The organism is Streptomyces griseoaurantiacus (assembly GCF_036189845.1).
Taxonomy (GTDB): Bacteria; Actinomycetota; Actinomycetes; order Streptomycetales; family Streptomycetaceae; genus Streptomyces; species Streptomyces griseoaurantiacus.
Genome location: NZ_CP108326.1, coordinates 3,071,825 through 3,128,106 on the forward strand (window position 1 = coordinate 3,071,825; position 56,282 = coordinate 3,128,106).

Below are 56,282 nucleotides of genomic sequence, written 5' to 3' on the forward strand. Positions count from 1 at the left end.
GCTGACGCGCAGGATCCTGGGCTGGGACGTCACCCGGGACGCCCAGCCGGTCTCGTACGCCTCCGACGCCCCGCGCGGCCCGGTCGTCGCCCTCGCCGACGAGGCGACCGCCTCCGACGGCGACATGATCACGGCCGCGTTCAAGCTGCTGGGCCTGGGGCCGGTGGTGGGGCAGCGGACCTGGGGCGGGGTCGTCGGCATGACCGGCCGGCACTCCTTGGGCGACGGCACGGTGATCACGGTGCCGATGAACGCGGCGTGGTTCGAGGCGTACGGATGGTCGGTGGAGAACCGGGGCGTCGATCCGGACCTGGAGGCCCTGCGCACCCCGCTGGACTGGGCCGAGGGCCGTCACGCCCAGCTCGACGACGCGGTCGGGCTGGCCCTCACCCTCCTGGAGGAGCACCCGCCCGCGATGCCGCCCCCGTACGCCGGCGTCCCCGACCGCACCCGGCCGCCACTCCCGCCGCGCACCGCGTGACACGCGGGCCACGGCACGACGAGAAGGTGGGGCACCCGGTGGCCGTACGGCCACCGGACACCCCACCCCTCGTGGGTGAAGCCGTGTGCTCGGCTAGCCGCCGAGCCGGGGTCGGCTAGGCGTCGTACTCGACGTCGAGCCGCTCCTGACCCTCATGGGCACGCTCGTCCATCTCCCGGCGACCCCGCTCCTGCGGGGCACTGCCGGGACGCTGCCGCTCGGGGCGCTCCTGGCCGGCGGGACGGTTCTGCCCACCGGGGCGGCCCTGGCGCTCGGGGCGGTCCTGGCGCTCGGGACGGCCCTGGCCGCCCTGGCCCATGCGCTCCTGCGCCTTCTCACGGAGCTGCTCGGACTTCTGCTGGAACTGGTCCTTCATGCCCATGTGTGTTCACTCCCAAGGGGGGTTGAGGGGATCGGGCCCGATCAGCGTGACACGCCCGGTCACGCTGCGCTCGTCGATCACTCACCCTCCGTGACGGGCGCGTGAAGCCGCAGGTCAGCCCGGCCGTACGGGGCCCCTGGTGGCTTCGTCGGCCGCCCCGCCCGCCCCCACAAGCCCGGTCCGCACCCGCTCCAGGCGGGGCGCGAACCGTCGCATCTCGCGCTGCCCGACGGCCGCGATGAGCGAGGGCAGGTAACCGCGCACGCCCTGCATCCCGCGCAGCCACCACTGCCCGTACACGTGCGGCGCCCGGCGCTCGATCCCGGCGACGAGGCGGTCCACCGCCGGGCCCAGCGGGTAGGTCTTGTTGGACGGCCACGGCAGCCGCTGCCGCAGCTCCCGCATCACGTCGTCCTGGTCCGCCCCGCGCACCATGTCCGTGTCGGTCCACGACAGGTACCCGACCCCGACACCCACGCCCTCGTGCGCGACCTCGGCGCACAGGCTGTGCGCGTACGCCTCCACGCCCGACTTGGAGGCGCAGTACGCCGACATCATCGGCGCCGGCGTGAGCGCGGCGAGCGAGGCGATCTGGAGCAGATAGCCGCGCCGCTCGCGCAGCGCGGGCAGGAAGGCGCGCGCGGTGACGGTGGAGCCTATGAGGTTCACCTCTATGACGCGCCGCCAGGAATCGGGGTCGGAGACGGCGAAGGGACCGCCCAGCGCGACACCGGCGTTGGCGACGACGACGTCCACCCGCCCGAACCGCTCCCGCACCTCGGCGGCGACCCGGGTCATCGCCTCGTGGTCGGTGACGTCGGCGTGCCAGTACGCGCCCTCGGTGTGCAGCCGGTCGACGACCTCCTTCAGCACCTCCGGCTCCAGCCCGACCAGCGCCACCTTCATGCCGCGCGCGGACAGCTTGCGGGCCAGCAGCTCGCCCACCCCCCGGGCCGCGCCGGTGACCACCGCGACGCGCCCCTCCAGCTTCGACCTGCTCATGCGCCCTCCTTCAACTCGACGTGACCGGCGACCAGTTCACGGATCTTCGTGGTGACGAGGTCCGGTGCCTCCACCGGGGACATGTGCCCGACACCGGGCAGCTCGGTCAGCGAGACGCAGTCCGGCAGCGCGGCGGCCAGCCGCCGGGCGTGCACGGGCGGCGTCATCCGGTCGGCGGTGCCGACGATCACCGCCGTCGGGACGCGCAACGCGCCCACCCCGTGGTCGAGGTCGAGCGCGTCGAGGACGCGCGACCAGGCGTACCGGGCCCGGCGTGGGCAGGCGTGCACGATCCGCGCGCAGGCGGCGACCATCGCCGGGGACGAACCCGGGCCCATGGTCGCGTACTTGAGGATGCGCGAGCCGAGCCGGGTGACCGGTCCGAGCGGGGCGCGGGAGCCGAGGATCCGCCCGGTGAGCCAGGTGCGCAGCCGGCCCGGGCGCAGCGGCACCACCAGCGACTCGGCGACCAGTGCCGAACTGCCCGTGCTGCACAGCAGAACGGCCGCGGCGTGTTCGCGGAAGCCGGGCCGGGAGGCGGCGGCCATGATCGTCATGCCGCCCATCGAGTGCCCGGCGATCACGGCCGGTTCACCGGGGGCGAGGGTGGCGGCGAGCACGGCCTCGAGGTCGTCGGCGAGTGCCTCGGTGCCGCAGGCCTCGCTCGCCGGGGAGCGGCCGTGGCCGCGCTGGTCGTAGGCGATCACGCGGTGCTCGGCGCTCAGCTCGCGGATCTGGGCGGCCCAGAAGGCGGTCGAGCAGGTCCAGCCGTGGGCGAGGACCACGGCGGGCGCGGCCGGGTTCCCGGCGGGTCCGTGCACCTCGACGTGGAGCGCGGCCCCGTCGGCGGAGGTCACGGTGAGGGTGCGGCCGGGCTCGACGGGGGCGTACGGGTCGGTGGTCGCGGTGGCGGTGGCGGTGGCGGGTGTCGTACGGCTCATGCGCCCGCCTCCACCGTGCGCTGCGCGCCCTCGTGTGCGCGGCCGGGGGTGCGCAGGACCTCGTACTCGGCGAGGTCGACCTGCCGGGTGGCGCGGCGGAACTCGGTCGTCGTGCCCGGCCAGATGGTGGTGTTGCGGCCGCCTGCGTCCAGGTACCAGCTCGAGCAGCCGCCGGTGTTCCACACCGTGCGCTCCATGCGCCGCTGCACCCGCTCGTTCCAGGCGTCGACGGCGGCGGGGCGGGCGTCGAGCGCGGCCCGGCCGGACCCGGCGAGCAGGCCGAGCTGGCGCACGTAGTCGGCGAGGTAGTTGAGCTGGGCCTCGATCATCAGGATCATCGAGGTGTTGGCGAGGCCGGTGTTGGGGCCGATGATCGTCATCCAGTTGGGGAATCCGGCGGCGGAGGCGCCGCGCAGCGCCGCCATGCCGCCCTTCCAGGACTCGGCGAGGGTGCGGCCCTCGGCGCCGACGACCCGCTCGGCGATCGGCATGTCCGTGACGTGGAAGCCGGTGCCGAAGACGATGGCGTCGGCCTCCGTCTCGCTGCCGTCGGCGGAGACGAGGGTGGAGCCGCGCACCTCCGCGAGGGCGCCGACCACCTCGGTGTTGGGCCGCGCGAGGGCCGGATAGTAGGTGTTGGACAGCAGGATGCGCTTGCAGCCGATGCGGTAGTCCGGGGTGAGCCGGGCGCGCAGTGCCGGGTCCTTGATCGCCCGGGCCATGTTCCGGCGGGCGAGGCGCTCGACCACGTCCAGTTCGCCAGGGAACTTGGTGAACGCCTGCACCTGCAGTTCCCGGATGCCCCACAGCAGCCCGCGCCGCGCCTTGGCGGTGACGGGCAGCGCGCGGTGCAGTTTGCGCTCCAGGGTGCCGATGGCCCGGTCGGCGCGCGGCATGACCCAGGGCGGGGTGCGCTGGAAGAGGGTGAGGCGCGAGACCTGCGGCTGGATCTCGGGCACGATCTGGATGGCGGAGGCGCCGGTGCCGATCATCGCGACCCGCTTGCCGCGCAGGTCGTAGTCGTGGTCCCAGCGGGCGGAGTGGAAGACCTTGCCGGGGAAGTCGGCGAGCCCGGGGATGTCGGGGATCTTCGGGTCGGAGAGCGGCCCGGTCGCGGAGACGACGAGGTCGGCCGTGAGCGTGCCGCGGCTGGTCCCGATCTCCCAGCACAGGTTCTCCGCGTCCCAGCGCATCAGCGTGACCTCGGTGTTCAGGCGCAGATGCGGACGGATCCCGAAGACGTCGGCGACCCGCTCCAGGTAGGCCCGGATGTGCGGCTGCCCGGAGAAGGTGCGCGGCCACTCGGGGTTGGGCGCGAAGGAGAAGGAGTACAGGTGCGAGGGCACGTCGCAGGCGCACCCCGGGTAGCTGTTGTCCCGCCAGGTGCCGCCGACACGGTCGCCCCGCTCCAGGACGACGAAGTCGGTGATCCCTTCGCGGCGCAGCCGTACGGCCGCCCCGAGTCCGCCGAATCCCGACCCGACCACCGCGACCCGTACATGCTCGTGCTCGGCCATGCCACCGCCTCCACGCGTCCTCGCGTCTGCGTCCCGTTACGTCCGTACGACCGTGCCAGTGTTCACTGGCACAGTGGGACTGTAGGACAGCGCCGTACCGATGGGTAGGGGGTGCGGCGAGGAAAGTTACCGCGGGTACGGCTTAGGGTGCGGGAGTGACGGACGAAGGGGAGCGGCGCGAGTACCGCATGGCGGAGCTGGCCGAGGCGGCCGGCATCACGGTGCGCACGCTGCGCTTCTACCGCGAGCGCGGACTCATCCGGCCACCCCGCCGCGAGGGCCGCATCGCCTGGTACGACGAGACCCACCTGGCCCGGCTGCGGACGATCTCCGCGCTGCTGGAGCGCGGCCACACCCTCAACGGGATAGCGGAGCTGGCCGAGGCCTTCGACCACGGCCGCGACGTCGGCGACCTGCTCGGCGTCGGCGGGCCGAGCGAGGAGACCCCCGTCCGTCTCACCCCCGAGGCGCTGGCCGACGTCTTCGGCTCCGAGGCCACCGCGGAGAACCTGGCCGCCGCGCTGGAGCTGGGCTACCTCGGCACGGACGGCGCCGACATCGTCCACGTCAGCCACAGCCTCCTGGACGTCTCGGCGGCCCTGGTCCGTGAGGGCATACCGCTCGCCGACGTCCTGCGCGCCGCCCGCCACGTCCGCGAGCACGCCGAGGCGCTGGCGGAGCTCTTCACCTCACTGCTCCTCGCGCGCGACCGCACGGAGGAGGACCTGCGGCGCCTGCGCCCGCTGGCCAGGAGCGTGGTCGGGGCGGAACTGTCCCTCGCCCTGGACCGCCGCACGCGCCGGCCGGGCGCGGAACCAGGTCCCGGCGGCAGGAGTCCCGGTGGGAGGGCTCCCGACGGGGCGGACCACAGCGGGACGGACCACAGCGGGACGGACCACAGCGGGACGGCTCAGCCCTCGTAGACGACCGTCACCGGCGCGTGGTCGGACCACCGCTCCTCGTGCGAGGCCGCCCGCTCCACGAACCCCTTCACCGCGCGCCGGGCGAGCCCCGGCGTGGCCACGGCGAGGTCGATCCGCCACCCCGAGTCGTTGTCGAAGGCCCGCCCCCGGTACGACCACCAGGTGTACGGCCCCTCGACCTCCGGGTGCAGGGCCCGCATCACGTCCACGTAGCCGCCGTCCTCCGCGTCGAGGACCCGGCTCAGCCACGCCCGCTCCTCCGGCAGGAAGCCCGCGTTCTTGGTGTTCGCCCGCCAGTTCTTCAGGTCGGCCTCGTGGTGCGCGATGTTCCAGTCGCCGCACACCACCACCTCGCGCCCCTCCGCCGCGGCCCGCACCCGGAGCTCCTTGAGGTACGCGAGGAACTCGTCCATGAAGCGGTACTTCTCGTCCTGCCGCTCGGTGCCCACCTGCCCCGAGGGCAGGTACAGGCTCGCCACCGTCACCCCGGGCAGATCCGCCTCGACGTACCGCCCGCTGACGTCGAACTCGGTCGAGCCGAAGCCCACGCGCACGGCGTCGGGCTCCCGCCGGGTGTAGAGGGAGACGCCCGCGCGGCCCTTCGCGGCGGCCGGCGCGTGCACCACGTGCCACCCCTGCGGCTCCCGCACCTCCTCCGGCAGCTGGTGCGGCTCCGCACGGACCTCCTGCAGACAGAGGACGTCCGCCGAGGTCGCGGCGAGCCACTCGACGAAGCCCTTGCGCGCGGCGGCACGCAGGCCGTTGACATTGACGGAGGTAACGGTCGGCACCCCGGCACGATACCCGGCTCACCCGCGCCGCAGCGCCGCCACCTCCCGGCCCACCGCCCGGCAGCTGTCGACGAAGTCGCGCGCGGCACCGGCGGTGACGTCACCGGCCCCGTGCACGGCACGGTCGCGCAGCACGCGCAGCCGCTCGTAGACGTCCAGGGCGCCCGGCGAGAGCCCGACGGCGGCGAGCGCGAAGCCCATCTCGACGGTGCTCCCGGCCCGGGGCGGCGCGACGGGCCCGCCCTCGAGCACGTCCAGGCACAACCGCTCCAGCGCGTTCCACGCGGTGACGACGGCCCCCACGGGCGAGACCTCGCTCATCCCCCGCGCCTCCCGCAACTTCTCCTGCCAGGGCGCGCGGGAGGAGCCCGGGGGCGACTGGTACCCGTAGGGCTGGGACTGCGCATAGGGCTGGGGCTGCGCATAGGGCTGGGGCTGCTGCCCGTAGAACGGGAACTGCGCGTAGGGCTGGGGCTGCCCGTACGGCTGCTGCGGCTGGTGGCCGGACGGCAGCGGCGGCGCGAGACGGAAGTCCTGGTCGTACCCCTGCCCCTGGTACCCGCCCCACGGCCCCGCGGGCTGCGGCACCGGCCTTTCGTCGGGCGGCGTCACAGGGGTCGCGGGCTCCTCGTCCCCCACCGGCTCGGCCTCCTCCGCGGTCTCCTCCAGGGCCGCGTCCCCGGCGTAGGCGTCCCCGGCGGACGCGTCCCCCACCGGTACGGGCTCGGGCTCCTCCCTCGGATACGGGGCCGGCCACTCGGCGGACGGCAGGGGAGGTCCGGGCAGTGGGGGTACGGGCAGGGCGGGCGGCGCCGCGTCGGCCGCGCCCTGCGCCTGGTCCAGCACCTCCCGCGCCTCCGCCGCGAACTCGATCGCACCGGCGGGCGTCTCCACCCGGGTCATCCGCGTCAGCGCCGCCCGCAACTGCGCCCGCAGGCTCCACACCAGGACCAGCGTGACCACCGGCCACACCAGCACCCGTACGTACTTCAGGACGAGCTCGGCTACCTCCACCGCCCCATGGTGGCCCGTGCCACACCCCTCACGCCCCTCCACCAGCCGAAACCCGCCGGAAATCGTCACACTCGACGCGTACGCTACGCAGGCACACTTGCCTCCAATCGCACAGAAGACGACATCCCGCATGCACATACGCCCCGTCCCCTTCGACCACCCCGACGCCGTCAAGCTCAACGACGAGGTACAGGCCGAGTACGACCTGCGCTACGGCGACGGCGGTGACATGACCCCGCTCGACCCGGCCATGTTCGCCCCGCCCGGCGGCCTGTACCTGATCGCGTACGACGAGCGCGACCGTCCCGTCGCGACCGGCGGCTGGCGCACCCAGGACGCCAACGACGAGGGCTACGAGAACGGGGACGCCGAACTCAAGCGGATGTTCGTGGTGGCCGAGGCACGCGGCCGCGGCCTCGCCCGCCGCGTCCTCGCCCGGCTCGAGGACGACGCCCGCGCGGCGGGCCGCACCCGCATGGTCCTGGAAACCGGCACCAAGCAGCCCGAGGCGATCGCCCTCTACACCTCCAGCGGCTACGCGCCCTGCGCCAAGTTCGGCCTCTACCGCGACTACGAGGACAGCCGCTGCTACGCGAAGCCGCTGTAGTCCCCGACGGCTCCCGCCTCCTCGGCCCACCCTTTCGAGCGATGGCGGGGAGCGAAATTTCGAAGTAGTTTCAAAGTCATGGCTACTGAGAACGCCGCGGTGAACTTCTCCGAGCTGGTCAACAAGAACAAGCAGACACTTGCCCGGCTGCGGGAATCGCCGCGACTGCTTCTGCACCGCAGAGACGGTGAGGACCTGGTCCTCACCACGGCGGCACGCGCCGAGCAGGACCAGACCGTGGTGTCGGCCGCCACGCGGATGCTCTCCGCGATGGCGCGCCGAGAGCCCGGCAGCACGGAGCTGCTCCTCGACATACTGCCGGACGCCTTCCCCTGGGTCCGTTTCCTGCCCGAGTCCGACCTCCACGCCTTCGCCGTCGAACTGGTCGACACCATGCGCGGCGCCGACTCGCTCGGCAACAGCGCGTCCGTCGCCCAACTCCTGATCGCCTGGCAGCACACGGCCGAGGTCCACTCCGACCCGGCACTGCTGGCCGCACTGACCAGCGACCACGGCGAGGACTACGGCCCGGCCCCGGATCCACGGGACGTCTCGTGACCACAGGTCGCGGCGACCGCGCCGCACCACCGGCACCGGAAGGCCACTGGGAAGTCCGCTTCGCGGACGCGGCCTCGGCCAAAGGCTGGGAAAGCCTCGCCCAACAGGCCCGGGAGAACACCTACCGCGCCTGGACCACCATGCGCACGGATCCCCGGCCGACCACGGAGACGCCCCGGCACCACCGGCTCAAGGGTGGTCTCGCGCATGGCACCCACCGGGGACAGACCTGTGAGCAGTGGCAGATCGAGGTGACCGGCGGCGGCCGCATCTGGTACCTCGCGGACACCTCCCGCGGCACCTGCTGGATCACCTTCGCGGGGACGGGGCACCCCCGGGCCACGGACCGACACTGAGGACCGATCACCACACGTCAAAGCCCCGGTCGGGAAACCCGACCGGGGCTTTGAGCTGCGTGGACCTGAGGGGATTTGAACCCCTGGCCCCCTCGATGCGAACGAGGTGCGCTACCGGACTGCGCCACAGGCCCTTGCAACGAGTGAAACTCTAGCATCCCCGTCCGGGTGCTTGGTAATCCGTTCCCCGGCAGGTCAGCCGAGGCGCGGCGGGTCTCATTCGTTGGCGGCGCGGGGGCGGTCGCCGTCCTCGTACTGGTCGAAGAGGGGGGTCCGGCCGCGGCCGCGGGAGCGGCGGGCCGAGGCGGCGCGGCGGGCGTCGCTGCGGTCGGAGCCGCCCTCGGGCTTCTCCTCCGCCGGGCCGGCGGAGGACTCCTCGCGGGCGGCGCGCTCGCGGGTCTCGCGCGGGCGTCCGCCGGCGGCGTGGTCCGTGCCGGTCTCGGGGGCGGCCGCGCTGGAGCGGGCCGCGCTCCAGGTGTCCGGGGCGGACAGGTCGACGTGCGGCGTGGCACGGGGGGCGACCGGCGCGGTGACGTAGGTCGGCAGGGGCACCGGGACCGGGTCCCAGCTCTCGCCCTGGCCGGGCCGGCGCTGCCGTTCGCGCTGCTGGTCGACCCACTCCGCGTGGTCGGTCTGCTCGACGAGCGCGCGGCGGTCGGCGGCGAGCGCGGAGAGTCCGGGGTCCGTGGCGGGTTCGGGGCTGTCCTCCGGTTCGTCGCTGTCGGCGGCCACGGTGGCCGGGCGCTGCCGGGGCCGGCGCTCGCGCAACCGCTGGGCGGCGACCTCGGCGCGCTGCCGGTCCATCTGGTAGGCGAACCGCTTGCGCTCCTGGGCCCGCAGATGGGCGATGTACCCGCTGAGCAGCACGGCCGGGGCCGCGGGCGCCCACAGGAAGGCGAGTCCGCCCACGGCGGCGACGACCGCTCCGACGGTGAAGGCGAGGAACAGCATCACGGTCGTGCGGCGCCGGCGCGCGAGCACCTTGGAGCGCCGGGCCCGCGCGAGGGCCTCCGCCGACTGCGGCCGCCGGGCGGCCGGGACGGAGCGGGCGGGCACCTTGGCGGCCTGCTGCCGCTCGGGCTGCCGTTCGGGGGCGTCGTGCTGCGACCGGGCGGCCGGGACACCCGGGGCCTCGCTCCCCGAGGGCGCGGGCTGGGCGGCCTTCTGGGAGGGCACCGGCGCGGACCGCTGCGGTGCGGGGGCGATCCGGGTGTGCGTCGCCTGACCGGCCGGGGGCATGGCGAAGGCCCGGACGTCCACCGAGGCGGTGACGTCGTCCGGGTCGGCGTCGCGCTCCGACTCGTCGGCGGAGCGGGCGCGCAGGTCCCTGGCGTACCGGCGCTCCATCCCCGCCCGTCCGGAAAGCAGCCGGATGGCGGTGCTGAAGCGTTCCGTCGGACGGGCCTCGTTCAGCTCGTCCTGCCTACGGAGCCACATCGGCACCAAGTAGGCGGCCCAGGCCCCGACAATGACTGCGTAGATGAGGCCGCTGCTGCTCACGCTCACACGGTAGAGGGGTTTGCGTGAGGCCATCCGCCAATTGAGCCGGTGTGTCGCACGATCTGGCTGATATTTCGAGCTTTTTTTGTGATCGATGCAGTCACAAGCCCGATCACTCCGGGATTTAATTCGAACACATTTCTTATTTGCGGTTTCAGCCGGCCGCCTCGGCCCGTCGGCGGCGCCAGCGGGTGAGCAGTCCTTCGGGGACCTCCTCCGCGGTCAGCGCGAAGACGAGGTGGTCGCGCCAGGCGCCGTCGATGTGGAGATAACGCGGGCGCAGCCCTTCGTCGCGGAATCCGAGTTTCTCCACCACGCGCCGGCTCGGCCGGTTCTCCGGGCGAATGCAGACCTCGACCCGGTGCAGTCCGACGGTGCGGAAGCAGTGGTCCACGACGAGGGCGACGGCCGTCGGCATCACCCCTCGGCCCGCGACCGCCTCGTCCACCCAGTAGCCGACGTGCCCCGAGCACATCGAGCCCCAGGTGATTCCGGCCACCGTCAACTGGCCGACCAGGCGGCCCTGGTACTCGATGACGAAGGGCAGCATCCGGCCGGCGTTCGCCTCGGAGCGCAGGTGCCGGACCATCTGACGGTAGGTGGGGCGGTGGACGATCGGGCCGCTGGGCGTGGGCGGCGGGATCGTGGCCTCCCAGGGCCGCAGCCAGTCGCGGTTGCGCCGGTTGACCTCGCGCCAGGCGCGCTGGTCGCGCATTCTTATCGGCCTCAGGACGACGTCGCCGTCCGTCAGTTCGACGGGCCACGAGGGGGTGTTCAGCGCGCACCCCCGGTGCTCGGTCCGGCGTGCCCGCCCGCGTGGCCGTGGTCGTGGACGTGCCCGCCCGCGTGGCCGTGGACGTGCCCGCCGGCGTGGGCCTGGACCTGGTCGCCCGCGTGGGCCTGGACGTGGTCGCCGCCGCGGAGTTGGTCCACCGCGTGTCTCAGCAGGGGTTCGAGGACCGCGAGGCCGTCCTTCACCCCGCCGGTGGAACCCGGCAGGTTGACGATCAGGGTGCTGCCCGCCACGCCGGCCAGGCCCCGGGAGAGGGCGGCGGTGGGGACCTTCTCGCGGCCGTACGCGCGGATGGCCTCGGCGATGCCGGGGACCTCGCGGTCGAGCACCGCGCGGGTGGCCTCGGGGGTGCGGTCGGTGGGCGAGATGCCCGTGCCGCCGGTGGTGACGATCACGTCGTAGCCCGCCTTCGTCCCGGCGCGCAGGGCGGCTTCGACGGGGTCGCCGTCGGGGACGACCCGCGGGCCCTCGACGGCGAAGCCGAAGCGGCGCAGGCCCTCCGCGATCAGCGGGCCGCCCCTGTCCTCGTAGACCCCGGCGGCGGCCCGGTTGGAGGCGGTCACGACCAGCGCGCGGTACGGCGCGCCGCCCGGTGCGGCCCCGGATGCGGTGCCCGGTGCGGCCCCGGGTCTCATGAGCGGCTCCAGTCGCCCGAGGCGCCGCCCGTCTTCTCCTCGACCCGTACGTCCGTGATGACCGCCCCCTTGTCGACCGCCTTGACCATGTCGATCACGGTGAGCGCGGCGACGGAGACCGCGGTGAGGGCCTCCATCTCGACGCCCGTGCGGTCCGTGGTGCGCACCGCGGCCCGGATCTCCACGGCGTCGTCCGCGACCGACAGGTCCAGCTCGACGCCCGACACCGACAAGGGGTGGCACAGCGGGATGAGGTCCGGGGTGCGCTTGGCGCCCATGATGCCCGCGATGCGGGCGGTCGCGAGCGCGTCGCCCTTGGGCATCCCCTCCCCACGCAGGAGTTCGACCACGCGCGGGGAGACCAGCACGCGGCCGGTGGCGCGGGCGGTGCGCTCGGTGACGGCCTTGCCCGAGACGTCGACCATGCGGGCGGCGCCCGCGTCGTCGAGGTGCGTCAATCGGTCCTGCGTGCTCATGTGGTGTGCGCTCCCGGTCACGGCCCGGGGTCGGGCGCCCGGGCCTGTGTGCAGCGACACGCTACCGCCAACCGGCGCCGGGCGGCCGGACGGGAGCCCCCGTATCGGGGCCGGCGGCACCCCCCGCGGGGACCGCCGGCCACCGCCGGCCGTGCCTGCGGCCCGTCAGCCGAGCAGCACGACCTCGACCTCCGTGCCGGGCTCAACGGACTCCACGTCCTCCGGAACGACGATCAGGGCGTCGGCGTGCGCGAGGGCCGCGACGAGGTGCGAGGAGGCCCCGCCGACGGGGGCCACCTCGCCCTCGGCGTACCGGCCGCGCAGGAACTGGCGGCGGCCCGCGGGCGAGGTCAGCGCCTTCTCGGCGGTGAGGACGGCGCGGAGGGTGGGCCGGTGCACGTCCTCCAGGCCCATCAGGGCACGGATCGCGGGCCGGACGAACAACTCGAAGGAGACGTACGAGGAGACGGGGTTGCCCGGGAGGGCGAGCAGCGGGATGTGGTCGGGGCCGACGACGCCGAAGCCCTGGGGCTTGCCGGGCTGCATGGCGAGCCTGCGGAAGTCGACACCGGGCCCGGCCGGCGTCTCCTCCCTGTGCTCGGTGCCCTCGTCGGCCTCGGGGTCCCCGGCGACCTCCGCTCCGCAGACGGAGGACAGTGCCTCCTTGACGACGTCGTACGCCCCGACGCTCACTCCGCCGGTGGTGACGACCAGGTCGGCGCGGACCAACTGGTCCTCGATCGTGGCGCGCAGGATGTCGGCGTCATCGGTGACGGCGCCGACCCGGTAGGCGATCGCCCCGGCGTCCCGGGCGGCGGCGGTGAGGGCGAAGCTGTTGGAGTCGTAGATCTGGCCGGGCCGCAGTTCGCCGCCGGGCTGGACCAGTTCGCTGCCGGTGGAGATGACCACCACGCGGGGGCGCGGGCGCACCCGTACGGAGGCGTGGCCGACGGCGGCGAGCAGGGCGATCTGGGAGGGGCCGAGGATCGTGCCGGCCTCCAGGGCGCGCTCGCCCGCCGTGGTGTCGCTGCCCTTGGCGCGCACGTGCGCGCGTGCCTCGGCGGGGCGGTGGACGAGGACCTGCCCCGAGGCGCCCTCGGGGGCGGCGCTGTGGGCGGTCATCCTGCTGACCGGGCCGCCGCCGAGACCGCCGTCGGTCCACTCCACGGGGACGACGGTCTCCGCGCCGGGCGGCAGCGGGGCGCCGGTCATGATGCGGGCGGCCTGCCCGGGGCCCACGTGCGGCGGGTCCCCGGCGCCGGCCGCGACGTCCCCGACGACCGTCAGGGCGGCCGGGAACTCCTCGCTCGCGCCCGCGACGTCCGCGACCCGTACCGCGTAGCCGTCCATGGAGCTGTTGTCGAACGGCGGCAGCGACACCGGCACCATCACGTCCTCGACGAGGACGCAGCCCTGGGCGTCGAGGAGTTGCAGCTCGATGGGTTCCAGGGGGCGGACGGTGGAGAGGACGTCCGAGAGGTGCTCGTCCACCGACCACAGGCGGTCCGGGTCCTCGGGGCGGGTCGCGGCGGCGTTCACGTTCGCTGCATCTCCTCGGTCACGTAATGGCGGAGCCAGGCCCGGAAGTCGGGTCCCAGGTCCTCACGTTCGCACGCGAGTCTGACAATGGCACGCAGATAGTCGCCGCGGTCGCCGGTGTCATAGCGCCGGCCCCGGAACACGACGCCGTGCACGGGGCCGCCGGCCCCGCCCTCGGCGGTGGTCGCCGCGGTGTGGTTCTCGGCCAGTTGCTGGAGGGCGTCGGTGAGCTGGATCTCGCCGCCGCGGCCGGGCTCGGTCGTGCGCAGTATGTCGAAGATGCGCGGGTTGAGGACGTAGCGGCCGATGATGGCGTAGTTCGACGGGGCCTCGGCCGGCTCGGGCTTCTCGACCAGGCCGGTCACCTCGACGACGTCGTCCTCCTCGGTGGGTTTGACGGCCGCGCAGCCGTAGAGGTGGATCTGTTCGGGCGCCACCTCCATGAGCGCGACGACGCTGCCGCCGGTGCGCTCCTGGACCTGGACCATGCGGGCGAGCAGGGGGTCGCGCGGGTCGATCAGGTCGTCGCCGAGGAGGACGGCGAAGGGTTCCGCGCCGACGTGCGGGGCGGCGCACAGCACGGCGTGGCCGAGGCCCCGGGGGTCGCCCTGGCGGACGTAGTGGATGGTGGCGAGGTCGCTGGACTCCTGCACCTTGGCGAGCCGTCCGGCGTCGCCCTTGCGCTGGAGGGCCGACTCCAGTTCGTAGTTGCGGTCGAAGTGGTCCTCCAGGGGGCGCTTGTTGCGGCCCGTGATCATGAGGACGTCGTCGAGCCCCGCGGACACGGCCTCTTCGACCACGTACTGGATCGCCGGCTTGTCCACGACCGGCAGCATCTCCTTGGGAGTGGCCTTGGTCGCCGGCAGGAATCGCGTACCGAGGCCCGCCGCGGGAATGACGGCCTTGGTGATCCTGCTGATCCTTGGGTTCGACTCAGTCATGTCCGTCACCATATCGGGTCGATATGTGTGGAATATGTCGACCTGATCGACCCGCTCTCCTATGAGCCCTTTGGAAAGGTACGGAATCTGCCCGTGAGTCACATGGGAGCCGGAGCCGAGTCTGCCAAGCGCGGGTTGCGGCGGGAACTCCTCGCGGTGAGGCGGGGATTGACGGCGGATGACGTCCAGGAGGCGGAGAGGGCGCTCGCGGGGCGGGCGGAGGGGCTTCCGGAGCTGGCGGGGGCGCGCACGGTGGCGGCGTACGTCTCCGTGGGGCGCGAGCCGGGTACCCGCGCGCTCCTGGACGGGCTGCACGCCCGCGGAGTGCGCGTGCTGCTGCCGGTCCTGCTGCCCGACGACGACCTCGACTGGGGCCGCTACACCGGACCCGGCTCGCTGAACGCCGTGGAGCGCGGCGGCCGGATGACGCTCTGGGAGCCCGCCGGGGAACGGCTCGGCCCGGAGGCGGTGCTGGCCGCCGAGGCCGTCCTGCTGCCCGGCCTGGCCGTGGACGGGCGCGGGATGCGGCTGGGACGCGGCGGGGGCTCCTACGACCGGGTGCTGGCCCGGCTGGCACGCGCGGGCGCCGCACCCGCGCTGGTGGTCCTGCTGTACGACACCGAGCTCGTGCCCGAGGTGCCGGCCGAACCGCACGACCGCCCGGTCCACGCGGCGGTGACGCCTTCGGGCGTGTACCGCTTCGGCACGTCGCCCGGCGGACCGGCGTAGCCCGTTGCCGGCGCGAGGGCGCCGGGGCGGCACGAAGGGCCCTCCACGCCTGTGGAGGGCCCTTTCCCCGTGCCGGTGCCCCGAGGGGCCGGGGCTACGCGCTCACGGCTTCAGCACCAGCGTGTCGCCCGTGCTGCCGTCGACCGCCTTGCCGGTGAAGTTCCAGGGCAGCAGCTCGCCCTCGACCCACTTGTCGGTCTGGTCGGTGTAGTGCGCGCTGTAGGCGTGCCCCGAGGCCCCGGTGAGGTTGATCCACTTGGACTTGTCGAGGTCCCCGAGGTTGACGACCATCCGCATCGAGGGCACCCACAGGGCCTCGTACCCGCCGGCCGCGTTCCAGCCGGTGGCGTTGACCGTCGCCTCGCCGCCGCTGAGCTTCCAGGGGCCCCGGTTGAGCATGAACTTGAGGAACGAGGGGCCCTCGGTGCCCAGGGTCTGGTTCTTCAGGTTGAGCTGGTGCAGTCGGCCCCAGCTCCAGGAGTCGACGTCCTTGCCCATCTTGGCGGTCAGTTCCCAGCGCGCGTCCCGCATGGCGCGGGCGAACAGCTCGTCGCGGGTCTTGGTCGCCTTGTCGGTGCGCGTCCCCGGCGACTGCCACCAGGCGTTGTCCTGGTCGTCGAGGAGGTTGCGCACCACCTCGAACCAGCGGTCGCCGCCGTCCGGCTGCGCCTGGGAGGCGTCGCGCTGCCCGCACTCGCGCACCTTGCGGTCCTCGTCCGCCGGGCCGGTGTTGTCGGCCGGCTCGACGTAGAGGCACTCGCCCTTGACGCGCAGCTCCTTGGGGAGCTTGTCGCCGAACGCGAGCTGCAGGATGTTGCGCCACACGGAGTTGAAGTAGGCGGCCGCGCCCGAATCGGCGTCCTGGGTGTAGTCCCAGCCCTCCAGGAGCTTCTGCGCCTCGCGCACGTACTTGTTCGACACGTCGATCTTGAGCAGCTTGGGCACGAGCAGCTTGGCGATCTCGCTGCTGTTGTCGAGCTGCATCTGGCGCATGTCGTCGGTGGAGATCTTGCCGCCGTCGTCGATCTTGGACTTGATCAGGTCCGTGATGCGCTGGCTGCGGCTGCCGTAGCCCCAGTCCGTGGTCAGGACGTAGGGGTACTTGTTCTTGGCGACCACGGCCTGGTTGGCGGTGACGATGTAGCCGCGCTTCGGGTTGTACTCGTGGGGCAGTTCGGCCTGCTTGAGGAAGCCGGTCCACTTGTGCTTCGAGTCCCAGCCGGGCACCGGGACGGAGCCGTTGTCGCCCTTGGCGCGGGTGGGGATCCTCCCGGGGAGCTGGTAGCCGATGTTGCCCTTGGTGTCGGCGTAGACGAGGTTCTGCGAGGGCACCTCGAAGTCGGCCGAGGCCTTGCGGAAGCTCGTCCAGTCGGAGGCCTTGTCGATCTCGAAGACGGCGTCCATGGAGTTGCCCGGGTCGAGCGCGGTCCAGCGCAGCGCGAGCCCGTAGCCGTCGCCGCGGTCGGGGGCGGCGGTGTCGACGGTGGCCTTCTTGCCGACCTTGACGAGCTCGTCGTCGCGGTCGGAGAGCAGGGGGCCGTTGTTGGTCTCGCGGACCACGATCGTCTTGCTCTTGCCGCCGGCGACCTCGATGGTCTCCTTGCGGGTGGTGAACGGCACGGTCTTGCCGTCGTACAGGTAGCCCTCGCCGCTGAGCTTCTCCAGGTACAGGTCGCTGACGTCGACCCCGGAGTTGGTCATGCCCCAGGCGATGTCCTTGTTGTGGCCGATGACGACCCCGGGCAGCCCGGCGAAGGTGTAGCCGGCGACGTCGTACTGGCACGTGCGGGAGACGGTCCGGCAGTGCAGGCCCATCTGGTACCAGACCGAGGGCAGCGAGGCCGACAGGTGCGGGTCGTTGGCGAGCAGCGGCTTGCCGGTGATCGTGTGCGAGCCCGCGACGACCCAGGAGTTGGAGCCGATGCCGTTGCCGTTCACGCCGACGGCCGTGGGGACGTCGTCCAGGACGTTGTACAGGCCCGCGAGCTGGCTCTGAACGCCCGATCCGGTGCCCCCGGCCGTGGAGGAGCCGGTGCCGCCCGTCGTACCCGTGGTGGTGCCCGTGCCGCCCACCGTGCCACCCGTGCCCGTCGTACCGCCGGTCCCCGTGGTGCCGCCGGTGCCGGTGCCGCCCGTGGTGCCGCCCGTCGTGCCGCCGACGCCCGTGCCGCCCGAGGTGCCCGTACCCGTACTCGTGCCCGTGGCGCTCTGGTCGAACGTCTGGGTGAGCGCGTCGTACGCGCCCTCCTGGACGATCGGCTTGTTGCGGCCGTAGGGGTACGCCGGGTAGAGGTCCGCGATCTGCTTGGGGCCGAGCCGGCTCGTCATCAGGGCGCGGTCGATCTCGTCCTGCATGTTGCCGCGCAGGTCCCAGGCCATCGCCTTGAGCCAGGAGATCGAGTCGACGGGCGTCCACTCCCGCGGCTTGTAATCGTTGGTGAAGCCCAGCGCCGCGTACTCCAGGGAGATGTCCTTGCCGTCCTTGCCCGCCAGGTAGGCGTTGACGCCCTTGGCGTAGGCCCGGAGGTACTTCTTCGTGGCGGGCGCGAGCTTGGTGTCGTACTCCTTCTTCGCCACCCGGTCCCAGCCCAGCGTGCGCAGGAACTCGTCGTTGTCGACCTGGCCCTTGCCGAACATCTCCGACAGGCGCCCGGAGGTCATGTGGCGGCGCACGTCCATCTCGTAGAACCGGTCCTGGGCCTGGACGTAGCCCTGGGCCATGAAGAGGTCCTCGTCCGAGGAGGCGTAGACCTGCGGGATCCCGTAGGAGTCCCGTTTCACGTCGACGGGCCCGGACAGGCCGTCGAGGGCTATCGATCCCTTGGTCTGCGGGAACGAGGCGCGCACGGTACTGACCGACCAGTACGCGCCGAAGGCCACGCCCGCGACGACGGCCAGAACCAGCACGATGACGAAGAGACGGCCTCTGCGCCCCTTCTTCCTGCCGGACTTGCCGGGCTCCTGACCGGAAGAGGCGGTGGTGTTGGGGGGCATCGCTGTCCTTGCGTCCTTACACGAGCTGCAGACGGGCAGTGCTTACGGGCGGTGGTCACGGGCGTTGCTGGGGGCAGTGCTTTCGGCTGGGCCTGTCGGCTCCGCTTTCGCGCGAGCGCTGGAGCAACCATAGGCGCAGGGCCCCCCGGGCCTTGACGCGGAGTCGGGAACCGGCCGGACGGGAGTTCGACGAAGCCGCGCTCACGCGTCAAGGAAGCGTCAAGAGTTAGGTAAGGTAACGAACTACCGGTATCGAAGCGCGCGACAGCGTCCGCCCCTCGATGCTCGAATTGCTCCGCACCTGCCCGGAATGTCCGCCCGGGCGGCCCGGGGAGCCCTTCGGGAAAGGAACAGCCGCTGACTGTCCACCACCTCAACCAGCTCCTGCTCGTCTGCTCGCTCGTGCTGCTCGTCGCGGTGGCGGCGGTGCGCATCTCCTCGCGCAGCGGGCTCCCCAGCCTGCTCGTCTACCTGGGCATCGGCATGGCCATGGGCCAGGACGGTCTCGGCCACATCAACTTCAGCAACGCCGCGCTCACCCAGGTCATCGGCTACGCGGCCCTGGTCGTGATCCTCGCCGAGGGCGGTCTGGGCACCAAGTGGAAGGAGATCAGACCGGCGCTGCCGGCCGCCTCCGCGCTCGCCCTCGGCGGCGTCGCGGTGAGCGTCGGCATCACGGCCACGGCGGCGCACCTGCTGATCGGGCTGGAATGGCGGCAGGCGCTCATCATCGGGGCGGTGGTGTCCTCCACGGACGCGGCGGCGGTCTTCTCCGTCCTGCGCAGAATTCCCCTGCCCGCGCGGGTGACGGGCGTCCTGGAGGCCGAGTCCGGCTTCAACGACGCCCCCGTGGTCATCCTCGTCGTCGCCTTCTCCACCGCCGGACCCGTGGAGCACTGGTACTTCCTGGTGGGCGAGATCGCGCTGGAACTGGCGATCGGCGCCGCCATCGGCCTCGCGGTGGGCTGGCTCGGCGCCTGGGGCCTGCGGCACGTGGCGCTGCCTGCCTCCGGCCTGTACCCGATCGCCGTCATGGCCATCGCCGTCACCGCGTACGCGACCGGCGCCCTCGCCCACGGCAGTGGCTTCCTCGCCGTCTACCTGGCCTCCCTGGTCCTCGGCAACGCCCGGCTGCCGCACTCGCCGGCCACCCGCGGCTTCGCCGACGGGCTCGGCTGGATCGCCCAGATCGGCATGTTCGTCCTGCTCGGCCTGCTGGTCGTCCCGCACGAGATGGGCGACGACGTGGTGCCCGCGCTCCTCGTCGGGCTGATCCTGACGATGGTGGCGAGACCGCTCGGGGTACTGCTGTGCCTGACCCCCTTCCGGGTGCCCTGGCAGGAACAGGTGCTGATGTCGTGGGCCGGGCTGCGCGGCGCGGTGCCCATCATCCTGGCGACGATCCCCATGGTGAACGGTGTCGAGAACAGCCGCCGCATCTTCAACATCGTCTTCGTCCTCGTCGTCGTCTACACCCTCGTCCAGGGGCCGACGCTGCCCTGGCTGGCCCGCAGACTCGGGCTCGGCCGGGGCGACGAGACGGCGGACCTCGGCATCGAGTCGGCGCCCCTGGAGCGGCTGCGCGGCCATCTGCTCTCCATGGCGATCCCCGAGGGCTCCCGGATGAACGGCGTCGAGATCCGCGAGCTGCGGCTGCCCGCCGGGGCCGCCGTCACGCTCGTCGTGCGCGAGGGGAAGTCCTTCGTGCCGGGCCCCGCGACCGTCCTGGCGCGCGGCGACGAACTCCTCGTCGTCGCCACCGACCCGGTGCGCGACGCGGCCGAGCGCCGGCTGCGCGCCGTCGGCCAGGGCGGCAAGCTCGCCGACTGGCTGGGGGAATCCGGCAACGGGCCCCGGCAGAGCGCCGCGGAACGGATCGGGCCGGGCGGTGACGGGCCCCTGAAGGGCCGGGCGCTCCGGCGCCGGGGGGCCCGGAAGGCGGGCTCGCGGTAGCATGAACGGCGTACTTGATCGAACCAACTCTGCCTGACGCAGAGCTGGCGCGACCGTATGGCGGCCGGGCGGCCCCCCTTCAGGGCCCCGGCATCTACCGCAGTCCGCGCAAGAGGACAGCTCTCGGCGTCGCCCCACACGCGCGTGAGCCGTACCCGGGGCGGCGCTACCAGGCGGCAGAAAGGCACGGGCCGTGGCATCCACGGTCACCTCGACGTCGTCGTCCCGCCCCGGCTACGGGCAGTTGCTGCGTACGCGCGGCGCCTGGACGTTCCTGCTCCCCGGCTTCGCGGCGCGCCAGCCCTTCGCGATGCTCACCCTCTCCCTCGTGCTGCTCGTGCAGCACACCACCGGCTCCTACGGGGCCGCAGGCGCCGTCGCCGCCGTCACCGGCGTCTCCATGGCGGTGTTCGCCCCCTACGGGGGCCGTCTCGCCGACCGGCACGGGCAGCGCGCGGTGCTGCTGCCCGGCGTCCTGGTGCACGCCGCCGCGGCCCTCGCCCTCACGGCGCTCGCCCTCGCCGACGCGCCCCTGTGGGCGCTGTTCGCGCTGGCCGTCCCCACCGGCGCCTCGGTGCCGCAGGTCGGGCCGATGGTGCGCGCCCGCTGGGGGGTGAAGCTGCAGGGCTCGCCGCTGATGGTGACGGCCACCGCGTTCGAGTCGGTCACCGACGAGCTGACCTTCGTCCTCGGCCCGCTGCTCGCGACCGCCCTGTGCACCGCCGTGCACCCCTCGGCCGGACTGCTCACGGAGGCGGCCCTGACCCTCGTCGGAGGCGTCCTGTTCGCTGCGCAGAAGGGAACCCAGCCGGTGCCCGGAAAGGCCCTGCCGGCGGACGCGGAGGGCGGCTCCCCGCGCGCGGGGAGCGGTTCCGCGCTGGGCGTGCCGGGGGTGCGGGTGCTGGTCGTCGCCTTCCTGGGCATCGGTTCCGTCTTCGGCGGCATGCAGGTCGCGCTCGCGGCGTTCACCGAGTCGATCGGGGAGCCCGGTCTCAACGGCGTCCTCTACGGCGTCTTCGCCGCGGGAAACATGCTCTCGGGCGTCGTCTGCGGCGCGATCGCCTGGAAGGTGGCGCCCCGCCGCCGGCTGCTCCTCGCGTACACGGCGCTCGCGGTGACGGCCTCCCTGCTGTGGACCGGCCACTCGGTGGCCGTCCTCGCGGCCGTGGGCCTGCTGGTCGGCATGTGCATCGCGCCCGCGCTGATCACCGGCTACACGCTCGTCGAGGACCTCGTCCCGGCGGGCTCCCGCACCGAGGCGTTCACCTGGCTCACCGGCGCGGTCGCGCTCGGGCAGGCGGCCGCGGTCACCGTCGCGGGACAGCTGGAGGACCGGCTGTGGGACGGCGCCGGGTTCCTGGTGCCGATGGGCGGCACGGTGGCGGCCCTGGTGGTGCTCCTGGCGCTGCGCGCGCTGCTCGCGGGACGGCCCTCCGGGCGCACGGTGGCACGTGGCGTCGGTCACCGCACACCGATGACAGTGGACTGAACGCGGGGAATAGGTCACTATTGACTGTCGTTAGCACTCACTGAGCAAGAGTGCCAGGAGGAAGTCACAGTGCCGACGTACCAGTACCAGTGCACCGAGTGCGGCGAGGGCCTCGAGGCGGTGCAGAAGTTCACCGACGACGCCCTGACCGTGTGCCCGAACTGCGAGGGGCGCCTGAAGAAGGTGTTCTCCGCCGTCGGCATCGTCTTCAAGGGCTCCGGCTTCTACCGCAACGACAGCCGCGGCTCCTCGTCGAGCAGCACGCCCGCCTCGTCGTCGAAGTCGTCCTCGTCCGCGACGTCGGGATCCAACGGGTCCTCGGCCTCGGGTGCGTCCTCCTCGGGCGCCTCCTCCTCCGGTTCCTCGTCGAGCTCCTCGAGCTCCACGAGCACCTCCTCGAGCTCCGCGGCCTGACCTGGCGGCCGGCCCCGCTCCCGGGGCCGCGCCCGATCCGGCACTCGCTCTTTCCCGGGCCCCGTCGTCCCGCGACGACGGGGCCTTCGGTGTGCGTACGGCCGTGGACGCGTGCGTGTGTGGGCTTGCGTGCGCCGCCGCCCCCGGCGTTCCGATTCCGAAAGGTGTGCGGCCGCCGGCCCGTGCGAGCGGGCGGCTAGGGTGCGGGCATGGTGCAGCAGCAGACGGAGAACGCGCAGGCGCAGGTGCCGGGTGGGGCCGCGGAGATCGGCGTCATCGGGGGCTCGGGGTTCTACTCCTTCCTCGAGGACGTGACCGAGGTCCGCGTCGACACCCCCTACGGGGAGCCCAGCGACTCCCTGTTCCTCGGTGAGATCGCGGGGCGCCGGGTCGCCTTCCTCCCCCGCCACGGCCGCGGCCACCATCTGCCGCCCCACCGCATCAACTACCGCGCCAACCTGTGGGCCCTGCGCGCGGCCGGCGTCCGGCAGGTGCTCGGCCCGTGCGCGGTAGGCGGACTGCGCCCCGAGTACGGCCCCGGCACGCTCCTCGTCCCGGACCAGTTCGTGGACCGCACGAAGTCCCGGCAGCAGACCTACTTCGACGGGCTGCCGCGACCCGAGGGCACCGTGCCGAACGTCGTGCACGTCTCGCCCGCCGACCCGTACTGCCCCGCCGGCCGGGAGGTCGCGCTGGCGGCGGCGCGGGGACGGGACTGGGAGCCGGTGGACGGCGGCACGCTCGTCGTCGTCGAGGGGCCGCGGTTCTCCACCCGCGCCGAATCGGAGTGGCACCGGTCGCAGGGCTGGTCGGTGGTCGGCATGACGGGCCACCCGGAGGCCGTGCTCGCCCGTGAGCTGGAGCTCTGCTACACCTCGCTGACCCTGGTCACGGACCTGGACGCAGGCGCGGAGACCGGCGAGGGCGTCTCCCACGAGGAGGTGCTGCGGGTGTTCGCGGCGAACGTGGACCGGCTGCGGGGCGTGCTGTTCGACGCGGTGGCCGCGCTGCCGCGGAACGGCGAGCGGGACTGCCTGTGCGCCACGGCGCTGGGCGGGATGGATCCGGGGTTCGCGCTGCCTTAGCGCGGGAGGGCTCGGAGTTCGGGGCTCAGGGTTCGGAGTTCGGGGTCTGGGGTCTGGGGTTCGGGGCTCGGAGTTCGGGGCTCGAGGTCCGGGGGGTTCGCGCTGCCGTAGCGCGGGGTTCGGGGGCAGGGGCTCGGGGTTCGGGGCTCGAGGTCCGGGGGGTTCGGGGTCCGGGGCTCGGACGCCGTTCGAACGCGGTGGGGCGGACGGGCGGACGTCCTCGTTCGGGTGAGCGGGATATCCACAACCGGGCGGTGGTCCACAGGCTCCGGCGGAGTCGGCGGCGGGGCGTCATCGTGGGACGCGCGGAGCGGCCACGACGGCCGCACGCCGACCGCACGACGACCGCACGAAGCAGGTGGAGACACCCATGACGCCCCCGCGTTTCCCCGACTCCCGCACCCACCACCCCGCCCTCCCCCCTTTCTCAGGCCCCGTCTCCGTCCCCTCCGTGACCGACGCGGACGCCGCCTTCCGCCCCGACGCCCGGGACACTCCCCCGGCCTGCTCCGTGCCGCATTTCGCCCCCGTGCGGGTGCCCGGCGGCGCGGGCCGGCTGCGACGGCTGGTCCGGCAGCGCAGGCGGGCCGTGGCGGCGGGGCTGGCGGTCACCGCCGCCGCCCTGATCGCGGCGGGTCCGCATGCCGAGGGGCGACCGCGCGGGCACCCGGACGACACGGCACGGGCCCGGGCGAGCACCGCCCGGGCGGCCTCCTCGCCGCACCACCGGCCCGCTCGGGCCCCGACGGTGACGGCGCCGGTGCGGATCGCGGACGCGGCGACCGTGGGGTTGCTACGGCCGGGCGACCGGGTCGACGTGATCGCGGCCGACGGCGGCGGAGCCGCGCGGGTGGTGGCGGCCGGGGCGCGGGTGGTGGAGGTGCCGGGAGCGCCCGGCGGACGCGGAACGGACGGGACCGGCACAGGTACCGGGACCGGCACAGGTACGGGAACCGGCTCGGGGACAGGGACCGACACCGTCGCCGAGGCGGCGCCGGACGCCGGGACGGGCCCCGGTACCGGGGCGGAGCCCGGTGCGCTGGTCGTGCTCTCGGTGCCACGCGCGGAGGCCGCCCGGCTGGCCGGGGCCGGTGCGGCGGGACGGCTGGCGGTGACGCTGCGGTGATGCGGAACACCTCGTTCGCGTGGACGCGAGAGGCGCGGACCGGACCGATTGTCGTAAGTTGCGGAGTCGTTTGTTCCGTAGTTCGTGCGTGAGTGAAGGGGTTCATCGGTGAGCGAGATGAAGGGATCCGGCGTCTGGGAGGGCTTCAAGGCCTTCCTGATGCGTGGAAACGTCGTCGATCTGGCCGTCGCGGTGGTGATCGGAGCCGCGTTCAGCAACATCGTGAACTCGGTGGTGAAGGGCATCATCAACCCGCTGGTCGGGGCGATCGGCACCAAGAACCTGGACAGCTACAGCTCGTGTCTCACATCCCACTGCGAGGTGGCGAAGGACGGCACGGTCACCCACGGCATCCAGATCATGTGGGGCTCGGTTCTCGGCTCCACGCTGCAGTTCCTGATCACGGCGACCGTCGTGTACTTCCTGATGGTGCTGCCGATGGCGAAGTACCTGGCCCGGGTCGAGGCGCGCCGCAGGGCACGGGAGGACACCAAGGGCTCGGTGGTGGAGGTCACGGAGCTGGAGGTCCTCCAGCAGATCCGCGACACCCTGGTCGCCCAGCGTGGCGGCAGTCACGACGCCCGGCGCTGACGGCGCCGGACGAGGGCCGTCGCGGGAGAGCGCCGCGGGGACCGGCTCGGCCGCCGCCGGCTCAGACGTGGTGCGGGGGCTTCTCGTCGAGGAAGCGCTTCAGATCGGCGGCGGAGCTGTCGCCGGCCGGCCGCTCGCCCCAGCCCCGGTCGGTGTCGTCCGAGGACTGCCGGTACTGGTCCATCGGATCGTCGAAGACGAGAGCCGCCGGTGTCGGCTCGGGGGGCGTGGAGTCGCTGTGCATGCCTCCAGCGTACGGCTCGGCGGGGCCCGACGGCCGGGAGCCGGCGGGAGGATGGGCACATGGACACCGAGACCGATGCGCTGACGGACGTTGCGGGGCTGCGGGTGGGGCATGCCACCCGGGCCGGGGGCGGATGGCTGACCGGGACGACGGTCGTACTCGCCCCCGAAGGGGGTGCCGTGGCCGCCGTGGATGTGCGCGGTGGCGGGCCGGGGACGAAAGAGACGGACGCGCTGGACCCGCGCAACCTGGTGCGGACGGTGGAGGCGGTGGTGCTGACCGGCGGCAGCGCCTACGGGCTCGACTCCGCCTCCGGTGTGATGGCGTGGCTGGAGGAACGGGGACGCGGGGTGCGGGTCGGCCCCGATCCGGGGCACGTGGTGCCGGTGGTGCCCGCGGCCTGCGTGTTCGACCTGGGGCGGGGCGGTGACTTCGGGGCTCGTCCGGACGCGTCCACCGGCCGGGCGGCCGTGGAGGCGGCCGCGGGCCCGGAGGGCACGGCGGTGGCGCAGGGGTGCGTGGGGGCCGGCACGGGCGCGGTGGTCGGTGCGCTCAGGGGCGGGGTGGGCACCGCGAGCACGGTGCTCGGCTCGGGCATCACCGTGGGCGCCCTGGTGGTGGCCAATGCCGCGGGTTCGGCGGTGGATCCGGCAACGGGCGCGCTGTACGGGGAGTTCTGGCAGGGACGGCGGGTCGCATATCCGGCGGCCGAGGTGCACGAGGCGGCGCGGAGGCGGTTGGAGGAGGCGGCGGCACGGCGGACGGCGCCGCCGCTGAACACGACGCTGGCGGTCGTGGCCACGGACGCGGCGCTGTCGAAGGCACAGGCGCGGAAGGTCGCGGGCACCGCGCACGACGGCATCGCGCGGGCCGTCCGCCCGGTGCACCTGCTGAACGACGGCGACACGGTGTTCGCGCTGGCCACCGGTGCCCGACCGCTGCCCGAGGGCGATCCCCTGGCGCTCAACGAGGTGCTCGCGGCGGGGGCGGACCTGGTGACCCGGGCGATCGTGCGGGCCGTCCGGGCGGCCCGGTCGCACGAGGGTCCGGGCGGCGACTGGCCCTCGTACGGGGAGCTGTACGGCAGCGCCTTCTGACGGTCCCGCACCTCGGCTCCCAGTGCGTCAACGGCCGTGGTGCGGGGCGACATTGTCCCGGTTCTGTCACGCGACGGGGTCGGAGCCGTACGGGCGGGAACCCAGGTCGGCGGGCCGTGCTCTTGTTTCACGTATCGCAGCGGACAGACGCATCGCACTGACGACGCCGACGCTGACGACACCGACGACAGCGACAGCGACGACACCGACGACTGGGAGAACCTCGTGACTACGCCGGACATGACAGCGCGGCGGCGCGTACTCGGGGCCGCGGCCGCCCTCGTGGTCGGCGCCCTGACCCTCACCGCCTGCGGCGGGGACGCGAGCGCGGACAACGGCAAGGGCGGCAAGAAGTCCGACACCAAGGCCTCCGCCGCACGCATCACCATCTCCGCCGAGGACGGTTCGGACAACGCCTCGATCAACGCCACGGGCGTGAAGGTCAGAGGCGGGAAGCTGACCGAGGTGAAGATGACGGTGGCCGGCTCGGACAAGCCGGTCGAGGGCTCGGTGTCGGCGGACGGGGCGACCTGGAAGCCGAAGGAGCAGCTGGAGCGCGGCACCAAGTACCGCATATCCGCCCTGGCCAAGGACACCGACGGCCGTCCGGCCGCCGCCAACTCCGTCTTCACCACGGTGTCGCCCGCGCACAGCTTCATCGGCACCTACACGCCCGACGGCGGCAGCACGGTCGGTGTGGGCATGCCGGTGTCGTTCACGTTCAACAAGGCGATCAGCGACAAGAAGGCCGTGCAGTCGCACATCACCGTCACCTCCAGCAGCGGCCAGAAGGTCGCCGGGCACTGGTTCGGCACGCAGCGCCTGGACTTCCGGCCCGAGAAGTACTGGGACGCGAACTCCAAGGTGACGATGAAGATCGACCTGGACGGCGTGAAGGGCGCCGACAACGCCTACGGCGTGCAGAAGAAAACGGTCACCTTCACCGTCGGCCGCTCGCAGGTCTCCACGGTCGACGCGGCGAGCCAGACGATGACGGTGGTCCGTGACGGACGGACCGTCAAGACCGTCCCGATCTCCGCCGGCAGCCCGCAGAACACCACGTACAACGGCCAGATGGTCATCTCCGAGAAGTTCCAGCAGACCCGGATGAACGGTTCCACGGTCGGCTTCGGCGGCGAGTACGACATCCCGGACGTGCCGCACGCGATGCGCCTGACCTCCTCCGGCACCTTCATCCACGGCAACTACTGGTACAACCAGGGCAATCCGCCCTTCGGTCGCGAGGGCACCAGCCACGGCTGCGTCGGCATGGCGGACGTCCGGGGCGCGCAGGGCGACACGGTCGCCAAGTGGTTCTACGACAGCTCGCTCATCGGTGACGTCGTGATCGTGAAGAACTCCCACGACAAGATCGTCTCGCCGGACAACGGCCTCAACGGCTGGAACATGCCGTGGTCCCAGTGGACCGCCGGAAGTGCGGTCTGACGAGGGGTTTCCACGGAAGATCGGGGCAACGGGGCGGGCCTCGCGGGAACATCCCGCGAGGCCCGCCCGTTTTCCGTGCGTAGGTTTTCTCGGTTCACGGACACGATGTCCGACCGAGGGGCTACGGTATGCACCCACCAGGTGACATGCAGCGACGCCGGGAGCAACCTTGAGCGTTCCGTACGAGACCGCAGCGTACGAGCCCTTCGAGTCGCCCGAGTCTCCGGAGGAGCAACTCGAGCGGCTGCTCGGCCGTGCCCTGAACTCCTTCGAACTGCCCGACGAGACGATACGCCTGCTCGACTGCGCGCTGGCGTACGCCACTTCACTGCACTCGGCGCACCACAGCGCCGGGCTGCACCGGGAGACCCACCGCCACACCTGGCTGCTCGCCGACGGTTCCGCCGTGACGCTCTGGGAGCTGGTGCACAACACCGCCCCGGGCGGTCTCCTCCAGCACGAGGTGTACCTCGACGAGGAGGAGTTGCGCACCGCCACCGCCCGGCTGCCGCTGCCCCCCGACGCCCCCGAGTTCGAGCTCTCGTTACCGGCGCGGCCGGCCCCCGTTCCCGAGCCCCGGCACTTCTACGTGCCCGACGACTCCGCGGACCACGTGCGGCGGCTGCTGCGCCGCGCGGAGAACTCCGACTCGCCGGACGCGGAGCTGTCCGCACTGCTGCTGAACTCCGCCTCGGCGCACCAGATCTCCCAGGCCTTCGGGCGCATCGGCCGCGCCCGCCGCGCGGGCCTGAGCCTCTCGCTGTACGAGCACGCGTTCCTGCTGCGGGACGGGCGCGAGATCTCCCTGTGGGAGGTCGAGCACACGGCGACGCCGGACGGCCGCCACATGTGCGAGGTGTACGCGAGCGAGCGTGCGGCCCGGGCGGCGATGGAACTGCGGGCGACGGCCTCCGACCGCATCCGGCCGAAGCGCCGCCCCGGCCCCGGGCAGCCCTGAGAACGAACCGCCCCGCTTCCGGCGGTGTCAGCCGGTGGGCCGGTGTCCACCTCCGTCGCCGAACTGCCGTACGAGACCGGCGAAGGCGTCCCGTTCGGCCTGGGTGAGTTCGACGGACTCCAGCCGTGGCGCCGCCCGATGGCGCGGCAGCGCGCCGAGCGTGCCCGTACGCTCCTGGACCGCGAGATAGGTGCGGTAACGACGCTGCAGGCGGACGAAGCCGGAGATCCAGAGGACGGCGGCCGCCGCGAGGAACACCCAGCCCAGGAACTGGAGTATCGGCACGTGCTCGGGCATGCCTCCAGTGAACAGCACGGATGCCTCACGCCGGGATGTCCGTCGTGGACCGTGACGAATCTCGCAGCACGCGCTCCGGCCCCGCCAGGCACCCCGATCCCGCTGCCTCCGTCCCCCGCTGCCTCCCGTCCGGCGCCGTCTCCTGCGCGCCCGCCCGTTCCGCGTCCGGCCCGCCGTCAGGCGGTGACCGACTCCTTCGGCACAGCGGCGGAGGCACCGGACGTCTCCGGGCCCCCCTCCGCGTCCTGCGCGCCCTGCCTCCGCAGGCCCTTGAGGACGATCACCGAGGCGGCGCTCACGCACACCCCGGCCGCGAGGGCCACCAGGTAGAGGAACGGGTTGCCGATCAGCGGCACCACGAAGATGCCGCCGTGCGGGGCCCGCAGCGTGGCGCCGAAGGCCATCGACAGCGCCCCGGTGACGGCGCCGCCCAGCATCGAGGAGGGGATGACGCGCAGCGGGTCGGCCGCCGCGAACGGGATGGCGCCCTCGGAGATGAAGGAGATGCCCAGCACCCAGGCGGCCTTGCCGTTCTCCCGCTCGGTCCGGGTGAACAGCCCGCCCCGCACGGTGGTGGCCAGCGCCATCGCCAACGGCGGCACCATGCCGGCCGCCATCACCGCGGCCATGATCTTCATGGCGCTGTCGCTCGGGTCCGCGACCGCGATGCCGGCGGTGGCGAAGGCGTAGGCGACCTTGTTGACGGGGCCGCCGAGGTCGAAGCACATCATCAGGCCGAGCAGCGCGCCGAGCAGCACGGCGTTGGCGCCGCCGAGGCCGTTCAGCCAGTCGGTCATGCCCTTCTGGGCGGAGGCGATGGGCTTGCCGATGACGACGAACATCAGGAAGCCGACGACCGCCGAGGAGACGAGTGGGATGACCACCACCGGCATGATGCCGCGCAGCGCCGCCGGTATCGGCGCCCGCCCGATCGCCATGACCACCCCGCCGGCCAGCAGACCGGCCGCCAGGCCGCCGAGGAACCCGGCGTTGACGGTGAGCGCGATCGCCCCGCCGACGAAGCCGGGGACGAGACCGGGGCGGTCGGCCATGCCGTAGGCGATGTACCCGGCGAGGACGGGCACGAGGAAGCCGAAGGCGACGCCGCCGATCTGGAAGAGCAGGGCGCCCCAGCTGTCGGCCTCGGTCCACACGAAGTGGTCCATCACGGACGGTGCCTTGTTGACCGTGTAGCCGCCGATCGCGAAGCCGAGGGCGATGAGCAGGCCACCCGCGGCGACGAAGGGGACCATGTAGCTGACGCCGGACATCAGCCAGGTGCGCAGGCGGGTGCCGTAGCCCTCGCCGGGTGCGCCGGCCCGGTCGACGGGGGTGCCGGCGGCCGGGGCGGTGGCCTCTCCGCGGGCGGCCTTCTCGCGGACTTCGGCGATCAGTTCGGCGGGGCGGCTGATGCCCGCCTTCACACCGGTGTCGACGGTCGGCTTCCCGGCGAAGCGTTCCTTCTCCCGCACGGGCACGTCGTGCGCGAGGATCACGCCGTCGGCGGCGGCGATGACGGCGGGGTCGAGCCGGGTGAAGCCGGCCGAGCCCTGTGTCTCGACGACCACCTCGACACCGGCCTCGCGGCCCGCGTTCTCCAGGGACTCGGCGGCCATGTAGGTGTGGGCGATACCGGTGGGGCAGGAGGTGACGGCGACGATCCGGAAGGGCCGCGCGGCACCGTCGGCACCAGCACCGGCACCGGATCCGCCTCCGGATCCGCCTCCGGCATCCGCACCGACTTCGGCGCCTGCCTCGCCCCCGGCCTCCGCATGGGCCACACCGGGCCGCGCATCGGGCACACCGGCCTCCGCACCGGCCTCCGCACCGGCCGCACCGCCCTCCGCCCCCTCCTCGCCCCGGATGAGGGCGGCCGCCGCCCCCGCGTCCGTGACCGCCCGCAGCGCGGACGTGAACTCCGCGTCCATGAGCTGCCGGGCCAGCGAGGACAGGATCGTCAGGTGGGCCTCGTCCGCACCGGCCGGGGCGGCGATCAGGAAGATCAGGTCGGCCGGGCCGTCCGCCGCCCCGAAGTCGATCCCGGCGGTGCTGCGCCCGAAGGCGAGGGTGGGTTCGGTGACGTGGGCGCTGCGGCAGTGCGGGATGCCGATGCCGCCGTCGAGGCCGGTCGGCATCCGGGCCTCGCGGGCGGCGACGTCGGCGAGGAAGCCGTCCAGGTCGGTCACCCGCCCTCGGGCCAGCATCCGTTCGGCGAGGGCGCGGGCCGCCGCTTCCCTGGTGTCGGCGGAGAGGTCCAGGTCGACCAGGTCCGCGGTGATCATCTCGCTCATCGCGAGCTCCTTCGCACGCGTATCGCCCGGGACAGCTCGTGGGCGGAGGGGGTGGGGACGAGAAGGGGGACGGGGGGCGGGGTGGGGTTCATGTCGCCGGTTCCGACAGGGGCCGGTCGAGGGGGATGCGGGCGGTCACGGTCACCGCGCCGGGGTCCAGCTCGGCCGGGCCCGGCATGACGCTGCCGGGCAGCCGGACGGCCGCGGCCCCGTGGGCGACGGCGGAGGCGAGCGCCTCCGCCCCCCGTCCGCCGGCGAGCAGGAACCCGGCGAGCGAGGCATCGCCGGCACCGACGTTGCTGCGGACGAGGGCCACGGGTGCGCTGCCGAAGCGGGCGCCGTCGCCGTCCACCAGGAGCTGCCCGTCGGCGCCGAGGCTGGCCAGGACGGTGCCTGCGCCCCGCGCGCGCAGTTCCTCGGCGGCCTTGAGTGCGTCGCCGACCGTGGCCAGGGGGCGCCCGACGGCTTCCGCGAGCTCCTCGGCGTTGGGCTTGACCAGGTCAGGGCGCTCCCGCAGGGCGTGGCGGAGGGCGGGCCCGGAGGTGTCGAGGGCGATGCGGACCCCGGCCACGTGGGCGCGGGCGACCAGGTCGGCGTACCAGGACGGGGCGAGGCCGCGCGGAAGACTGCCGCAGCAGGCGATCCAGTCGGCGCCGGGGGCGTGCCGGCGCACGGTGTCCAGCAGGGCTTCCTGCTCGGCGGCGCTCAGTTCCGGCCCCGGTGCGTTGATCTTCGTCAGCACGCCGTCGGCCTCGGCGAGCGCCACGTTGGAGCGGGTGGCCCCGGCGACCGGTACGGAGGCGACCTCGATGCCCTGCGCGTCGAGCAGATCGGCGACGAGCGCGCCGGGCGCACCTCCCAGGGGCAGGACGGCCACCGTGCGCCGGCCGGCCGCGGTGACCGCGCGGGAGACGTTGACGCCCTTGCCGCCGGGGTCGACGCGTTCGCCGACCGCCCGGACGACCTCGCCGCGGTCGAGCGAAGGGATCTCGTAGGTGCGGTCGAGGGAGGGGTTGGGGGTGACGGTGAGGATCACGCGCGGACCACTTCCGTGCCCTCGCGTTCGATGGCGGCGGCCTCGTCCGCGTCCAGCCCGCTGTCGGTGATCAGCAGGTCCACGTCGTCGAGTCCGCCGAAGCGGGCGAAGTGCTCCTGGCCGTGCTTGGCGGAGTCGGCGAGCAGCACCACGCGCCGGGCGGCGGCGACGGCCGCCCGTTTGACGGCGGCCTCGGCGAGGTCGGGGGTGGTCAGCCCGTGGGCCGCCGAGAAGCCGTTGGCCGCGAGGAACAGCACGTCGGCCCGGATCTCGGTGTAGGCGCGCAGCGCCCAGGCGTCCACGGCGGCGCGCGTGCGGTGCCGGACGCGCCCCCCGACGAGGTGGAGCTGGATGCCGGGGTGGTCGGCGAGCCGGGCGGCGATGGGCAGGCTGTGCGTGACGACGGTGAGTTCGGCCTCCAGCGGGAGCGCGGCGGCCAGGCGGGCGACCGTCGTGCCGGCGTCGAGGATCAGGGTGCCGCCGGGCGGGAGTTCGGCGAGGGCTGCCCGGGCGATGCGGTCCTTCTCGTCGGCGGCGGTGGCCTCGCGTTCGGCGAGGTCGGGTTCGAAGTCGAGGCGGCCGGCCGGGATGGCGCCGCCGTGGACGCGCCGGACGAGGCCGGCGCGGTCCAGGGCCTTGAGATCGCGGCGGATGGTCTCGGCGGTGACCTGGAACTCCTCGGCGAGCGAGACGACGTCGACGCGGCCGCCCTCGCGGGCGAGGCGCAGGATCTCCTGCTGCCGCTCCGGTGCGTACATGTCCGTTCGCCTCCGAGGGATACCCGGCCGGGATGCCCGGGTGTGTGGTTTCGCCTGCGTTCGAAGGGGAGGTTACGTCCGACCCGGAGGAAAGTAAACAGATTCGGGCTGCAATCAGAAGTGAACGGGCATCCCTCTCTCCGCCTGCCGGACCCCGCATTAGGACCGGACCGGTCCTCTTCGTGCGGCACCCTGTGAGCATGACGACGGACACGCCCGCACGGCTCCTCACGTTGCTCTCCCTGCTGCAGACGCCGCGCGAGTGGCCCGGTGGGGAGCTGGCCGAGCGGCTCGGGGTGTCGCGGCGGACCGTGCGGCGGGACGTCGACCGCCTGCGGGAGCTGGGGTATCCCGTGCGGGCGAGCCGCGGCGCCGAGGGCGGCTACCGGCTGGTGGCCGGGACCGCCATGCCGCCGCTGCTGCTCGACGACGAGGAGGCCGTCGCGATCGCGGTCGGCCTGCGCGCCGGTGCCGGGCACGCGGTGGAGGGCGTGGACGAGGCGTCGGTGCGGGCCCTCGCGAAGCTGGAGCAGGTGCTGCCCGGCCGGCTGCGCCACCGGGTCGCCGCCCTGGGAACCGCCACGACGGCGCTGACCGGCGGGGACGGTGCCCGGATCGCCCCCGAGACGCTCACCGTGATCGCCTCGGCGGTCGCCGGGCGGGAGCGGCTGCGGTTCGCCTACCGGGCGGCCGACGGCGCGGAGTCCCGGCGTCTGACCGAGCCGTACCGGCTGGTGTCGACGGGACGGCGCTGGTACCTCGTCGCCTACGACCTGCACCGCGAGGACTGGCGGACCTTCCGCGTGGACCGGGTCGCCGAGCCGTTCGCGACCGGCGCGCGGTACGCGCCCCGGGAGCTGCCCTCGGGGAGCGCGGCGGAGTACCTGCGGCAGTCGATGCACGCGCGCCAGGAGGCGTACGAGCTGGAGGTGAGCTTCGCCGCCGGGGCGGAGGAGCTCCGTGACCGGCTGCCGCCGTGGTGGGGCGCCCCCGAGCCGGTCGAGGGCGGCGGATGCCGGATACGGGCCCGGGTCTCCGACGCCCCGGAGTGGCTGCCGATGCGGCTGGCGATGCTGGAGGTGGGGTTCACCGTGCACCGGCCGGCCGAACTGGCCGAGCGCGTCCGGGAGCTGGGCGCGCGTCTGCTGCGGGGCGGGGGCGGGGAGGGCTGACGCAAAGGAGCCGGGCTCCGGCGTCGGGGGGAGACGCCGAAGCCCGGCTCTGGGAAGGTCCCGGCGCCCGGGGGGGGTAGTGCGTCGGGACGTGGTTCTGGGGGGCGGGACGGCCTGGTGGCCGTGGTCCGCGCGGGACGCGTGCAGTGCTCACGTACCGGGGTTCGAGCTTCTTGTGCCCCGAACCCCGCGGGTTGAAGCAGGGGCGCACCCGGTTGCGCGCGCATCTGGCCGATGCGCGCCCCCGTGTGACGCGCGGGCGCCACACAGGTGCGGGGTGCACCGCCGCGGGGCGGCGATGCGTGCGGTGTCCGCGGTGATCAGGCCACCGCGTCGAAACCGGTGCTGCGGGCGAGCTTCTTCAGCTCCAGCAGCGCGTGCTTCTCGATCTGCCGGATGCGCTCGCGGGTCAGTCCGTGCTCCTTGCCGACCTCTGTCAGCGTACGCTCCCGGCCGTCCTCGATGCCGTAGCGCATCTTGATGATGGACGCCGTGCGCTGGTCGAGCCGGCCGATCAGGTCGTCCAGCTCCTCGCTGCGCAGCAGGGTGAGGACCGACTGCTCGGGGGAGACCGCGGAGGTGTCCTCCAGCAGGTCGCCGAACTGGGTCTCGCCCTCGTCGTCCACCGACATGTTCAGCGACACCGGGTCGCGGGCCCAGTCGAGCACGTCCGTGACGCGTTCGGCGTTGGAGCCCAGCTCCGCGGCGATCTCGGCGGGCTCGGGGTCCCGGCCGTGCTCACGGTTGAACTCGCGCTGCACGCGACGGATCCGGCCGAGCTCCTCCACGAGGTGGACGGGGAGCCGGATGGTGCGGGACTGGTCGGCTATCGAGCGGGTGATCGCCTGCCGGATCCACCACGTGGCGTACGTGGAGAACTTGAAGCCCTTGCGGTAGTCGAACTTCTCGACCGCGCGGACCAGACCGGCGTTGCCCTCCTGGATGAGGTCGAGCAGGGGCAGGCCGCTGCGCGGGTAGCGCCGCGCGACGGCGACGACCAGTCGCAGGTTGGACCGGATGAAGACGTCCTTCGCACGCTCGCCGGCTTCGACCAGGGCCTCGAGTTCCTCGCGGGAGGCGTCCGCGCGGGACTCCTCCTCGCCCTCGAGGATCTGCCGCGCGAACACACCCGCCTCGATGACCTGGGACAGCTCGACTTCCTTGGCAGCGTCGAGCAGCGGTGTGCGCGCGATCTCGTCGAGGTACATGCCGACCAGGTCGCGGTCGGCGATCTCACCGGCGTGGGTGCGAACACTGCCTGCCGCGTCGGCCGTCTCGCCGGTGGCGGACTTACGACGGGCGACGGCACGGGTTGCCATGCGTGCTCCCTTGCGATGGTGGGCTGGCGGGTGGTTCTCAGCTGCTTGGCACTGTGGTCGGGTGCCCTGCATCTGATGGAAACAACGACTGGAATCCGGACAGAATTCCCAACCCGGCCCTCCTTTTTTCTGATCATGCAGTACCCTGCGCGGCCACGCCGGCGGGACGAGGGAGCGAGGGGGGTGGGGAGGCCCAGGCCGGAGGGGTGAGCCGGGCCTTCGTCTGTGTAGACGGGGCGGATCGCCGGAAGGTTGCCGCCGAGGGGACGCGTGGGCCGATTCACAGGAGATCCGGCAAGCCACCCCCTCACCAGGAGCCGGCCCGGGATCCGCCCCCTCACCAGGCACCGGCCCGGGGCCCGCGCCCCCGCGCCCCCACCCGCTAGCCGAACTGCACCGACCTCTTCGCGAGGCCCAGCCAGAAGCCCTCGATGACCGAGCGCTGGGTGTCCAGCTCCCCGGCCGCGTCCGCCGCGCCCAGGGTGACGAACAGCGGGGCGAAGTGCTCCGTGCGGGGGTGGGCGAGCTGCCCCGCCGGGGAGGTGCGGGTGAAGTCCAGCAGCGCGTCGACGTCGCCGGCTGCCAGTGCCCGCTGTCCCCAGTCGTCGAACTCCGCGGACCAGCCGGGAATTCCCCCGGCGTGCCGCAGCGCGGCCAGGTTGTGGGTGAAGAACCCGGAGCCCACGATCAGCACGCCCTCGTCCCGCAGCGGGGCGAGCCGGCGGCCGATCTCCATGAGGCGGACGGGGTCGAGCGTGGGCATCGAGATCTGCAGGACGGGGATGTCCGCCTCCGGGTACATCTCCACGAGCGGCACGTACGCCCCGTGGTCCAGCCCCCGGTCCGGCACGTCCTGGACCGGCGTCCCGGGCGCGCGCAGCAGCTTGCGGACGGAGTCGGCGAGCGCGGGCGCCCCGGGGGCCTCGTACCGCACGCGGTAGTAGTGCTCGGGGAAGCCCCAGAAGTCGTACACGAGCGGGACGGGCTCCACGGCGCCGAGGGCGAGCGGGGCGTCCTCCCAGTGCGCGGAGACCATGAGGATCGCCCTGGGGCGCGGCAGGGTGGCGGACCAGGCGGACAGTTCACCGGGCCAGACCGGGTCGTCGGCCAGCGGGGGCGCCCCGTGGCTGAGGTAGAGGGTGGGCATGCGCCCGGCTGCGGGGCGCTCTTCGGCGAGGGCGGACATGGGGCGGGCCTCCTCCGGCGACGGTCGGCCGGCGACAGTCGCCCTGGGCGTGTGAAGAGATACTTGAAATATCAAGCTAACCCCTACAGCCTAACGCGCTGTTGTTTAACCTTCAAGGAGATGCCTCGTACAGTAGGCGCATGGACACCGCACCCGGCCGCGACACCCGCTGGCTCACCCCCGAGGAGCAGCGCGTCTGGCGCGCCTATCTGCACGCCGTCACGCTCCTGGAGGACCACCTCGACCGGCAGCTCCAGCGGGACGCCGACATGCCGCACGTCTACTACGGACTGCTCGTCCAGCTCGGCGAGGCGCCGGAGCGGCGGCTGCGGATGACGGAGCTGGCGAAGCAGGCCAAGATCACGCGCTCGCGCCTCTCGCACGCCGTCTCCCGGCTGGAGAAGAACGGGTGGGTCCGGCGCGAGGAGTGCCCCGACGACAAGCGGGGCCAGTTCGCGGTGCTCACCGACGCCGGGTACGAGGTGCTGCGGCGGACCGCGCCAGGGCATGTGGAGGCCGTCCGCCAGGCCGTCTTCGACCGGCTCAGCCCGGAACAGCAGAAGTCCCTCGGCGAGATCATGCAGATCGTCGCCGAGGGACTTCAGCCGAAGGAGGCGGGCGCGGACCTGCCCTGGCTCCGCTGACCCGCCTCCCCCGCCGGGCCCTCACCGGGCCCTTCGAGCCCCTGAGTGGGTGGTCACCGGATCACCGGTGGGTCGTCAGTGCGCGACCACCGGGATCTGGAACTCGTCCTGCGCGCCCTCGGCCGACTCGCCGGAGGCGGAACCGGCGCCGGGGCGGCCGGTGTTGATCAGCGTCATCGCGATGAGCGAGGCCGCCACCAGGATGCCGACGGCGAACCAGATCGCGCTGGTGTAGCCGTGCACCTGACCCTGGAGCTGGACGAGCTGCGCCTGCGTCTTGGAGCCGGCACCCGCGATGTGGTCGCTGATGTACGCGGTGGTCGCCGACGCGGCGATCGTGTTCAGCAGGGCGGTGCCGATCGCGCCGCCCACCTGCTGCGAGGTGTTGACCATCGCGGAGGCGACACCGGAGTCCCGGGGCTCGACCCCGTACGTGGCCAGGGACATCGCCGGCATGAACGCCGTACCCATGCCGAGGCCGAGCAGGAGCTGTCCGGGCAGCAGGAGGCTGACGTAGGAGCTGCCGATCTCCAGCTGGGTCAGGACCAGCATGCCGACGGCCGCGAGCAGGAAGCCCGGCCCCATCAGCAGCCGCGGCGGGACCCGCGTCATCAGCCGGGCGCCGATCTGCGTGGAGCCCGTGATCATGCCCGCGATCATCGGCAGGAAGGCGAAGCCGGTCTTGACCGGCGAGTAGCCCTGGACCGCCTGCAGGTAGTAGGTGAGGAACAGGAACAGGCCGAACATCGCGATGATCGCGAGGCCGAGGGAGAGGTAGACACCGCCGCGGTTGCGTTCGGTGATCACCCGCAGCGGCAGCAGCGGGGCCTTGACCCGGGACTCGGTCACGACGAACGCGAGGAGCAGCACGCCGGCGACGACGAAGAGGCCGATGGTCGTCGTGTCGCTCCAGCCCTCCGACTCGGCGCGCGTGAAGCCGTACACCAGCGAGACCAGGCCGAGGGTCGACAGGATCACGCCGGGGATGTCGAGCGAGGAGCGGTTGCGGCTGCCGGACGGCTCGTGGATGACGAAGTACGCGCCGAGCGCGGCAACCAGCGCGAACGGGATGTTCACGAAGAACGTCCAGCGCCAGTCCAGGTACTCGGTGAGGAAGCCGCCGAGGATCAGGCCGACGGCGCCGCCGCCACCGGCGATCGCGCCGTAGATGCCGAACGCCTTGGCGCGCTCCTTGGCGTCGGTGAACATCACCGCGAGCAGGGAGAGCGCGGCGGGTGCGAGCAGCGCGCCGAAGACGCCCTGCAGCGCGCGGGCGCCGAACATCATGGCGCCGCTCTGCGCGGCGCCGCCGAGCGCGGAGGCCGCCGCGAAGCCGGCGAGGCCGAGGACGAAGGTCCGCTTGCGGCCCCACAGGTCGGCGATGCGCCCGCCGAACAGCAGCAGGCCGCCGAAGGCGAGCGCGTAGGCCGTGATGACCCACTGCCGGTTGCCGTCGGATATGCCGAGGTCCTGCTGGGCGGAGGGCAGGGCGATGTTCACGATGGTCGCGTCGAGCACGACCATGAGCTGGGCGAGCGCGATGAAGATCAGCGCCCTCCAGGGGTTGGGGGTGCGGCCGGGCGTACCGTCGGATCGAGGTGACGCCTCGGCGGCGGCCGGGGCTGTGTCAGACATGGGTGTACCCACTCCGGGACTCGGTGAGGAACGAACGTAACGGGATAAGTCGTACTGCTACGGCATGACGGAAGAATGTGGATTCGATGACGGACTCGGAAACGATGTCCTGGGCCTCTTGACCGAGGAAGCCCGGCGTGCGGGGCGGGGGGCGTACCGGCGCGAGAGCGCGGTCGTCCCACCCCACGGCCTCCCGGTCCGTCCTCGTCGACGGTCGGAGCGCCTGGCGGCGTCGGTCGGTGGTCTGGTCTGTGTGGTCCATGAGCCGCGGTACGCGTGGCTCAGGTGGTCTGTGACGGCTCCTGTGGTCTTCGAGCCGTTTCCCCGTGGTCGTGCGTCGGTTCTGATGGTCCGGGTCGCGGTGCCCGGTCCGCGTGGGCGCGCTCTCGCGTCAGTGCGCCTCGCGGTCCGGCCGCTCCGGTGGTCTCAGTGGTGACCGCCGTGCTGTCCGGAACTCATCGGCTGATCGGTGCTGGGTGTGCGAAGGGCCTCCATGGTCACGGCCGTGCCCGGCAGCGCGGAGCGGGCGGGAGCCCGCAGTCCGTCCAGGAACAGCTGGAGATGACGGTGGACGAATCGGTCGATGCTCAGGCACCCCGCTCCGGCGAGCGGACGACTGAGCTGGGCCGCGGCGACCATCACGTCGCCGACGGCCACGTCGGGGCGGAGCTGTCCCGCCCTGCGCGCCCGGTCCATGAGCGACTCCACCAACTGCTCGAGTCGTTGACGGGAGGCGTCCAGATCGGGGTGGTGCTGGTCGAAGGCCCCCTGGAGCATCGGGCACAGCGCGCCGATCCGTTCGTCGACGGACGTGTGCACGAACCGGGACAGTGCCGCGAAGGCGTCGCCGCTCTCGGCGAGCGCCGCCTCTGCCGCCTCGGCCGTGCGGTCCATGACGGAACAGACGACCTCGCGCGCCAGCGCCTCGCGGTCCGGGAAGTTGCGGTACACGGTGGCGTTGCCGACACCGGCCCGCCGGGCGACCTCGTCGAGCGGCACGTACGGGCCGAACTCGACGAACATCTCCCGCGCCGCGGTGACGATGCGCTCCCGGTTGCGCAGGGCGTCGGCACGCGGCCGGCTCACTCGGCGCTGCACGGGTACGGCGGTCTCCACGGCGTCCTCCCTCTCTCTCCGGGCCCCTCGGGGCTTCGCGTGTCCGGCCGCTCGCGGGCTCTTCCCCGAGCCCCCGTCCGAACCGGGGAACCGCTCCCCGCTTCAGCCGGACAGTGAGCTAAACGGGGAATCGGTCCCCGTTAATTCCGCCCTCCCGAGAACTTTGATGTGACCTGCGTCACAGCTTCCGTGAGGGCCGCTTCCGGCGCCCGTTCCCGCCCTCCCGGACCCCCGATCGGTCCCCTCCAACGCGCACCTCCATCCCAGGTCACGGAGGGTGAGCGAAAGGGGAGCAGCCGTGACGCCGGGTGGCTGCCGTGGAGCGGAGGGGTCGCCTGTGCCGTCGTCCCAGTGCCGGATACGCCCGCGCCACCGGATACGCCCGCGCCGCGCCGCCGCCCTCGCCTCGGTCGCCGCGCTGACCCTGGCCGTCTCCGCCTCCGGCGCCGCCCGGCTCCCGGCCGGCACCACGACGGCGGGTCCCGCGGCCCCGGCCCGGGCCGCCTCGCTCGGTTCCTGCGCCCTCGCCGGTGAGGACGACGTCCAGATGTCGGAGGGACTGCGCACCGCCCCCGGCTACGCCCGCTCCACCGGCACCGTGCACGCCCTCACCCTGATGATCGACTTCTCCGACGCGCCCGGCGAGGGGACGGCCATGGACCGCTTCCGGGAGTTCTTCCCTCAGACCAGGAAGTGGTTCGCCACCAGCTCCTACGGCCGCCTCGACTACCGCCCCGCGACACCCGTCCGGCACTGGCTGCGGATGCCCAAGCCGTTCAAGGCGTACGGGATAGAGCGCGGCGCCCCCTTCGAACCCGCCTATCGCGACCTGGTCGAGGACCTCGTGGCCGAGGCCGACCCGGAGGTGGACTTCCGCTCCTACGACCTGCTCAACGTCCTGGTCACGCCGAACGCCGGCCCCTCCGCGCTGGACACGGTGCTCTCGGTGACGTTCGCCGGCAACGCGGACGCCCCGGTCGCCGACGGTGTGCCGGTGGCCAACGCCTCCTTCGTCTACAGCCGCCAGGACGACGGCTCCGGCTCCTACGGCTCCACCGGCTACCGGGTGCTGCCGCACGAGAACGGGCACGTCTTCGGGCTGCCCGACCTCTACACCCAGGACGGCGGCGGCTCCGTCGGGCACTGGGACATCATGAGCGAGGACTGGGGCGCCGGGAACGACCTGCTCGGCTGGCACAAGTGGAAGCTGGGCTGGCTGACGGACACGCAGGTGCGGTGCGCGGCGGGCCGCGGCAGCAGCGAGTACACACTCACGCCGCTGGCCCGCGCGGGCGGGGTCAAGCTGGTCGTCGTACCGCTCGGCGAGCGCACCGGGTACGCGCTGGAACTGCGCACCCAGGAGGGCAACGACGCCGCGGTGTGCCGGCCGGGAATCCTGGTCTACCGGGTCGACGCGGACGTCGACACCGGCAACGGGCCCGTCACCGTGCGCGACGCCCGCCGCGACAGCGGCGGCTGCACCCGCAGCCCCAACGTCCAGGCGGAACTCTCCGACGCCGCCTTCACACCCGGCGACACCTTCCGCGACCGCACCCGCCACCTCACGATGACGGTCCTGCCCAAGGACCGCGGGGGCAACTACCGGATACGGGTGACGAGGGGATGAGGCGGGCGGGGTGAGGAGGCGGGCGGGGGGATGAGGCGCGTGACGGACCGGCCGTCCGATCCCGGGGGACGAGGCGCGTGACGGACCGGCCGTCCGATCCCGGGGGACGAGGCGCGTGACGGACCGGCCATCCGATCCCCGGGGGACGAGGCGCGTGACGGACCGGCCGTCCGATCCCGGGGGGACGAGGGCGGGGACGGGGCCGCGGCGGGGCGTCTCCCCCGGCCGCCCCGCCGCACCCGCACTACCGTGGCCTCATGGCCCCGAACCCCGCTCCCACCCGGGAGGACGGCTCCCGGGAGGACGCTCACGGCGTCCCCCCGGAGGCCGTCGCACCGCTCATCCGCGGCATCACCGTCCTCCGCCGCCTCACCGAGGCCGACGGCGCCTGCAGCCTCAGCGCCCTGGAGCGCTCCTGCGCCCTCGCCCGCTCCACCGTGGACCGCGTGACCGCCACCCTCGCCCGCATGGGCTACGTGCGCCTGGAGCACCGTGACGTCCTCGTGGCCCCCCGCCTCGCGGAGCTGGGCAACGCCTACCTCGCGGCCCTGCGGCTGCCCGGCCTGCTGGACGCCCACGCGGACGCGCTCGCGGACGAGCTCGACGAGTCCGTCTCGCTCGCCGTCCCCGACCGGGACGGCATCCGCTTCATCCACCAGGCCACCCGGCGCCGCGCGATGTCGCTCAGCTTCCGCATCGGCGATCTGCTGCCCGCCGAACGCACCGCCCCGGGGCCGCTGTTCGCCACCGAGTGGGACGCGGAGGACTGGGCGCGCTGGCGCGCCCGCCGCGCGGCGGATCCCGAGGACCGCGGCTTCCCGGCGGTCCCGGCCCGCAGCCGCCCCTCGGCCGGCTCCGTCGGCGTGGCCCCGGGCGACGACTTCGAGGAGCGCGCCGCCGCGGCCGCCCGGGAGGGCTGGGCACTGGACGACCAGCTGATCGAGCCCGGTCTGGTCGCCCTGTCGATGCCGGTACGGACGCCCGCGCACGGGCCGGCTCGGGAGGTGGCGGGCGACGGTGCCCCGGGCCGCATCGCCTGCGTGGTGAGCGTCGTCAGCCACACCCGCCGGCACACCGCCGAGGACCTGCGCGTGAGCCTGCTGCCCCGGCTGCGCACGGCGGTCGCCGCGATGGAGCGGGAACTGGCCGCCGCCCCGCCGGCCGTGCCCTCCCCCGCCCCGGCCTCCGGGCTGGCGGGGTGGACCGGCGCGTCCAAGCAGGAGCTGGGGCGGGAGTTCGTGGAGTCGCTCGCGCGGGGGCTGACCGTGATCACGGCCTTCGGGGAGGGCCGCGCCGAACTGACGCTGAGCGAGGTCGCCGAGGCCACCGGCCTGCCCCGGGCCACCGCCCGCCGGGCCCTCATCACCCTGCGCCACCTGGGCTGCGTCACCGCGCACGGCCGCGGGTTCCGGCTCACCCCGCGGGTCCTGGGCCTCGGCTTCCCGCCGCTGTCCCGCACGACCCTCGCCGACATCGCCGACCCGCATCTGACGGCGCTCTCGCACCGCCTGCACGAATCGTCCTCGCTCGCGGTCCTCACCGGCGAGCAGGAGGTCCAGTACGTCGCCCGTGCCTCGGTGAGCCGCGTGATGAGCGTCCGCGTCTCGGTCGGCACCCGGCTGCCCGCCCACCCGACCGCGCTGGGCCGCGTCCTGCTGGCCGGCCTCCCCGAGCCGCACCTGCCGCCCGCCCTGCCGGCCCCGACCCGGCGCACGATCACCGACCCGGAGCGGCTGCGGACGGAACTGGACCGGGTACGGCGCCAGGGGTACGCGGTGGTCGACGGCGAGCTGGAGGAGGGGCTGCGCTCGGTGGCCGTGCCGGTGCGGGACCGCGAGGGACGCGTGGTCGCCGCCGTCAACGTCGCCATGCACAGCGGCCGCCGCACCGCCGAGGACGGCGAGCGGGAGATCCTGCCCCCGCTGCGCGAGACGGCCGCCCGCATCGAGGCGGACCTGCACGTGACGGGACGGTTCCGGCGGGTGCCGAGCGTCTGAGCCCGGGGGCGGGGCGGAAGCCGGCCGAGGGCGGGAGGGGCGGACGTGGGCGGGTGCGGGGCCTGCTGCGGGCCGGGGCTGCGGCGCCGGGGGCCCAGGGTCACGGCACGAGGGGGCCCGGGGGTGCGAGGGCCCCTGGGTGCCCGGGGCGCCGGCGTCAGGCGCCGCCGAGGGCGGGAGGGGCGGGCCTGGGCGGGCCCCACGGATCGGGACTGAGCGGGCCCTACGGGGAGCCGCGCGGGCCCCACAGGCCGGGACCGCGGCGCGAGGGCGCCCGGAGCTACGGCGCGAGGGGGGCTGCCGGGGTCGGCCGGGGCACGCGGCCGGTGAACGGCGGCGTGCCGCCCGCCGCCTCGGGCCGCCGTCCCGCCGGCACCAGCACGCGCCGCACCGTGCCCGAGGCCACCCGCGGCAGCAGCAGCGTCCAGAACCGGGTCAGGGTGGGCCGGCCCAGCCAGCGTCCGTCGTGCCCGCCGAGCGCGGCGAAACCGACCGTCGCGCCCACGACCGCGGTCGCCAGGTCGCGGGGCTGGACGTCACCGGCCAGCAGTGCCTCCCGCCCGGCTCGGGCGGCGGCCCGCTCCACCCACTCCCGCCAGCGCGCGTACAGGTCCTCCCGCGGCTCCCCCGGGCCCACCGCCGAGCCGTCGCTGAGGTCGAAGCCGGCCCGCAGCACGACATCGTGCGCGAGTCCGTCCAGGAGGGCGTGACTGGCGTCGACGAGCGCCTGCAGCGAGCCCCCGTACTGGGGCAACGGCCTTTCCGCCGACGTCATCCGGTCGAACCGTTCGGCCGCCGCCCGGCCCACCGCCGCCGCGAGGGCCGCCTTGCTGGCGAAGTGGAAGTGCAGCGCACCGTTGCTCACCCCGGCCCGGGAGCTGATCCCCGCGAGGGAGGCGAGTTCGAAACCGTCCCGGGTGAACAGTTCGGCGGCGGACTCGATCAGGGCGTTCCGCGTACGTACCGCACGTTCCTGCTTGGCCATCGGTCGCTCCGGGCTGCTGGAGGGTCGAGCGAAACTAACAAACCGTTTGCGCTGTTTTCAAGCGGGCGTACGAAGTGTGAGACAGCGGTGACCGTGCGCGGACACGCTCCGGGCGCACGCTCCGCGCAGCGGCCGGCCACCCCTGCGCCCCAGTTCAGACGGTACGCAGCACGACCGGGAGCCGGGCGTACCCGCTGACGATGAAGGACGGCACCCGCCCCAGTTCCTCCACCGGAAGAACAGACTCCAGATCGGGGAAGCGGGCGAAGAGGGCCGAGAGCGCGGTGGTCGCCTCCAACCGGGCCAGCGGCGCGCCCAGGCAGCGGTGCACCCCGTACCCGAAGTCGAGGTCCTCGCGGCGCCCGGGCCGCATCAGGTCGAAGACGGCCGCGCCCCCGCCGTCCCCGCCGCCCTCCCCGACGCCGCCCCCGCCGTCGCCGTCCCCGGCCTCCTCGCCCTCGCCGTGCGCCTCCGGATCGACGGCCGCCGCGGCGAAGTTGACCAGGATCGGGTCACCGCGGGCGATGCGGACGCCGTCCAGGTCGATGTCCTCCACGGCGAACCGCATCGGCGAGTAGGCGGCCGGACCGTGCGCCCGCAGGGTCTCCTCGACCACGTCGGCCCAGTCCACCCGCCCCTCGCGGACGTGCGCGCGCTGTTCCGGGTCGGCGCAGAGCGCGGCGACCGCGTTGGTCAGGAGGGTGCAGGTGGTCTCCTGCCCGGCGGCGATCATCAGGTAGAGGGTGCCGAGCAGTTCGGGCTCGGTGAGGCGGGCCGCCTCCGCTCCGGGGGCCGCCGGCTCGTCGTCGCGCACCGCGATGAGCGCGGAGGTGAGGTCCTCGCCGGGGCGGGCCCGCTTCTCGGCGACCAGTTCGGCGAGCATGCCGAACACCTCCCGCTGCGCCGCCGCCATCTCCGCGCCGGGCACGGCGGTGCCGAACACCAGGTCCAGCAGGCCGCACAGCCGCTCGCGCGACTCCTCGGCGACCCCGAACAGTTCGCAGATCACGTGCATCGGCAGCACGTTGGCGAACTCCGCGCGCAGGTCGACCTCCTGCCCTGCGGGCAGTCCGGCCAGCCGGTCCAGCAGCGCCTCGGTGAGTTCCTCGATCCGCGGCCGCAGGGCCTGCGTACGGCGGGCGGTGAACGCGGCGGCGACCATCCGGCGCAGTCGCGCGTGGTGCTCCCCGTAGGAGAACAGCATGTTCTCGTTGGCCACCCACGGATACAGCGGCCAGTCCGGGCCGATCTCCCCGGCCGCGAACGCCGGCCAGTGCCGGCGGCCGTCCTTGGACACGCGGGGGTCCATGAGCAGCCGCTTGAGGTACTTCCGCCGCACGACTGCCCAGGCGGTGACGCCGCCGGGCAGTTCGACGGGGGCGGCGGGGCCCACGGCCCGCAGGCGCGCGGCCTCCCCGGCCGGGTCGCGTCCGGCGATGTCGAGGGCGTAGGGGCAGACGTCCTGGTCCATCCGTGCACTCCGTTCGGTCGGGCTGGCGTGGCCTGGTGACGTGGCGAGTGACTGCGAGGGCGGGGCAGGCGCGTGGGGCTGTGGGGGGACGTGCGGCTACGGGGGATGTGGGGAACGGGGGGGGGGGAACGGGGGGCGGAGACGTGTGGGCGGGACGGGGGCGAGCGGGCGGGGCGGGAGGCGGACGGACCGCGGGGCGGGCTCCGGGGCCCCGGGCACGGGTCAGCCGGGGCCGGCGGCCTCGGCCTCCGCCTCGCGCAGGCGGAGCGCGGCCTCGTACACCTTCGGTCCGCGCTCGGCGGAGAAGTCGAGGCGGACGAGGACCCCGGGCGCGGCGACGGCCGGCATCAGGTAGCGGTAGAGGTCGGTGACGCGTTCGGGGAGGTCCGCGCGCTCGGTCATGATCCGGGAGAGCACCTGCACACCGGTGAACGCCCCGACGAACAGCCGTGCCAGGGCGGCGACGTCGACGTGCGCGAGGATCTCGCCCTGCCGCTTGGCCTCCTCGAACAGCGACTGGTTGTGCGCGGTCCAGTCCTGCATCGGCACCCGGCGGTTGAGCTGGTCCTTGGCCGAGCCCTGGTCCACCGTCAGCCGGACGCTGCCCTGGACGATGGGGTCGCCGGTGCCGCTCTGCAGCAGGTGGGCGAGCAACAGCGCCTCGTCCAGGGACTCCTGGAGCTTCAGATCCTGAGCCGGCACCCGGGGCAGGGTGGAGACCTGCGCGGCCAGCACCTCCTGGGCCAGCGCCTGCTTGGACGCGAAGTGGAAGTAGAGGGCTCCCTTGGTGACTCCGGAGCGCCGCAGCACGTCGGAGATGGTCGCCGCCTCGTATCCGACCTCGTCGAACACCTCCGCCGCGGCGACCAGGATGGCCTGCCGCGTCCGGATGGCCCGTTCCTGCCGCGCCACACGCACCCCGCCCCGTTTGTCTCGTTCAAGGATCCACGGACAGTAAAACCAGCCGCACGGTTTTTTCAACCCTGCCGGGAACCGTGGCCGATGCCCCGGTTGCGCCCGATTGCGCACCTCGATTCCGTCCCCCGGGACCGCCGGGAGCGGCCGATCTTCACAATTCGGTGGGGCATATGCCGGATGTGGGCCTTGATAAGAAAACCGGCCGGTCCTTATCTTCATCATCCGGGTCCCGGATCGAAACATTCCGCGACCTTGTCCTCACGGCCGCTGCACACCAGGAGACCCACCCCAGGGGGGAACCCGATGACCGTCACGACGTCCGAGGCCTTACGGACGGAAGCATCCCGCCGCGTGCCCCCGCCCCCGGCGGGAGGACCGGAACCGGGATCGCCGTCCGCGCCGGGCGCCACGACGACCGCCGAACGGGACGTCACGCAGGACGCCACGCAGGACGTCTCGCACGACGCCACGCGGGACGCCTCGTCGGACGTCTCGCGGGACGCGGACGCGCTCCCGGGCGCGGGGACCGCGACGGCCGACGCACGGGCGGACCTGACGCGCCTGCTCTTCGCGGGCCCCGACCCCGACCGTACCCACGGCACCTGGCGGCGACTCCTCGGCGGCCCGGCCTTCACCTACCGCCCCGGTCTCGCCCCCGCCGAGCGGGCCGCGCTCTCGTACGAGCGACTGCGCCTCCTCAACGACGTCCTGACCGCCGAGGACCCCGCCGCCCCGGCGCGGTTCGCGGCCGACCCGCACCGGCTGGCCGCGCTGCACGAGTGGATCGGCCCGGTGGACGGCGGCCTGACGACGCTGGCGAGCATCCACTACAACCTGTTCCTGGGCAGCCTCGTCGACCACGACCTCGCCCATGACCACGACCTGTCCCCCTTCACCGCCATGCGCCGCGTCGGCACCTTCCTGTGCACGGAGCTGGAGCACGGCAACGATGTCGCCGCGATGGAGACCGTCGCCGTACTGGACCGCGAGCGCGGCGGCTTCGACCTGCACACGCCCACGCCGGGCGCGGCCAAGTTCATGCCCAACACCAGCCTGACCGGCGGTCCCAAGACGGCCGTAGTCGCCGCCCGGCTGCTCGTCGACGGCGAGGACCAGGGCATCTTCCTCTTCCTCACCCCGCTCAGCGACGAGCACGGTCATCTGCCCGGCATCAGGGTCCGCCGCCTGCCCGACCGCACCGGCACGCCCGTCGACCACTGCCTGACCTCCTTCACGCACGTACGGCTGCCGCACGAGGCGCTGCTCCAGGGCGAGCACGGGCGGCTCACTCCCGAGGGCTCGCTGACCAGCGTGCTCGGCAACCGGCGCAAGCGGTTCCTGCGCTCCATAGGCCGGGTCACGATGGGCAAGCTGTGCATGAGCGCGGGCACGCTGGGCATGGCCCGCGCGGCCCTCACCATCGCCGTCCGGCACGCCCACAGCCGCCGTATCTCCGGGCCGCGCGCGGGCGAGCGCCTGCCGGTCGCCGCCCACCGCAGCCACCACGGCCGACTGCTCGACGCCCTGGCGACGGCGTACGCGATGACGTTCCTGCACCGCGAGGTGGTGGACCGCTTCGCCGGCCTGGGCGACGGTGAGGGCCACCGGGCCGACTGGGCCGCCGGGGCCGCCGACGCAGGGCGGGAGGACCGGGCCGACGGGACGGGCCGAGGGGACCGGGAGGACCGGGAGGACCGGGAGGACCGGGAGGACCGGGAGGACCGGGAGGACCGGGAGGACCGGGAGGAGATCGAGCGACTCGCTGCGGTCGCGAAGGGCTGGATCACCTGGCAGGCCCGGGACATCGCCATCGAGTGCCGCGAACGCTGCGGCGCCCAGGGCCTGTTCCCGGCCAACGGCATCTCCGACCTGCCGGCCAACATCGAGGGCGGCATCACGGCCGAGGGCGACAACCTGGTGATCTGGGTCAAGGCCGCCTCGGAGATGGTCTTCGGCCACACCGTCCCGCTCCCGCCCGCCCGCACCGCCCCCGGCGACGTGGACGACCCGGCCTTCCTGCGCGACCTGCTGACGCACGCCGAGTCGCTCTGGCAGAAACGTGCCCGCACCGCCCTGCGCGAGGGCCCCTCGGGCGACCCGACGGGCCGCTGGAACGCCACGTCGACCCCGGCGCTGGAGATGGTCGAGGCCCACGCCTGCCGTACGGCCGCCGACGCCTTCCTCGCCGCCGCCGACCGGGCAACGGACCCCACGGCCCGCGCCCTCCTGCGCGCCCTGTGCCGCGTCTTCCTGCTGCGCCGCCTGCGCGAGCACACCGGCGACCTGCTGGCCGAGGGCCTCCTCACCCCCGACCAGGTACGGGCCCTGCCCCGTGCCCTCGACACGGCCACCGCCGAGGCGGCCCCCCACCTGCCCACCCTCGCCGAGGCCTTCGACCTGCCCCCGGACCTGCTGGCCACGATCCCGCTCGCGAGCGGCGCCGGCATCACCCGCACCCTGGAGCAGCCGTAGCCACCGGCGTGCCACCGCGCCCCTGACCCCCGCCCCCGCCCGATGCCCGGTCCGCGCCGCGAGCCGGGCATCGGGCGGGGGAACGGGGCGGGCGCGAGGCGAGCGGAGCGGTGACAGCGGTGTCGGAGACGGCGGCGAGCCTCGACCTGGCCGGAAGGGCCGAAGCAGCCGGAGCGGCCGAAGGCACCACCGGAACGACCGCAGTGGCCGGGCTGGTCGGCCGGGGCCGCGAGGAGCTCGGTGCCCGCACGTGGCAGGGCCGGGCGGCGGCGGAACTCCGCGCCACCGGCAGGCCGCGTATGGGCCGGGGCAGGGCCCGCACCGCCCTCACCCTCCAGGAGTCCGAGGTCGCGAGGCCGGCCGCCCCGGGACCGTCCCACCCGCAGATCGTCTCGCGCCTGTTCCTCTCCCCGCGCACCGTGTCCTCGCACCTGTACGGCGTCTTCCGCACGCTGGGGATCACCTCCCGCGCGGAATTCCGCGACGCCCTCGAGACCCTCGAGACCCGCGAGACCCGCGAGACCCGCGAGACCCGCGAGACCCGCGAGACCCGCGAGACCCGCGAGACCCGCGAGACCATCGCGGCCGGGGACGCCCTCGAGGCCGGGGACGCCCTCGCCTCCCCTCAGCCGCCGGAAGAGCCGCCGTCCGCGCCACCGAAGCAGTGAGCGACCCGACGCGGGAACCCGCTGCGCACAACCCGGTGTAAGCAACCCGGTGTAAGCAACCCGCCGACAGTTGTCAGTCGGTTGACGGAGGCTGCCGGCACGTCCGCCGGGCCATCGTGGAGACAACACGGACGCGGCAGGGCGACCGTCGACGCCGACCCGGTCGACGCGGCTCTCCTCACCGTCCTCCACCCCGAGCGGCCACCGGGCCGTCCCCCCGGCTCCGCACACACGCGGACACCCGGCGACCCGGCCCCCGGCCACTCCGACCCGAAAGACAGGTATCACCATGACCGCCACCGCCCAGGGCTACGTCACCGTCATCTGGGACGCCAAGGCGAGGCCCGGCCGCGAGGCCGACCTCAAGGCGTTCATCACCGCCGCCGTCACGCCCTCCCGCAACGACCCCGGGAACATCGACTACGAGGCCCACGAAGTCGAGGGCCGCCCCGGCGAGTTCGTCATCTACGAGCGCTGGGAGACCCGCGCCCACCTCGACTCCCACCTCGCCGCCCCCCGGATGCGGGAACTCGTCCCGCAGATGCTGGAACTGATCGACGGCTCCATCGAGGACGGCATCCGCCTGCTGCGCCCCTTCCGCCCCGCCAACTAGTCCCCCGCGGACGCCTGTTGCCGCAGCACCCCCTCATCGGAGCACCCCATGACCACGCCCATGCCCACGACAACCACCACGACACTCGTCACCGGAGCCAACAGGGGGCTCGGCCACGAAATCGCCCGCCGGCTCGTCGAAGCGGGCCAACGGGTCTGGATCGGCGCCCGGGACGCCGGCCGCGGCCGTGAAGCGGCGGACCGGCTCGGCGCGGGCTTCGTCCCGTTGGACGTGACCGACGACGCCTCGGTCGAGGCGGCCGTCGAGACGCTGCGCGCCGAAGTCGGCCACCTGGACGTGCTGATCAACAACGCGGGCATCCTCGGCGAGGTGACCGCCCCCGCCGACATGACGGCGGACCTGATACGCCACGTCTACGAGACCAACGTCTTCGGACTCGTCCGCGTCACCCACGCCTTCCTGCCCCTGCTGCGCGCGTCGGCCGCCACCCCGTCCGTCGTCAACGTCACCAGCGGGGTCGGCTCGTTCGCGCTCGTCCACGACCCCGAGCGCGTCGAGTCCCGCTACCCGCTCGCCGCCTACGGCTCCTCGAAGAGCGCGGTCACCATGCTGACCGTGCAGTACGCCCGGACGATCCCCGAGGTCCGCTTCAACGCGGTCGACCCCGGCCAGACGGCGACGGAGTTCACCGGCCGCGTCGGCCACACCGTCGAGGAGGGCGCGGAGGCGGCGGTCCGCCTCGCCACCCTGGGCCCCGACACCCCCACCGGCACACTGACCGACCGCGAGGGCCCGCTGCCCTGGTGACCCCCGGCCGCCGGGCACAATCGACCCCACGACTTCCCTGGACAACGCAAGACGTCCACGGCCAAGGAAACGAGCCCATGAGCGACAACGAACCGATACCGGTCTCCCCGGACTCCCCGGACCCGCAGAGCCTCGAGGCCCTGCAGGCGGCGCTGGGCGCCCGCGCCCGCCTGCGGCAGTGGGCGGAGAGCGCCCACCTGCTCGACCTGCTGCGCGCGGCCTCCGCCGAGGGATGGCTGGAGGCACTGGCCCGCCCCGTCACCGTCGAGGACCTCGCCGCCCTCGGCGGCGTCCCGGCCGAGCGCGCCCGCCGGACGGTCGAGGTCCTCCTCGCCGCCGACGTGATCCGCGAGGCCGGGACCACTCCCCCCGCCTACACCCTGACCGGTGACTTCGCCGCCCTCCAGGCGGGCGCCTCCGGACTGGGCACGGACATCGCCCTCGACGCCGTCGCCGCCTCCCGCGACCGCGTCCGCACCGCGCTCTCGGCGAGCGGCACGCCGTACGACTGGCGGGAGGACGCGCTGGTCGTCGCCCGCGACTGGGGCATGCTCCCCACGGACGCCTCACGCGCCCTGTTCGGCATGGCCTACGCCGAACTGCCGGACTACCACGAACGGTTGTCCGCGGGCGGTCCCCTCCTGGACGTGGGCAGCGGCATCGGCGGCGCCCTGCTCAGCACCCTGACGGCATACCCGGCCCTCCACGCCGTCGCCGTCGAACGCGCCGCCGACGTCGCCGAGGAACTGCGCGACCGCGCGGAAGCCGCCGACGTGGCCTCCCGCGTGGACATACGCCGCACCGACGCCCGGCACCTCGACGACGAGGCCGCCTACACCGTCTGCTACTGGGCCCAGGCCTTCTTCCCCCACGACGCCCGCGCGGACACCCTCGCCGCCATCCGGCGCGCCCTCACCCCCGGCGGCCTCCTCCTCGCCCAGGAACTGGCCCCGCCCCCGGACGACTCCCCCTCCGCCCGCCTGAGCGCCGCCCTGGACGCCCTCGTCGCCGACAGCCGCGGCATCCCCCCGGTCGTGCGCGCGGAATCCCTGGCCGAGGAATTCCAGACCGCCGGCTTCACCGACGTCAAGGTGATCCCCACCCCCGTGGGCCGCCTGGTCCTCGCCCGCCGCGACACCCACTGACCCCCGCACCGGCCGCGATGCCCCCCACACACACCGCAGCCCACCCGCTACACTGGCGGCGGCGAACCCACCCTCACCGGTGACCCGCCACCCCGTCCACGGACATGTCGCCCCCACCGCGCACACGCCCACCGACGGAACCCCGCCTTCGTAGCTCAGGGGATAGAGCACCGCTCTCCTAAAGCGGGTGTCGCAGGTTCGAATCCTGCCGGGGGCACACGGCACAGGGCCGGTTCGAAGGGCTTGATCTCTCGAACCGGCCCTGTTGCGTGATCACATCCGTGTCGCGCGCGGACCATGGAGTCCGGTGTGCTTCCACCGCACCAGTGCTCTGCCGTCAGCCTTCGTGGGGCACCCTCGGGCGGGTGACCGGCACGACGGTGAGGAGGTCGTCCAGCCCTTTGAAGTCGTCAGGGTTGGTGGTGAAGAGAGGGAGGTTCTCCGCCACGGCGATGGCAGCGATCATCAGGTCGGCCACCCGGCGGCGTGGCTTGCGGCCGGCGCTGATCACCGCGGCACAGATACGGCCGTAGACCGGGCCGCTTCGGCATCGAAGGGGATGGGGTCGAACTCGTTCTCGGCGCGTTGCAGGACGTCGAGCCTGCGGGCGCGTTCGGCGTGTTCGTCGTAGCTGCTCTGTTCGTCGTTGCGACGGACCTCGTGCGGACCGGCGGACAACTCGGCCAGGATGATGGCGGTGATCGCCATTTCGTCCGGTAGCTCCTCGGGGCCACCCATCGGCGCAGAATCATGATGTTGGTGTCGAGGAGGCCCTGCTGATGCGTCGAGCGGTCAGCGATCATAGGGATCGTCCGGGTAAGCGTCGGCTGTGGCGTCCTGATCGGCGCGGAACCTGCCAAGGTCGATGCCGGGGGCGGTCCTGGACATCGCGGCGAACTCCTGGCGGGAGACGAACCGGCGGCGGCGACGCAGCGGGACGAGCTGGCCGATCGGATGTCCGTCACGGGTGACGGTGAACGACTGACCGCCCTGTACGGCATCCATGATCTCTCCGGACCGGCTGCGCAGATCCCGTTGGGTGATTTCGGGCTGACCGCTCATATCAGTCAAGGTAGCACCGGGTGCTACCAAGTGGTCCACGACGCCAAAAGGGCCAGCTCAGGAGTGTTATGGCTTTTGCGGTGAGCGTTGCCCCTCACATGGTCGAACGGGACGTGGTCCTCACTCCAAGAGGTCTGCCTGTCTGTCCGGAAGGCGTTCCGAGCACCTGTCACCTGGCCGCCGTCCTGAACGCGCAACAGATCGATCAGCGAGGCTGGGAGCGTGCCATCGAGCAGTCGCTCGGCGTCCCGCACAGCCTGGTCAGTCAGCGGCTGCTGCACCCCATAGTCGCTGTCGGCATCCCAGAACGCGGGCAGCACATCGTCAGAACGAGCCATGACTCGAACCGTAGGAACCGCGGGCTGCGTCGGCCGCCGGAAGAGGCTGGCAGCGTGATCCGCTGCTGCATCATCCGGTGGAACGAACATGCCGAAGACGAGCACCTTCGTGACGTCGTGAGCAGGGCGAACGTTGCCTGATGCGGCACTGGTCACCACGTCGATGCCACATCCTTCAGCCGGAGGCCCCTCCCTCTCCCCCACGGATCATGGTCCCGAGTCGATCAGCGATGGCCCGGTCACGGTCGTTGGTCATGTGCTGACAGATCAGCGCGGCCCGCAAGCTGCTGTGTCTCATCCGCGTCATCGGCTCCCGCGTGCTGGGCCCGGCCGTCGAGGCCAACGTGCCCGTGTGACGCGGATCGTGGGAGTGCAGCTCGACCATGACGCCCGCGGCATTCCGGGCCTTGGCCCATGGGACGGCGTCGTACGCGGGGACTGGTGCGGTGTGGTCCTCGACGACAGGAGGATCTGTTGGTCGGCCGCGTCAGCACACTCACGCCGGCGTTCGGCCGTATCCGGGTGGTCCGTGACGGCCCCGTGAGGGTGTCAGACCTGGCCGTAACCGCCGTCGACCTGGTAGTCGGCGCCGTTGACGTGGGAGGCCGCGTCCGAGGCGACGAAGGCGATCACGGCGGCGACCTCTTCCGGGGTACCGGCCCGGGTCATCGGGGTCCCGGTGCCCATCGTGGTGATGAGCGCCTCGCGTTCCTCGGCGGTGGCGGCCAGTTGCGCGAAGCTGGGCGTGTCCGTCGGGCCCGGGCTCACCACGTTCACCCGGATCCCGTGCGGGGTCAGCTCAAGGGCCCAGGTACGGGCGAGAGCGCGGACCCCGGCCTTGGAGGCCGCGTAGAGACTCCGCCCGCGCGACGCCTTGTGCGCGGCCATCGAGCCGGTGAGGACGATGACGCCACCGTCCGCCAGCAGCGGCAGTGCCTTCTGGACGGTCATGATCGTGCCGGTGATGTTGACGTCGAAGACCGTCCTGATGACGTCCTCGGTGATGGTTCCCAGCGGTGCGGTCGCGATCGCCGCCGCGTTGACGACCAGCGCGTCCAGCCGGCCGCTGCGCCGCTCCACCTGCGCGAAGAGCCGGTCGAGGTCGTCGGCCGCGCGCGAGTCGGCCCGTACCCCGGTGACATCACCCGGGATGTCCGCGGCCGCCGCCGTCACGGCGTCCTGGTCCCGTCCCGTGATGTAGACGGTGCCGCCGCCTTCGGCGATCTTCCGCGCGGTGACGTGCCCGATGCCGGCACTTCCACCCGTCACTACCGCGACCTTGTCGTGAAACGCGTTGCTCATGGAACTCGTCGTCCGTTCATCTGGGTAGCCGTCCTTCGGGAACGTGGTGCGAGACGTCCCGAAAAGTCCTGAGGAACACAGGCGGTACGAGCGTGCGCCTTGTGCTGACACCGGTGCCAGGAGCCTGCTGATGCTGGTACTGGCAGCACCAGGCCGACGTCTCCCGGCTCTGGCACAGTGGACGTGTGCCGCCAAGCGTGAACCGGACCGAACTGCGGGATTTCCTGCGCTCACGGCGCGCGCGGGTCTCACCCGAGGACGTCGGCATACCCGCGACGGTCCGTCGGCGCACCCCCGGACTGCGCCGCGAGGAGGTCGCCCAGCTGGCCGGTATCGGCATCACCTGGTACACGTGGCTGGAGCAGGGGCGCCCGATCAACGTCAGCTCCCAGGTGCTCGACGCGGTGGCCCGCACGCTGTTTCTGAGCGCCGCGGAGCGTGAGCACCTCTACCGTCTGGCCGAGGTCCCCCAGCCTCCGGCCATCAGTGATCCGCCGATCGAGCTCCCCGACCACCTCGACAGCGTCCTGGGAGCCCTGGACCCGTTGCCCGCCATGCTGGTCGACGGCCGCACCGACGTGCTGCGCTGGAACCGCGCGTATGCGGCCCTGCACCCCGCTCTGGTCAGTGCTCCGCCCGGCAGGCGCAACACCCTCTGGCAGCTCTTCGCGGCACCGGAGGAGCAGCCGCGCATCGTCAACCGCGAGGAGCAGGCGCCCGAGGCCGTGGCGGGGTTCCGCTACCGCTACAGCCAGAACGCGGGCGACGCGCGATGGCAGGACTTCGTCGCCCGTCTGTGCACCGCCAGCCCGCTGTTCTCCCGGCTCTGGGCCACACACGACGTCGCTCCCCCGCACCTGTGCGACAAGCGCTACGACAT

General features: G+C 73.3%; 52 protein-coding genes, 2 tRNA genes and 2 pseudogenes (2 of these 56 running past the window's edge). 26 read left to right on the plus strand and 30 right to left on the minus strand.

Going from position 1 to position 56,282, the window contains the following annotated elements; translation table 11 throughout:
- Window positions 1-481 carry the 3' portion of a S41 family peptidase gene (locus OHB09_RS13525; protein ID WP_328922033.1) on the plus strand. The gene continues 2,879 nt to the left of window position 1, outside the view, so only the last 481 of its 3,360 coding nucleotides appear in the window; its start codon lies off the left edge, out of view; its stop codon occupies window positions 479-481.
- A 115-nt stretch (window positions 482-596) separates the two neighbouring features.
- On the opposite strand, the gene OHB09_RS13530 is transcribed toward OHB09_RS13525, so the two are convergent.
- The 4 genes from OHB09_RS13530 to OHB09_RS13545 form a co-directional block, all read right to left on the minus strand.
- Entirely contained in the window at window positions 597-863 is a 267-nt protein-coding gene (locus tag OHB09_RS13530; protein WP_006143877.1) for a hypothetical protein, read from the minus strand.
- Between the two features lie 114 nt (window positions 864-977).
- Window positions 978-1,865 (minus strand): SDR family oxidoreductase, encoded by an 888-nt coding sequence (locus tag OHB09_RS13535; protein WP_328918851.1) that lies wholly within the window; start codon window positions 1,863-1,865, stop codon window positions 978-980.
- Entirely contained in the window at window positions 1,862-2,806 is a 945-nt protein-coding gene (locus OHB09_RS13540) for an alpha/beta fold hydrolase (protein ID WP_328922034.1), read from the minus strand. Before OHB09_RS13540 ends, OHB09_RS13535 begins: the two co-directional genes overlap by 4 nt.
- Window positions 2,803-4,323: a flavin-containing monooxygenase gene (locus OHB09_RS13545; protein ID WP_093599180.1), complete on the minus strand. Its 1,521-nt coding sequence runs from the start codon at window positions 4,321-4,323 to the stop codon at window positions 2,803-2,805. The genes OHB09_RS13540 and OHB09_RS13545 overlap by 4 nt, the downstream gene beginning before the upstream one ends.
- A gap of 188 nt (window positions 4,324-4,511) precedes the next feature.
- On the opposite strand from OHB09_RS13545, the gene OHB09_RS13550 reads away from it, so the two are divergent.
- Window positions 4,512-5,246 carry a MerR family transcriptional regulator gene (locus OHB09_RS13550; protein ID WP_407077361.1) on the plus strand — a complete coding sequence of 245 codons (735 nt, stop codon included), beginning with the start codon at window positions 4,512-4,514 and terminating at the stop codon, window positions 5,244-5,246.
- Here OHB09_RS13550 and OHB09_RS13555 read toward each other — a convergent pair.
- Both OHB09_RS13555 and OHB09_RS13560 read right to left on the minus strand, forming a co-directional pair.
- Window positions 5,234-6,037, minus strand: coding sequence for an exodeoxyribonuclease III (locus tag OHB09_RS13555; RefSeq protein WP_191854959.1), 804 nt, complete (start codon window positions 6,035-6,037; stop codon window positions 5,234-5,236). The two genes, OHB09_RS13550 and OHB09_RS13555, sit on opposite strands and share 13 nt — an antisense overlap.
- 18 nt (window positions 6,038-6,055) lie before the next feature.
- Window positions 6,056-7,051, minus strand: coding sequence for a hypothetical protein (locus tag OHB09_RS13560; protein ID WP_328922036.1), 996 nt, complete (start codon window positions 7,049-7,051; stop codon window positions 6,056-6,058).
- Window positions 7,052-7,181: 130 nt separating this feature from the next.
- On the opposite strand from OHB09_RS13560, the gene OHB09_RS13565 reads away from it, so the two are divergent.
- From OHB09_RS13565 to OHB09_RS13575, 3 genes are all read left to right on the plus strand, one after another.
- Complete coding sequence (locus OHB09_RS13565; protein ID WP_006143884.1) at window positions 7,182-7,658, plus strand: GNAT family N-acetyltransferase; 477 nt, start codon at window positions 7,182-7,184, stop codon at window positions 7,656-7,658.
- 78 nt (window positions 7,659-7,736) lie between these two features.
- On the plus strand, window positions 7,737-8,216 hold the full coding sequence (locus tag OHB09_RS13570) for a hypothetical protein (RefSeq protein ID WP_040897025.1): 480 nt from the start codon (window positions 7,737-7,739) through the stop codon (window positions 8,214-8,216).
- Window positions 8,213-8,572 (plus strand): hypothetical protein, encoded by a 360-nt coding sequence (locus OHB09_RS13575; protein WP_319117890.1) that lies wholly within the window; start codon window positions 8,213-8,215, stop codon window positions 8,570-8,572. The genes OHB09_RS13570 and OHB09_RS13575 overlap by 4 nt, the downstream gene beginning before the upstream one ends.
- 60 nt (window positions 8,573-8,632) lie before the next feature.
- On the opposite strand, the gene OHB09_RS13580 is transcribed toward OHB09_RS13575, so the two are convergent.
- The 7 genes and pseudogenes from OHB09_RS13580 to galU all read right to left on the minus strand — a co-directional run bounded on the left by OHB09_RS13580 (window position 8,633) and on the right by galU (window position 14,456).
- Window positions 8,633-8,706 (minus strand) — tRNA-Ala (locus tag OHB09_RS13580).
- A gap of 82 nt (window positions 8,707-8,788) precedes the next feature.
- On the minus strand, window positions 8,789-10,072 hold the full coding sequence (gene sepX / locus OHB09_RS13585) for a divisome protein SepX/GlpR (protein ID WP_328922037.1): 1,284 nt from the start codon (window positions 10,070-10,072) through the stop codon (window positions 8,789-8,791).
- Between the two features lie 154 nt (window positions 10,073-10,226).
- Entirely contained in the window at window positions 10,227-10,850 is a 624-nt protein-coding gene (locus OHB09_RS13590; protein ID WP_078631269.1) for a GNAT family N-acetyltransferase, read from the minus strand.
- Window positions 10,851-10,960: 110 nt separating this feature from the next.
- Window positions 10,961-11,500: pseudogene (locus OHB09_RS13595) on the minus strand (MogA/MoaB family molybdenum cofactor biosynthesis protein); the annotation flags it as partial.
- Window positions 11,497-11,976 (minus strand): cyclic pyranopterin monophosphate synthase MoaC, encoded by a 480-nt coding sequence (gene moaC, locus OHB09_RS13600; RefSeq protein ID WP_006143890.1) that lies wholly within the window; start codon window positions 11,974-11,976, stop codon window positions 11,497-11,499. The gene moaC and the pseudogene OHB09_RS13595, both read right to left, overlap by 4 nt.
- A gap of 165 nt (window positions 11,977-12,141) precedes the next feature.
- Window positions 12,142-13,515 carry a molybdotransferase-like divisome protein Glp gene (gene glp, locus OHB09_RS13605; protein ID WP_234527237.1) on the minus strand — a complete coding sequence of 458 codons (1,374 nt, stop codon included), beginning with the start codon at window positions 13,513-13,515 and terminating at the stop codon, window positions 12,142-12,144.
- Entirely contained in the window at window positions 13,512-14,456 is a 945-nt protein-coding gene (gene galU / locus OHB09_RS13610) for a UTP--glucose-1-phosphate uridylyltransferase GalU (protein ID WP_040897117.1), read from the minus strand. The genes glp and galU overlap by 4 nt, the downstream gene beginning before the upstream one ends.
- Before the next feature lie 102 nt (window positions 14,457-14,558).
- On the opposite strand from galU, the gene OHB09_RS13615 reads away from it, so the two are divergent.
- Window positions 14,559-15,185, plus strand: coding sequence for a 5-formyltetrahydrofolate cyclo-ligase (locus OHB09_RS13615; RefSeq protein WP_328919521.1), 627 nt, complete (start codon window positions 14,559-14,561; stop codon window positions 15,183-15,185).
- 102 nt (window positions 15,186-15,287) lie between these two features.
- On the opposite strand, the gene OHB09_RS13620 is transcribed toward OHB09_RS13615, so the two are convergent.
- Window positions 15,288-18,179: a penicillin acylase family protein gene (locus OHB09_RS13620; RefSeq protein ID WP_328729183.1), complete on the minus strand. Its 2,892-nt coding sequence runs from the start codon at window positions 18,177-18,179 to the stop codon at window positions 15,288-15,290.
- 402 nt (window positions 18,180-18,581) lie between these two features.
- Here OHB09_RS13620 and OHB09_RS13625 point away from each other — a divergent pair, with 402 nt between their 5' ends.
- The 6 genes from OHB09_RS13625 (at window position 18,582) to mscL (ending at window position 24,837) form a co-directional block, all read left to right on the plus strand.
- Window positions 18,582-20,132, plus strand: a complete 1,551-nt coding sequence (locus tag OHB09_RS13625) for a potassium/proton antiporter (RefSeq protein ID WP_006143895.1) — start codon at window positions 18,582-18,584, stop codon at window positions 20,130-20,132.
- 193 nt (window positions 20,133-20,325) lie between these two features.
- The gene (locus tag OHB09_RS13630; protein WP_093599149.1) at window positions 20,326-21,621 is read left to right on the plus strand and encodes an MFS transporter; all 1,296 of its coding nucleotides are present in this window, start codon (window positions 20,326-20,328) and stop codon (window positions 21,619-21,621) included.
- 69 nt (window positions 21,622-21,690) lie between these two features.
- Entirely contained in the window at window positions 21,691-22,035 is a 345-nt protein-coding gene (locus tag OHB09_RS13635) for an FmdB family zinc ribbon protein (protein ID WP_319351302.1), read from the plus strand.
- Between the two features lie 209 nt (window positions 22,036-22,244).
- Window positions 22,245-23,120 (plus strand): S-methyl-5'-thioadenosine phosphorylase, encoded by an 876-nt coding sequence (locus OHB09_RS13640; protein WP_319117900.1) that lies wholly within the window; start codon window positions 22,245-22,247, stop codon window positions 23,118-23,120.
- A 451-nt stretch (window positions 23,121-23,571) separates the two neighbouring features.
- Window positions 23,572-24,246 carry an RcpC/CpaB family pilus assembly protein gene (locus OHB09_RS13645; protein WP_407077326.1) on the plus strand — a complete coding sequence of 225 codons (675 nt, stop codon included), beginning with the start codon at window positions 23,572-23,574 and terminating at the stop codon, window positions 24,244-24,246.
- Between the two features lie 108 nt (window positions 24,247-24,354).
- Window positions 24,355-24,837 (plus strand): large conductance mechanosensitive channel protein MscL, encoded by a 483-nt coding sequence (gene mscL / locus OHB09_RS13650; RefSeq protein ID WP_006143900.1) that lies wholly within the window; start codon window positions 24,355-24,357, stop codon window positions 24,835-24,837.
- A gap of 61 nt (window positions 24,838-24,898) precedes the next feature.
- On the opposite strand, the gene OHB09_RS13655 is transcribed toward mscL, so the two are convergent.
- A complete protein-coding gene (locus tag OHB09_RS13655) occupies window positions 24,899-25,081 on the minus strand; it encodes a hypothetical protein (RefSeq protein ID WP_191854952.1) in 183 nt (60 codons plus the stop codon).
- A gap of 59 nt (window positions 25,082-25,140) precedes the next feature.
- On the opposite strand from OHB09_RS13655, the gene OHB09_RS13660 reads away from it, so the two are divergent.
- The 3 genes from OHB09_RS13660 (at window position 25,141) to OHB09_RS13670 (ending at window position 28,582) form a co-directional block, all read left to right on the plus strand.
- A complete protein-coding gene (locus OHB09_RS13660; RefSeq protein WP_191854951.1) occupies window positions 25,141-26,178 on the plus strand; it encodes a P1 family peptidase in 1,038 nt (345 codons plus the stop codon).
- A 225-nt stretch (window positions 26,179-26,403) separates the two neighbouring features.
- Window positions 26,404-27,624 (plus strand): L,D-transpeptidase, encoded by a 1,221-nt coding sequence (locus OHB09_RS13665; RefSeq protein ID WP_167793953.1) that lies wholly within the window; start codon window positions 26,404-26,406, stop codon window positions 27,622-27,624.
- Window positions 27,625-27,793: 169 nt separating this feature from the next.
- Window positions 27,794-28,582: a DUF6227 family protein gene (locus tag OHB09_RS13670; protein WP_006143904.1), complete on the plus strand. Its 789-nt coding sequence runs from the start codon at window positions 27,794-27,796 to the stop codon at window positions 28,580-28,582.
- A gap of 27 nt (window positions 28,583-28,609) precedes the next feature.
- Here OHB09_RS13670 and OHB09_RS13675 read toward each other — a convergent pair whose 3' ends face one another.
- The 4 genes from OHB09_RS13675 to OHB09_RS13690 form a co-directional block, all read right to left on the minus strand.
- Entirely contained in the window at window positions 28,610-28,879 is a 270-nt protein-coding gene (locus tag OHB09_RS13675) for a hypothetical protein (RefSeq protein WP_191854950.1), read from the minus strand.
- 176 nt (window positions 28,880-29,055) lie between these two features.
- A complete protein-coding gene (locus tag OHB09_RS13680) occupies window positions 29,056-31,170 on the minus strand; it encodes a PTS fructose transporter subunit IIABC (protein WP_319351299.1) in 2,115 nt (704 codons plus the stop codon).
- An 88-nt stretch (window positions 31,171-31,258) separates the two neighbouring features.
- Complete coding sequence (pfkB, locus tag OHB09_RS13685) at window positions 31,259-32,206, minus strand: 1-phosphofructokinase (protein ID WP_319351298.1); 948 nt, start codon at window positions 32,204-32,206, stop codon at window positions 31,259-31,261.
- Window positions 32,203-32,964 carry a DeoR/GlpR family DNA-binding transcription regulator gene (locus OHB09_RS13690; RefSeq protein ID WP_006143908.1) on the minus strand — a complete coding sequence of 254 codons (762 nt, stop codon included), beginning with the start codon at window positions 32,962-32,964 and terminating at the stop codon, window positions 32,203-32,205. The genes pfkB and OHB09_RS13690 overlap by 4 nt, the downstream gene beginning before the upstream one ends.
- 200 nt (window positions 32,965-33,164) lie before the next feature.
- On the opposite strand from OHB09_RS13690, the gene OHB09_RS13695 reads away from it, so the two are divergent.
- Entirely contained in the window at window positions 33,165-34,136 is a 972-nt protein-coding gene (locus OHB09_RS13695; RefSeq protein WP_319351297.1) for a helix-turn-helix transcriptional regulator, read from the plus strand.
- A gap of 320 nt (window positions 34,137-34,456) precedes the next feature.
- On the opposite strand, the gene OHB09_RS13700 is transcribed toward OHB09_RS13695, so the two are convergent.
- Together OHB09_RS13700 and OHB09_RS13705 are read right to left on the minus strand one after the other, a co-directional pair.
- Window positions 34,457-35,455, minus strand: coding sequence for a sigma-70 family RNA polymerase sigma factor (locus tag OHB09_RS13700; RefSeq protein WP_006143910.1), 999 nt, complete (start codon window positions 35,453-35,455; stop codon window positions 34,457-34,459).
- A gap of 382 nt (window positions 35,456-35,837) precedes the next feature.
- Window positions 35,838-36,602, minus strand: a complete 765-nt coding sequence (locus OHB09_RS13705; protein ID WP_040897126.1) for a dioxygenase family protein — start codon at window positions 36,600-36,602, stop codon at window positions 35,838-35,840.
- A 179-nt stretch (window positions 36,603-36,781) separates the two neighbouring features.
- Between OHB09_RS13705 and OHB09_RS13710 the strand changes: the two genes are divergently transcribed.
- Window positions 36,782-37,285 carry a MarR family winged helix-turn-helix transcriptional regulator gene (locus OHB09_RS13710; RefSeq protein WP_006143912.1) on the plus strand — a complete coding sequence of 168 codons (504 nt, stop codon included), beginning with the start codon at window positions 36,782-36,784 and terminating at the stop codon, window positions 37,283-37,285.
- Window positions 37,286-37,360: 75 nt separating this feature from the next.
- Here OHB09_RS13710 and OHB09_RS13715 read toward each other — a convergent pair whose 3' ends face one another.
- Both OHB09_RS13715 and OHB09_RS13720 read right to left on the minus strand, forming a co-directional pair.
- Entirely contained in the window at window positions 37,361-38,920 is a 1,560-nt protein-coding gene (locus OHB09_RS13715) for an MFS transporter (RefSeq protein WP_006143913.1), read from the minus strand.
- Window positions 38,921-39,346: 426 nt separating this feature from the next.
- Window positions 39,347-40,036, minus strand: coding sequence for a TetR/AcrR family transcriptional regulator (locus tag OHB09_RS13720; protein WP_006143914.1), 690 nt, complete (start codon window positions 40,034-40,036; stop codon window positions 39,347-39,349).
- Window positions 40,037-40,373: 337 nt separating this feature from the next.
- Between OHB09_RS13720 and OHB09_RS13725 the strand changes: the two genes are divergently transcribed.
- Window positions 40,374-41,663: a M6 family metalloprotease domain-containing protein gene (locus OHB09_RS13725; protein WP_319351296.1), complete on the plus strand. Its 1,290-nt coding sequence runs from the start codon at window positions 40,374-40,376 to the stop codon at window positions 41,661-41,663.
- 257 nt (window positions 41,664-41,920) lie between these two features.
- Window positions 41,921-43,660, plus strand: a complete 1,740-nt coding sequence (locus tag OHB09_RS13730) for an IclR family transcriptional regulator domain-containing protein (RefSeq protein WP_006143916.1) — start codon at window positions 41,921-41,923, stop codon at window positions 43,658-43,660.
- 280 nt (window positions 43,661-43,940) lie between these two features.
- Here the strand turns inward: OHB09_RS13730 and OHB09_RS13735 are convergent, their stop codons facing one another.
- The 3 genes from OHB09_RS13735 to OHB09_RS13745 all read right to left on the minus strand — a co-directional run bounded on the left by OHB09_RS13735 (window position 43,941) and on the right by OHB09_RS13745 (window position 47,028).
- Window positions 43,941-44,645, minus strand: coding sequence for a ScbR family autoregulator-binding transcription factor (locus OHB09_RS13735; RefSeq protein ID WP_167795284.1), 705 nt, complete (start codon window positions 44,643-44,645; stop codon window positions 43,941-43,943).
- A gap of 154 nt (window positions 44,646-44,799) precedes the next feature.
- On the minus strand, window positions 44,800-46,116 hold the full coding sequence (locus OHB09_RS13740; RefSeq protein WP_191854945.1) for a cytochrome P450 family protein: 1,317 nt from the start codon (window positions 46,114-46,116) through the stop codon (window positions 44,800-44,802).
- A 222-nt stretch (window positions 46,117-46,338) separates the two neighbouring features.
- Entirely contained in the window at window positions 46,339-47,028 is a 690-nt protein-coding gene (locus OHB09_RS13745; RefSeq protein ID WP_006143919.1) for a ScbR family autoregulator-binding transcription factor, read from the minus strand.
- A gap of 309 nt (window positions 47,029-47,337) precedes the next feature.
- On the opposite strand from OHB09_RS13745, the gene OHB09_RS13750 reads away from it, so the two are divergent.
- From OHB09_RS13750 to OHB09_RS13775, 6 genes are all read left to right on the plus strand, one after another.
- Window positions 47,338-49,506, plus strand: coding sequence for an acyl-CoA dehydrogenase family protein (locus OHB09_RS13750; protein WP_328922039.1), 2,169 nt, complete (start codon window positions 47,338-47,340; stop codon window positions 49,504-49,506).
- Window positions 49,507-49,616: 110 nt separating this feature from the next.
- A complete protein-coding gene (locus OHB09_RS13755; RefSeq protein WP_328922040.1) occupies window positions 49,617-50,174 on the plus strand; it encodes a helix-turn-helix domain-containing protein in 558 nt (185 codons plus the stop codon).
- 289 nt (window positions 50,175-50,463) lie between these two features.
- Window positions 50,464-50,787 (plus strand): putative quinol monooxygenase, encoded by a 324-nt coding sequence (locus OHB09_RS13760; protein WP_006143922.1) that lies wholly within the window; start codon window positions 50,464-50,466, stop codon window positions 50,785-50,787.
- A gap of 48 nt (window positions 50,788-50,835) precedes the next feature.
- A complete protein-coding gene (locus OHB09_RS13765; protein WP_234552136.1) occupies window positions 50,836-51,555 on the plus strand; it encodes an SDR family NAD(P)-dependent oxidoreductase in 720 nt (239 codons plus the stop codon).
- Window positions 51,556-51,632: 77 nt separating this feature from the next.
- The gene (locus tag OHB09_RS13770; protein ID WP_328922041.1) at window positions 51,633-52,700 is read left to right on the plus strand and encodes an SAM-dependent methyltransferase; all 1,068 of its coding nucleotides are present in this window, start codon (window positions 51,633-51,635) and stop codon (window positions 52,698-52,700) included.
- 144 nt (window positions 52,701-52,844) lie between these two features.
- Window positions 52,845-52,917, plus strand: a tRNA-Arg gene (locus tag OHB09_RS13775).
- Between the two features lie 120 nt (window positions 52,918-53,037).
- Here OHB09_RS13775 and OHB09_RS13780 read toward each other — a convergent pair.
- The 4 genes and pseudogenes from OHB09_RS13780 to OHB09_RS13800 all read right to left on the minus strand — a co-directional run bounded on the left by OHB09_RS13780 (window position 53,038) and on the right by OHB09_RS13800 (window position 55,402).
- Window positions 53,038-53,503 (minus strand): annotated as a pseudogene (locus tag OHB09_RS13780) (PIN domain-containing protein).
- Window positions 53,493-53,762: a type II toxin-antitoxin system Phd/YefM family antitoxin gene (locus OHB09_RS13785; protein WP_191891569.1), complete on the minus strand. Its 270-nt coding sequence runs from the start codon at window positions 53,760-53,762 to the stop codon at window positions 53,493-53,495. The pseudogene OHB09_RS13780 and the gene OHB09_RS13785 overlap by 11 nt, the downstream one beginning before the upstream one ends.
- 23 nt (window positions 53,763-53,785) lie before the next feature.
- The gene (locus OHB09_RS13790) at window positions 53,786-54,259 is read right to left on the minus strand and encodes an SMI1/KNR4 family protein (RefSeq protein WP_328922042.1); all 474 of its coding nucleotides are present in this window, start codon (window positions 54,257-54,259) and stop codon (window positions 53,786-53,788) included.
- A gap of 390 nt (window positions 54,260-54,649) precedes the next feature.
- Entirely contained in the window at window positions 54,650-55,402 is a 753-nt protein-coding gene (locus tag OHB09_RS13800) for an SDR family NAD(P)-dependent oxidoreductase (RefSeq protein WP_328922043.1), read from the minus strand.
- Between the two features lie 185 nt (window positions 55,403-55,587).
- Between OHB09_RS13800 and OHB09_RS13805 the strand changes: the two genes are divergently transcribed.
- A protein-coding gene (locus tag OHB09_RS13805) for a helix-turn-helix transcriptional regulator (protein WP_328922044.1) crosses the window boundary here: on the plus strand, window positions 55,588-56,282 show its 5' portion. It continues 145 nt past the right edge of the window; 695 of the gene's 840 nt are visible here — the first part of the coding sequence; the start codon lies at window positions 55,588-55,590; its stop codon lies off the right edge, out of view.

Bases quoted from the DNA above. Each gene is read 5' to 3' on its own strand.
- OHB09_RS13530 (WP_006143877.1), bottom strand. From the start codon at position 863: ATGGGCATGAAGGACCAGTTCCAGCAGAAGTCCGAGCAGCTCCGTGAG.
- OHB09_RS13535 (WP_328918851.1), bottom strand. From the start codon at position 1,865: ATGAGCAGGTCGAAGCTGGAGGGGCGCGTCGCGGTGGTCACCGGCGCG.
- OHB09_RS13540 (WP_328922034.1), bottom strand. From the start codon at position 2,806: ATGAGCCGTACGACACCCGCCACCGCCACCGCCACCGCGACCACCGAC.
- OHB09_RS13545 (WP_093599180.1), bottom strand. From the start codon at position 4,323: ATGGCCGAGCACGAGCATGTACGGGTCGCGGTGGTCGGGTCGGGATTC.
- OHB09_RS13550 (WP_407077361.1), top strand. From the start codon at position 4,512: ATGGCGGAGCTGGCCGAGGCGGCCGGCATCACGGTGCGCACGCTGCGC.
- OHB09_RS13565 (WP_006143884.1), top strand. From the start codon at position 7,182: ATGCACATACGCCCCGTCCCCTTCGACCACCCCGACGCCGTCAAGCTC.
- OHB09_RS13570 (WP_040897025.1), top strand. From the start codon at position 7,737: ATGGCTACTGAGAACGCCGCGGTGAACTTCTCCGAGCTGGTCAACAAG.
- moaC (WP_006143890.1), bottom strand. From the start codon at position 11,976: ATGAGCACGCAGGACCGATTGACGCACCTCGACGACGCGGGCGCCGCC.
- galU (WP_040897117.1), bottom strand. From the start codon at position 14,456: ATGACTGAGTCGAACCCAAGGATCAGCAGGATCACCAAGGCCGTCATT.
- OHB09_RS13615 (WP_328919521.1), top strand. From the start codon at position 14,559: ATGGGAGCCGGAGCCGAGTCTGCCAAGCGCGGGTTGCGGCGGGAACTC.
- OHB09_RS13620 (WP_328729183.1), bottom strand. From the start codon at position 18,179: ATGCCCCCCAACACCACCGCCTCTTCCGGTCAGGAGCCCGGCAAGTCC.
- OHB09_RS13640 (WP_319117900.1), top strand. From the start codon at position 22,245: ATGGTGCAGCAGCAGACGGAGAACGCGCAGGCGCAGGTGCCGGGTGGG.
- OHB09_RS13655 (WP_191854952.1), bottom strand. From the start codon at position 25,081: ATGCACAGCGACTCCACGCCCCCCGAGCCGACACCGGCGGCTCTCGTC.
- OHB09_RS13660 (WP_191854951.1), top strand. From the start codon at position 25,141: ATGGACACCGAGACCGATGCGCTGACGGACGTTGCGGGGCTGCGGGTG.
- OHB09_RS13675 (WP_191854950.1), bottom strand. From the start codon at position 28,879: ATGCCCGAGCACGTGCCGATACTCCAGTTCCTGGGCTGGGTGTTCCTC.
- OHB09_RS13680 (WP_319351299.1), bottom strand. From the start codon at position 31,170: ATGAGCGAGATGATCACCGCGGACCTGGTCGACCTGGACCTCTCCGCC.
- OHB09_RS13690 (WP_006143908.1), bottom strand. From the start codon at position 32,964: ATGTACGCACCGGAGCGGCAGCAGGAGATCCTGCGCCTCGCCCGCGAG.
- OHB09_RS13695 (WP_319351297.1), top strand. From the start codon at position 33,165: ATGACGACGGACACGCCCGCACGGCTCCTCACGTTGCTCTCCCTGCTG.
- OHB09_RS13700 (WP_006143910.1), bottom strand. From the start codon at position 35,455: ATGGCAACCCGTGCCGTCGCCCGTCGTAAGTCCGCCACCGGCGAGACG.
- OHB09_RS13705 (WP_040897126.1), bottom strand. From the start codon at position 36,602: ATGCCCACCCTCTACCTCAGCCACGGGGCGCCCCCGCTGGCCGACGAC.
- OHB09_RS13710 (WP_006143912.1), top strand. From the start codon at position 36,782: ATGGACACCGCACCCGGCCGCGACACCCGCTGGCTCACCCCCGAGGAG.
- OHB09_RS13715 (WP_006143913.1), bottom strand. From the start codon at position 38,920: ATGTCTGACACAGCCCCGGCCGCCGCCGAGGCGTCACCTCGATCCGAC.
- OHB09_RS13730 (WP_006143916.1), top strand. From the start codon at position 41,921: ATGGCCCCGAACCCCGCTCCCACCCGGGAGGACGGCTCCCGGGAGGAC.
- OHB09_RS13735 (WP_167795284.1), bottom strand. From the start codon at position 44,645: ATGGCCAAGCAGGAACGTGCGGTACGTACGCGGAACGCCCTGATCGAG.
- OHB09_RS13740 (WP_191854945.1), bottom strand. From the start codon at position 46,116: ATGGACCAGGACGTCTGCCCCTACGCCCTCGACATCGCCGGACGCGAC.
- OHB09_RS13750 (WP_328922039.1), top strand. From the start codon at position 47,338: ATGACCGTCACGACGTCCGAGGCCTTACGGACGGAAGCATCCCGCCGC.
- OHB09_RS13760 (WP_006143922.1), top strand. From the start codon at position 50,464: ATGACCGCCACCGCCCAGGGCTACGTCACCGTCATCTGGGACGCCAAG.
- OHB09_RS13765 (WP_234552136.1), top strand. From the start codon at position 50,836: ATGACCACGCCCATGCCCACGACAACCACCACGACACTCGTCACCGGA.
- OHB09_RS13770 (WP_328922041.1), top strand. From the start codon at position 51,633: ATGAGCGACAACGAACCGATACCGGTCTCCCCGGACTCCCCGGACCCG.
- OHB09_RS13785 (WP_191891569.1), bottom strand. From the start codon at position 53,762: ATGAGCGGTCAGCCCGAAATCACCCAACGGGATCTGCGCAGCCGGTCC.
- OHB09_RS13800 (WP_328922043.1), bottom strand. From the start codon at position 55,402: ATGAGCAACGCGTTTCACGACAAGGTCGCGGTAGTGACGGGTGGAAGT.